This window comes from Proteus hauseri, assembly GCF_040139125.1.
Lineage (GTDB): Bacteria > Pseudomonadota > Gammaproteobacteria > Enterobacterales > Enterobacteriaceae > Proteus > Proteus hauseri_B.
Map to the genome: position 1 here is coordinate 1 of NZ_JBEEUB010000014.1, position 47,790 is coordinate 47,790.

At 38.5% G+C, this 47,790-nt stretch carries 45 protein-coding genes and 1 tRNA gene; 30 read left to right on the forward strand and 16 right to left on the reverse strand.

All coding sequences use genetic code 11. From position 1 onward, the window contains the following. The 3 genes from ABN099_RS17815 to ABN099_RS17825 form a co-directional block, all read left to right on the forward strand. On the forward strand, positions 1-1,339 hold a 1,339-nt coding region (locus tag ABN099_RS17815; RefSeq protein WP_349465683.1), incomplete at its 5' end, for a VENN motif pre-toxin domain-containing protein. A gap of 1 nt (position 1,340) precedes the next feature. Then, a complete protein-coding gene (locus ABN099_RS17820) occupies positions 1,341-1,733 on the forward strand; it encodes a DUF6896 domain-containing protein (RefSeq protein ID WP_349465685.1) in 393 nt (130 codons plus the stop codon). A 354-nt stretch (positions 1,734-2,087) separates the two neighbouring features. Continuing rightward, a complete protein-coding gene (locus ABN099_RS17825; protein WP_349465687.1) occupies positions 2,088-2,282 on the forward strand; it encodes a hypothetical protein in 195 nt (64 codons plus the stop codon). Between the two features lie 4 nt (positions 2,283-2,286). Here ABN099_RS17825 and ABN099_RS17830 read toward each other — a convergent pair whose 3' ends face one another. Continuing rightward, positions 2,287-2,451, reverse strand: a complete 165-nt coding sequence (locus ABN099_RS17830) for a hypothetical protein (RefSeq protein WP_349465689.1) — start codon at positions 2,449-2,451, stop codon at positions 2,287-2,289. Here ABN099_RS17830 and ABN099_RS17835 point away from each other — a divergent pair. The 6 genes from ABN099_RS17835 to ABN099_RS17860 all read left to right on the forward strand — a co-directional run bounded on the left by ABN099_RS17835 (position 2,375) and on the right by ABN099_RS17860 (position 6,407). After that, the gene (locus tag ABN099_RS17835) at positions 2,375-3,379 is read left to right on the forward strand and encodes a VENN motif pre-toxin domain-containing protein (RefSeq protein ID WP_349465767.1); all 1,005 of its coding nucleotides are present in this window, start codon (positions 2,375-2,377) and stop codon (positions 3,377-3,379) included. The genes ABN099_RS17830 and ABN099_RS17835 overlap by 77 nt on opposite strands. Continuing rightward, the gene (locus tag ABN099_RS17840; protein ID WP_349465691.1) at positions 3,376-3,855 is read left to right on the forward strand and encodes a hypothetical protein; all 480 of its coding nucleotides are present in this window, start codon (positions 3,376-3,378) and stop codon (positions 3,853-3,855) included. The genes ABN099_RS17835 and ABN099_RS17840 overlap by 4 nt, the downstream gene beginning before the upstream one ends. 341 nt (positions 3,856-4,196) lie before the next feature. Next, the gene (locus tag ABN099_RS17845; RefSeq protein WP_349465693.1) at positions 4,197-5,078 is read left to right on the forward strand and encodes a hypothetical protein; all 882 of its coding nucleotides are present in this window, start codon (positions 4,197-4,199) and stop codon (positions 5,076-5,078) included. 13 nt (positions 5,079-5,091) lie between these two features. After that, positions 5,092-5,400: a hypothetical protein gene (locus ABN099_RS17850; protein WP_349465695.1), complete on the forward strand. Its 309-nt coding sequence runs from the start codon at positions 5,092-5,094 to the stop codon at positions 5,398-5,400. Positions 5,401-5,505: 105 nt separating this feature from the next. After that, entirely contained in the window at positions 5,506-5,757 is a 252-nt protein-coding gene (locus ABN099_RS17855) for a hypothetical protein (RefSeq protein WP_349465697.1), read from the forward strand. A gap of 287 nt (positions 5,758-6,044) precedes the next feature. Then, complete coding sequence (locus ABN099_RS17860; protein ID WP_349465699.1) at positions 6,045-6,407, forward strand: YibL family ribosome-associated protein; 363 nt, start codon at positions 6,045-6,047, stop codon at positions 6,405-6,407. A 183-nt stretch (positions 6,408-6,590) separates the two neighbouring features. Here ABN099_RS17860 and ABN099_RS17865 read toward each other — a convergent pair whose 3' ends face one another. The 3 genes from ABN099_RS17865 to ABN099_RS17875 all read right to left on the reverse strand — a co-directional run bounded on the left by ABN099_RS17865 (position 6,591) and on the right by ABN099_RS17875 (position 9,614). Beyond that, complete coding sequence (locus tag ABN099_RS17865) at positions 6,591-7,625, reverse strand: virulence RhuM family protein (protein ID WP_349465701.1); 1,035 nt, start codon at positions 7,623-7,625, stop codon at positions 6,591-6,593. Between the two features lie 442 nt (positions 7,626-8,067). Next, on the reverse strand, positions 8,068-9,174 hold the full coding sequence (locus ABN099_RS17870; RefSeq protein WP_349465703.1) for a hypothetical protein: 1,107 nt from the start codon (positions 9,172-9,174) through the stop codon (positions 8,068-8,070). Between the two features lie 345 nt (positions 9,175-9,519). After that, positions 9,520-9,614 (reverse strand) — tRNA-Sec (locus ABN099_RS17875). Positions 9,615-9,852: 238 nt separating this feature from the next. On the opposite strand from ABN099_RS17875, the gene prlC reads away from it, so the two are divergent. Together prlC and rsmJ are read left to right on the forward strand one after the other, a co-directional pair. After that, a complete protein-coding gene (gene prlC, locus ABN099_RS17880; protein ID WP_349465705.1) occupies positions 9,853-11,895 on the forward strand; it encodes an oligopeptidase A in 2,043 nt (680 codons plus the stop codon). 3 nt (positions 11,896-11,898) lie between these two features. Then, entirely contained in the window at positions 11,899-12,645 is a 747-nt protein-coding gene (gene rsmJ, locus ABN099_RS17885) for a 16S rRNA (guanine(1516)-N(2))-methyltransferase RsmJ (RefSeq protein WP_349465707.1), read from the forward strand. A gap of 84 nt (positions 12,646-12,729) precedes the next feature. Here the strand turns inward: rsmJ and gdhA are convergent, their stop codons facing one another. Together gdhA and uspA are read right to left on the reverse strand one after the other, a co-directional pair. Beyond that, entirely contained in the window at positions 12,730-14,070 is a 1,341-nt protein-coding gene (gene gdhA, locus ABN099_RS17890) for an NADP-specific glutamate dehydrogenase (RefSeq protein WP_349465709.1), read from the reverse strand. 251 nt (positions 14,071-14,321) lie between these two features. After that, complete coding sequence (gene uspA, locus ABN099_RS17895) at positions 14,322-14,756, reverse strand: universal stress protein UspA (RefSeq protein ID WP_004246661.1); 435 nt, start codon at positions 14,754-14,756, stop codon at positions 14,322-14,324. Positions 14,757-15,160: 404 nt separating this feature from the next. Between uspA and uspB the strand changes: the two genes are divergently transcribed. Continuing rightward, the gene (gene uspB, locus ABN099_RS17900) at positions 15,161-15,493 is read left to right on the forward strand and encodes a universal stress protein UspB (protein ID WP_349465711.1); all 333 of its coding nucleotides are present in this window, start codon (positions 15,161-15,163) and stop codon (positions 15,491-15,493) included. A 67-nt stretch (positions 15,494-15,560) separates the two neighbouring features. Here the strand turns inward: uspB and pitA are convergent, their stop codons facing one another. Beyond that, positions 15,561-17,060, reverse strand: a complete 1,500-nt coding sequence (gene pitA, locus ABN099_RS17905; RefSeq protein WP_349465769.1) for an inorganic phosphate transporter PitA — start codon at positions 17,058-17,060, stop codon at positions 15,561-15,563. A gap of 308 nt (positions 17,061-17,368) precedes the next feature. Here pitA and ABN099_RS17910 point away from each other — a divergent pair, with 308 nt between their 5' ends. After that, entirely contained in the window at positions 17,369-18,568 is a 1,200-nt protein-coding gene (locus tag ABN099_RS17910; RefSeq protein ID WP_349465713.1) for an NAD(P)/FAD-dependent oxidoreductase, read from the forward strand. Positions 18,569-19,183: 615 nt separating this feature from the next. Further along, a complete protein-coding gene (locus ABN099_RS17915) occupies positions 19,184-19,885 on the forward strand; it encodes a pirin family protein (RefSeq protein WP_349465715.1) in 702 nt (233 codons plus the stop codon). A gap of 170 nt (positions 19,886-20,055) precedes the next feature. Here ABN099_RS17915 and pckA read toward each other — a convergent pair whose 3' ends face one another. The 4 genes from pckA to umoB form a co-directional block, all read right to left on the reverse strand. Continuing rightward, positions 20,056-21,675, reverse strand: a complete 1,620-nt coding sequence (gene pckA / locus ABN099_RS17920; protein ID WP_349465717.1) for a phosphoenolpyruvate carboxykinase (ATP) — start codon at positions 21,673-21,675, stop codon at positions 20,056-20,058. Between the two features lie 204 nt (positions 21,676-21,879). Further along, entirely contained in the window at positions 21,880-22,767 is an 888-nt protein-coding gene (gene hslO, locus ABN099_RS17925) for an Hsp33 family molecular chaperone HslO (protein ID WP_349465719.1), read from the reverse strand. Positions 22,768-22,793: 26 nt separating this feature from the next. Next, positions 22,794-23,207, reverse strand: a complete 414-nt coding sequence (hslR, locus tag ABN099_RS17930) for a ribosome-associated heat shock protein Hsp15 (RefSeq protein WP_349465721.1) — start codon at positions 23,205-23,207, stop codon at positions 22,794-22,796. 65 nt (positions 23,208-23,272) lie between these two features. Continuing rightward, positions 23,273-25,381: a flagellar biogenesis regulator UmoB gene (gene umoB / locus ABN099_RS17935; protein ID WP_349465723.1), complete on the reverse strand. Its 2,109-nt coding sequence runs from the start codon at positions 25,379-25,381 to the stop codon at positions 23,273-23,275. A 354-nt stretch (positions 25,382-25,735) separates the two neighbouring features. Here umoB and nudE point away from each other — a divergent pair, with 354 nt between their 5' ends. Further along, positions 25,736-26,287: an ADP compounds hydrolase NudE gene (nudE, locus tag ABN099_RS17940; protein WP_349465725.1), complete on the forward strand. Its 552-nt coding sequence runs from the start codon at positions 25,736-25,738 to the stop codon at positions 26,285-26,287. A gap of 57 nt (positions 26,288-26,344) precedes the next feature. On the opposite strand, the gene mrcA is transcribed toward nudE, so the two are convergent. Beyond that, the gene (gene mrcA, locus ABN099_RS17945; protein WP_349465727.1) at positions 26,345-28,879 is read right to left on the reverse strand and encodes a peptidoglycan glycosyltransferase/peptidoglycan DD-transpeptidase MrcA; all 2,535 of its coding nucleotides are present in this window, start codon (positions 28,877-28,879) and stop codon (positions 26,345-26,347) included. Between the two features lie 116 nt (positions 28,880-28,995). Here mrcA and ABN099_RS17950 point away from each other — a divergent pair, with 116 nt between their 5' ends. The 11 genes from ABN099_RS17950 (at position 28,996) to trpS (ending at position 38,750) form a co-directional block, all read left to right on the forward strand. Then, positions 28,996-29,820, forward strand: a complete 825-nt coding sequence (locus ABN099_RS17950; protein WP_349465729.1) for a hypothetical protein — start codon at positions 28,996-28,998, stop codon at positions 29,818-29,820. Continuing rightward, positions 29,808-30,404 (forward strand): hypothetical protein, encoded by a 597-nt coding sequence (locus ABN099_RS17955; protein WP_349465731.1) that lies wholly within the window; start codon positions 29,808-29,810, stop codon positions 30,402-30,404. Before ABN099_RS17950 ends, ABN099_RS17955 begins: the two co-directional genes overlap by 13 nt. Continuing rightward, complete coding sequence (locus ABN099_RS17960) at positions 30,394-30,930, forward strand: hypothetical protein (RefSeq protein WP_349465733.1); 537 nt, start codon at positions 30,394-30,396, stop codon at positions 30,928-30,930. Before ABN099_RS17955 ends, ABN099_RS17960 begins: the two co-directional genes overlap by 11 nt. Beyond that, a complete protein-coding gene (gene pilQ / locus ABN099_RS17965; RefSeq protein ID WP_349465735.1) occupies positions 30,927-32,033 on the forward strand; it encodes a type IV pilus secretin PilQ in 1,107 nt (368 codons plus the stop codon). The genes ABN099_RS17960 and pilQ overlap by 4 nt, the downstream gene beginning before the upstream one ends. Before the next feature lie 579 nt (positions 32,034-32,612). Next, positions 32,613-33,134, forward strand: coding sequence for a shikimate kinase AroK (gene aroK / locus ABN099_RS17970; RefSeq protein ID WP_349465737.1), 522 nt, complete (start codon positions 32,613-32,615; stop codon positions 33,132-33,134). Between the two features lie 52 nt (positions 33,135-33,186). Next, positions 33,187-34,281: a 3-dehydroquinate synthase gene (gene aroB, locus ABN099_RS17975; RefSeq protein ID WP_349465739.1), complete on the forward strand. Its 1,095-nt coding sequence runs from the start codon at positions 33,187-33,189 to the stop codon at positions 34,279-34,281. A gap of 170 nt (positions 34,282-34,451) precedes the next feature. After that, on the forward strand, positions 34,452-35,399 hold the full coding sequence (locus tag ABN099_RS17980) for an SPOR domain-containing protein (RefSeq protein ID WP_349465741.1): 948 nt from the start codon (positions 34,452-34,454) through the stop codon (positions 35,397-35,399). An 82-nt stretch (positions 35,400-35,481) separates the two neighbouring features. After that, positions 35,482-36,297 carry an adenine-specific DNA-methyltransferase gene (gene dam, locus ABN099_RS17985; RefSeq protein ID WP_349465743.1) on the forward strand — a complete coding sequence of 272 codons (816 nt, stop codon included), beginning with the start codon at positions 35,482-35,484 and terminating at the stop codon, positions 36,295-36,297. Between the two features lie 44 nt (positions 36,298-36,341). After that, complete coding sequence (gene rpe / locus ABN099_RS17990) at positions 36,342-37,013, forward strand: ribulose-phosphate 3-epimerase (RefSeq protein ID WP_349465745.1); 672 nt, start codon at positions 36,342-36,344, stop codon at positions 37,011-37,013. Continuing rightward, a complete protein-coding gene (locus tag ABN099_RS17995) occupies positions 37,013-37,720 on the forward strand; it encodes a phosphoglycolate phosphatase (RefSeq protein ID WP_349465747.1) in 708 nt (235 codons plus the stop codon). Before rpe ends, ABN099_RS17995 begins: the two co-directional genes overlap by 1 nt. A gap of 1 nt (position 37,721) precedes the next feature. Beyond that, entirely contained in the window at positions 37,722-38,750 is a 1,029-nt protein-coding gene (gene trpS, locus ABN099_RS18000) for a tryptophan--tRNA ligase (protein ID WP_349465749.1), read from the forward strand. A 53-nt stretch (positions 38,751-38,803) separates the two neighbouring features. Here trpS and ABN099_RS18005 read toward each other — a convergent pair whose 3' ends face one another. The 4 genes from ABN099_RS18005 to sodA form a co-directional block, all read right to left on the reverse strand. After that, on the reverse strand, positions 38,804-39,085 hold the full coding sequence (locus ABN099_RS18005) for a helix-turn-helix domain-containing protein (RefSeq protein WP_349465751.1): 282 nt from the start codon (positions 39,083-39,085) through the stop codon (positions 38,804-38,806). Continuing rightward, positions 39,066-39,395, reverse strand: coding sequence for a type II toxin-antitoxin system RelE/ParE family toxin (locus ABN099_RS18010; RefSeq protein ID WP_349465753.1), 330 nt, complete (start codon positions 39,393-39,395; stop codon positions 39,066-39,068). Before ABN099_RS18010 ends, ABN099_RS18005 begins: the two co-directional genes overlap by 20 nt. A 112-nt stretch (positions 39,396-39,507) precedes the next feature. Continuing rightward, the gene (gene yiiM / locus ABN099_RS18015; protein ID WP_349465755.1) at positions 39,508-40,182 is read right to left on the reverse strand and encodes a 6-hydroxyaminopurine reductase; all 675 of its coding nucleotides are present in this window, start codon (positions 40,180-40,182) and stop codon (positions 39,508-39,510) included. 105 nt (positions 40,183-40,287) lie between these two features. Beyond that, entirely contained in the window at positions 40,288-40,911 is a 624-nt protein-coding gene (sodA, locus tag ABN099_RS18020; RefSeq protein ID WP_349465757.1) for a superoxide dismutase [Mn], read from the reverse strand. Positions 40,912-41,276: 365 nt separating this feature from the next. Here sodA and acs point away from each other — a divergent pair, with 365 nt between their 5' ends. The 4 genes from acs (at position 41,277) to ABN099_RS18040 (ending at position 47,355) form a co-directional block, all read left to right on the forward strand. Further along, positions 41,277-43,235, forward strand: a complete 1,959-nt coding sequence (gene acs / locus ABN099_RS18025; protein WP_349465759.1) for an acetate--CoA ligase — start codon at positions 41,277-41,279, stop codon at positions 43,233-43,235. A 179-nt stretch (positions 43,236-43,414) separates the two neighbouring features. After that, positions 43,415-43,726 carry a DUF485 domain-containing protein gene (locus tag ABN099_RS18030; protein WP_349465761.1) on the forward strand — a complete coding sequence of 104 codons (312 nt, stop codon included), beginning with the start codon at positions 43,415-43,417 and terminating at the stop codon, positions 43,724-43,726. Continuing rightward, positions 43,723-45,378 carry a cation acetate symporter gene (locus ABN099_RS18035; RefSeq protein WP_349465763.1) on the forward strand — a complete coding sequence of 552 codons (1,656 nt, stop codon included), beginning with the start codon at positions 43,723-43,725 and terminating at the stop codon, positions 45,376-45,378. The genes ABN099_RS18030 and ABN099_RS18035 overlap by 4 nt, the downstream gene beginning before the upstream one ends. Before the next feature lie 393 nt (positions 45,379-45,771). Next, positions 45,772-47,355, forward strand: a complete 1,584-nt coding sequence (locus tag ABN099_RS18040) for a phosphoethanolamine transferase (RefSeq protein ID WP_349465765.1) — start codon at positions 45,772-45,774, stop codon at positions 47,353-47,355. Positions 47,356-47,790: the final 435 nt, after the last annotated feature.

Here is a 47,790-nt window from a genome sequence, read left to right on the forward strand (position 1 = left end):
CCAAGGGGATATCGCCGGCTTAAAACAGGCACAAGCGAAACATCCAAACTTGAGTGTGAGTGAGCTGCGTGAAACCAAAGAGTACAACCACGCGATGGAACGCTTTGGCACCGGCAGTGATTTACAAAAAGCCGCCCAAGCGGTGACGGGTGCATTAACCGCATTATCCGGCAATAACCTTGCTGGTGCACTGGCAAGCGGTGCTTCCCCTTACCTTGCCACTGAAATCAAAAACCGCACCACCAATACCGCTACGGGTGAAGTCGATATTGTCGCCAATACCTTAGCCCATACTCTTTTAGGCGCGGTGACAGCCGAGCTAAATAATCAATCCGCTGTTGCTGGCGGATTAGGCGCTGGCGGCGGTGAATTAGCCGCCAGAGTTATCGCCTCAAACCTCTTCCCTAATAAAGCAATCAGCGAACTCACTGAAAGTGAAAAACAAAAAGTCAGCGCATTAAGCCAACTCGCAGCAGGACTTGCAGGGGGCATCTCTACAGGTAATATCGAAGGTGCCGTTACCGCCGCGCAGACTGGGAAAAATGCGGTTGAGAATAACCATCTAAGCCCTGAAAAAACAAGAGCTAGAAGCGAAGAGTTTGCGCAATGTAATGGCGATAATAGTTGTCGTGCTGAGGTTAGAGGCATTTATCAAAAAGAATATGATAAAGTTCAAGAACAAATAAACAACTGTAGTAATCCAGACCAATGTATTGCTGTCGCGAAAGAGCTAAAAGAGTGGCAGAAAATTTACTCAGAAAGGGCAAATGAATTATTAGAAAAAGCACATAACAATGGTGGTATTGAGGCTCTTACTGTAGCAGAACAAAAAGAATTCATTGCGATTAAAAATACAATACCAAATTTAGATGGCTCTCGTAACTTAGCCATTTATCGGGCTGAATTACTTGGTGGGTCAGAAGAGACTACAAAAGAACGTGATTTAGCAATAGCTGCCGCAGGTATTGGCGCTGGTATTGGAAGTGGTAAAGGTGGGAATAATAGTACAAGTAAAGAGTCGCAAACTGGCAAGGTAAATCAGCAACAGTATAAAAGTGTTGCACCTAATATTTTAATTGGAAGACAAGACCGTACCGAAATGTCAGGTTCACAGGTTAAGCGATTAGTAAATGATATGAAAATAAATGGTTTTAACATGAGTGAACCAATAGATGTTGCTATAGTAAATGGAAAAATGATCATCATTGATGGACATCATAGAGTTGAAGCTGCTAGAAAAGCAGGCATTAAAGATATTCCTGTGAGAATTAATGTAGTAACAAAAGAACAAGGTGATCAGCTACTACGAGAAGCTGCTGAAGCAAGAGCTAGGAGATAGTATGTCAGATTCAATAAATAATACGTCCCTGAGAAATTTTGTTGTTATTCAAAAGAAATTAATTGAATCTTTTATGCATCAATATCCGAATGTTAAAGATTATCAATTTTTACTAGACTGTCCTAAACAAGGAATTATTAAGCTTGGTGATAATATTTGGCATTTTTCAAAACATGGAAAAGGAATTAAATTTTATCAAAATAATTCTTCAAAGGCTAAAGTTGTGGATGTTCATTGCAATATCACTGTTCCTGAAGCTTTTGATCTATGGCGCTTAAGTCAATATTTTGAATTGGATAATGATCACGAATTAAGTCGCTTACTAGATGAGATGGTTGAGGATGGAGATTTATTACTCATCTCTGATAAATATTATATTTTTACCAATAAATAAGTGGAGCTGTAAATTCTCTTTTTATCATTTCACTCCTCACCAAACCAGAGAATCCGCTATTCGGCTTGGTGAATAAAGGTATAGTGACTGCCCATATTAACCCCAACTCACAATTGAATGTAGATAGTTAGTTGTGAGACGGGCTTATTATTGTCTTACTAAATATTTTGAAGTTCTAAGTATTTTTCTATCACTGTCGATATTTTTATTACTACTAAACTTTGTTCACTATTCTAATAACAAATTGAACCACCACTTTTTAATTCTAAACTCGTCAAAAATCCACATCCTTCATATCAATCCCTCTTTTTTATTTTTCACTATGGTGAAATGTAAAACCTTGAGTGAAGCGCTTTGGCGCAATCCGTCACGGGTGCATTAACCGCATTATCCGGCAATAATCTTGCTGGTGCACTGGCAAGCGGTGCCTCCCCTTACCTTGCCACTGAAATCAAAAACCGCACCACCAATACCGCTACGGGTGAAGTCGATATTGTCGCCAATACCTTAGCCCATACTCTTTTAGGCGCGGTGACAGCCCCGAGCTAAATAATCAATCCGCAGTCGCTGGCGGATTAGGCGCTGGCGGCGGTGAATTAGCCGCCAGAGTTATCGCCTCAAACCTCTTCCCTAATAAAGCAATCAGCGAACTCACTGAAAGTGAAAAACAAAAAGTCAGCGCATTAAGCCAACTCGCAGCAGGACTTGCAGGGGGCATCTCTACAGGTAATATCGAAGGTGCCGTTACCGCCGCACAGACTGGGAAAAATGCGGTTGAGAATAATGCACTGAGTGATATTGTTGACGCCTTTGAGAAAAATAAAACACCTCAGCAAATTGCTGAAGAACGTGTTAATGCAGAGATTGAGAGCTACAAAACAGAGAACTGTGCTGGAATTAGTGCGAACGAATGTTCTACTAAAATGGCGGAAGAGCGCAATCAATTCTTCAAAGATGCAGCATCTTTGGGTATTGATTTTGTGCCCGTTGCTGGGGATTTTAAAAGTTTTACTGACGCTGAAGATTGGATTGATTATACATTAGCTGCAGCGGGTACTTTACCGTTTGGAAAATTTGTAACAAAACCATTAAAAGAAGCCAGATTATTACTAAAATCAGGCGATCTTGATGGGGCTAATAAGCTCATAAAAGAAGCAAGTGATGCCATACCAACAAAATCACCTTCTAACCCAACCTCACAGTCATCTAGTGGAGTATGGAAACCAGATCATGGTGTAGAGGTAAATACTGGGTCAGGTAAACAAAAAGACTTAGAAAGTAGTTCTCAGCCACCACAAAATACAGGTAGTAATTATCAACGACCACCTCGAAATGCGACTAACCTTGCAGGTGGTCCATTAGAGAGAGCTCAACAAGTAAGTGGAAGATTCCAAATTGAGAATGGACCTAAAAACAGTACAGTCTATCGAGCGGATAACCAAGGGAATATTACAAGTTATGCGACCTATGATTCTAATGGTATGATTTTAAAGCGAGTTGAAGTTACTGGAGCGGCTCACGGAGGCATAGCAACTCCCCATGTTATAGAATATGGGCGTAATGTATTACCTAATGGGAAAGTAAGAGTTCAGTCTCCATCGACTAAAGCGTTGCCTAGACCAGTGCGTGAGGATGAAATACCATGAAAAAAATCACGTTAATTCCAGAACCACATGATTTAACTCGTTATGAATTATGGAAAAGTAATTGGAGTTCCCCGAGTGATATGACAGTCAATGACTATATAAGTGATTGCTGTCATCCAGAAGATATACTTTGTAGTGTAAAATTATTGATACCTGAGTTTATTGATATTGATGGTTGTATATTATTAAGTGATAGGTATGAAGAAAATAATTTTAATGAGTGGAAAAAACAATTTGGCACGGATAGAGATGCAATAGAAAAGATACTAAATCATGTGCACTTATATGACCTATTCACTGGTAATTTAGACGGTACATCGGATTCGGTTTTTTTGCAGTTATGCAAAGTAATGCAGTGTTCTTGGGAAATGTCGCTCAAAAAAGCATTTCCAACAAAAGAATTTGTAGTTGAGCTTCATAGCTCAGAATCTAATTACGGACCATCTTTGACGTTCTATCAAAAAAATAGATTTTAGGTTCTATTTATCTCTAAAACCAACAATAACTAATACATTATCCACTGCCTCAGACAACCGGATAATCAACTATCCGGCTTGGTGGGGAAAGGTGTAGTGACTCCCCACCTAAAACCCGAGCCTCTTCAACACCAATTACCACTGATAATCAGTTAGGGACTGGAGTTGGGTTTACCTCGGTTCGGCAAGTAACCCACTGTATATTATCTTGATTTTTTCCCTTTTTTCTTCAGATTTTGTGTCGATGGGACGCGTGTGATGGTTTTATTCCACTGAGCTATCCTTAAGTTAACAATTCCTTTTTTAGCCAACTGAAAACTGACAATGAAATCAGCTTAAGTATGGTTGCGGGCGTTAATATCAGTGTGGGTGGCGGTTATACGCTAGGCTCAAGTAATCCAACCCTTAATCTTAGTGCAAGTAAAGACAAGCTGCACAGCAATTACGACAGCGTTAAAGAGCAAACTGGGCTGTTTGCTGGTAAAAAGGGCTTTGATGTTAAGGTAAAAGAGCATACTCAGCTTGATGGCGCGGTGATTGCATCAACTGCCGATAAAGACAAAAACAGCCTTGGAACAGACACCTTAGGCTGGAACGATATCCACAATAAAGCCGAGTTTGAAGCCTCACACAGTGGTGGCTCAATGAGCACCGGTGGACCTGTAGGCAAAGATCTGCTGAATAACATGGCCGGTGGATTATTATCGAACGCGAATAACCAAGATAATGCGCAAGGCACCACCAAAGCCGCGGTTTCTGAGGGTAAATGGCTTATTCGCAATACCAACAATCAAACCCAAGATATCACCCAATTAAGCCGCGATACTGAACATGCCAATGACGGCAGTATCAACCCTATCTTTGATAAAGAGAAAGAGCAAAATCGCTTAAAACAAGCCCAGCTCATTGGCGAAATCGGCAATCAGGCGATGGATATTATTCGCACCCAAGGGGATATCGCCGGCTTAAAAGATGCCCAAGCGAAACATCCAAACTTAAGTGTGAGTGAGCTGCGTGAAACCAAAGAGTACAACCACGCGATGGAGCGCTTTGGCACAGGCAGTGATTTACAAAAAGCCGCCCAAGCGGTGACGGGTGCATTAACCGCATTATCCAGCAATAATCTTGCTGGTGCACTGGCAAGCGGTGCCTTTTTTTACCTTACCACTGAAATCAAAAATAGCGACAAAAATACAGCTGAACATATCAAAGATCGAAGGTAAAATAGACCCAATAATGAAAAAATGGGATAAATTCAGAGAAATATTTTATGACTATGTGGGGGAGAATATGGATACTTTGAAAATCAGTTATATATCAGAAGCGGATGTAACTTTATTTGATGTTCGTTTATCTGAATCAGAAATCATAATTTATACCGATTGTTTAAAATATGTATTAACTCACTTAACTGATAATGAAATATATAAAGAAACGGAGTATTCAAGTAAACAAGAGTTATCACATTATTTAAATGATTTGAAAGATTTAATTAATTCAATGGAACATAAAAAATATCTTCCTGTTAGATATAAAAATATATAAAGTGTTTTTATGAACCATAACAACAGTAAATAATCCAGAATAATAAATAATGTAATTTATTTAATTGAATAAATAATATTGCTGATTATGCGAGGTGGTAACTGAATGGAATTATTAAAAAAAGAATATATTGCTAATACAGTAACTTTATTTGATGTGCGACTTTCTGAAGGTGAAATTACTTTATACGCAGATTGCTTAGATTTAATAATGAAAGTGTGTACAGATGAACAAATTTTTTCAAATACCGAATGTGTAAATAAAGAAGAAATATCATGGTATAGAGATAACCTAATTCAGATTATTAAGACTATGGAGAATAAAGATTTTTTGCCAGATAGATATAAGAACCTGTAACGTCGCCATTATCTGATTTCTAAGTATTTACAGATGCCAACTTCATATAAGGCTCTCTTTGTTGGCTCAACTCCGACTCACTTAACCTGATAATCAACTATCCAGTTGAGTGAGTGAATACGTAATGTTCTACATGCAATACATCACAACTAGAGGCATAAAACCTTTCTCGATACCATAAGATCATCAATAAATAGTAAATAGCTACCAACTAATACCCCCTTTTCACTCTCTTACACAGAATAGTGTATACTTGCCACCAGAAATTTATTCACGGTTAATTAATAATGAAAGAAATCGAAAAAACACAAATTAAGCTTCTTAGCGACCGTTTAGACCTTATTCGTCACAAGATGGCAAATATCTCGCTGACGGAAGAAGCGGAAAAATACGCAGAGTTTGAGAAAGAAAAAGCAGCACTGGAAATTGAAATCGTTCGTCTGAAAGAAGTACGTAACAAAAAACTAAGTAAAGAAGCGCAGAAGTTGGTGGATATGCCATTCAAGCGCCCCATCACTAAGAAAGAACAAGCGGATATTGGCAAGCTGAAGAAAGCAGTGCGAGGTTTGATAATTGTTCATCCAATGACGGCATTAGGTCGCGAAATGGGACTGGATGACATGACTGGTTTTTCTAAGACAGATTTTTAGTTAGAAATTTAATCCAGCTAAAACCTGTAATGACTCACTAATACTGGCTGGTTCTTAATATACTTTTTGTTGTTATGAACCGTTAGTAAATAGTTAGCCTCCAATGTTTACTACCTCCGCTTCTGGCGCAGAGCTGATCCTGACAATTTAGTTAATATAAAAAATAATAGAATAGCTACTTTTTTACTTACCTTTTTTCAGCAAATCTTTTAGCGCTGCAATATTCGCCCTCGCCCCTTCGGCTTCTTTTAGCTGGCGACGTTTTTGAGCATAGATATCAAATATCTCTTTGGCTTTCTCGTCGGCTGCTTTTTTGCTAATACCACCAGCGCCTTGTAATACTTCACGGTCATTGAAACTTAAAAACTGATCCAGCTTAGTATCCCAATCCTGTAAAAAAACCTGCTTACGGCGCAGCGCTTGGTCTTCGGCAAAATCGAGCCACATATTGACGATACGGTTTAATTCTTTGAGCTCATTTTCACGTAGATAATTATTCGCAACCGTCACATCCGTTTTACGCACTTCATCAGATTTATAACTGGTTAAGCCCATATCCGGCTGACTAGCATCTGCGCGACTCGCAATAAGCTCAGCGGCAGTCATGCCCGTACAAGCAAAATGCAATTTGTTTTGGATAGTTTGGAAGAAACGATTGGTTTCTTTATTCGAAGGCTCGTAATCCGCTGCCATAGTGAAAATCTCTTTCACTCGTAAATACACCCGCCGCTCACTGGCGCGAATATCACGGATGCGTTCGAGCATCTCATCAAAGTAATCCGGCACGACTGACTGACCGATAGGCGGACTCTTCAGCCGCTCATCGTCCATCACAAACCCTTTGATCAGATACTGCTCTAAAGTTTGCGTTGCCCACTGGCGGAATTGAGTACCCCGAACAGAGCGGACGCGGTAGCCAATCGCGAGGATCATTGAGAGGTTGTAATGCAGCGTGTTGCGATTAACCTGCCGATTACCTTCTTGTCGAACTTGTAAGAAAGACTTACAAGTTGAATTTTGTACAAGCTCACCCTCTTCGTAAACAGCTTTAACATGTTGAGTTATTGCCTGAGGTGTTACCTGATAAAGATTGGCAATTTCAGCCTGAGATAACCACAGCGTATCCGACTCAAAACGGCATTCGACGCGAGTCTGTCCATCTTCACTGCGGAACAAAACAAATTCGCCCTGTGATGCTTCAGGAAGATTCTCGCTCATCAAATTGCCCTCAGTCTATGTACCATGAGTAAACTATGAACAACAATATAGCATATTTAACAAAAAGATAAGGACATCTGTAAATAGTAAGAAACCACATTATTTTATGAAATAACAATATGCTGCATATCTTAAGATTAGCTGTAATTAAATTGGAGTAGATAGCAATGAGTGGGATCACTGGAGTCGAATTCAATGGATAATGGTATTAAATGAGTTTACTTGGTTGGATAAATAACAGTGCCCCCAGATTAGTTTTTGGGGTGGACAAGAAAAACGCTAGCCAACCACAAAATTAATGAATAGTGACAATTACTGCCTGCTTTTTATTAGAATTAACATATTAAAAGCAGGCTAATACACGATTTAAATTATTGCTTCACCACATTGTTAACTATCACAAAATTAGCCTTATAATCTATATTCTTATACAGCTAAGACATTAACGATTACTGAGATTTTCTGTACCTTTTCTTGATTTCGCTAGTTCGTCTCGTATAAAGCTGGCTAATTTATAATAAATTTCTTTTTTAAATACCTGATCAGACAAAACTGGATATATTTTATTCCCTTCTGATGAATAAGAAAAAGCAAAACAGTTTTTATTTGTTAATTCATATTTTTCTTCTGGAGTAGATACATTGAATTCACACCCAACAACCATTGGCTCATTTTTAATAATTGAAAAATACACACTTTGACTTAACTCGTTAATCTTAACTACATCAACCCATGACGCTAGATTTTTAGCAAGAGCATCTCTTTTAGCTTCCCAATACTTCAAATATGTTTCATATACAGTGCCATGTTCTTTTATTTTAGAAATAAGTTTAGCTATTTCCTCAGACTCTTGTGGATAATCCCCACGATTAAGGTAACTAACTAAATCTGGTGCATCTGCATTAATACTTTTCTCTTTAATAAAATTTTTAAGGGTAACAATGTCCTGCTGAACCTCATTTAATAAATCTACTATCTCTTGATCTGCCTGTGCTTCTAACCGTTCTAAATTAAATAGCTCAATAAATTTATCTTCTTTTAACTCTACTATTTTAGCTAATCTATCTTCCAAGCGGACATAACTTCTGGGTCCTTTGCCACTGATATACTCACTTGCCACTTCGTTAGTTTTTCGGATAGATTGAATTGCTTTTGTTACTAGTCCACTTTCATACAGTTGGCTCATGTCATTTAATACTTTAGAAAGCATTTCAGCATCCCGATTAGACATTTGAATCTGTCGTGTGTAATTAGCTACTTCATTATCATATACTTTCAGTGCGTCATTGACTTGAGCTTGAACGCTAGAATCAATATAACGTTGAGTCACACTAGCGTCGAACATACAGTTATATTTTACAATATCACGACCTCTTGCATCCTTATATTCATCCCAGGATACTGATTTACAAATATTCCTATGATCATAGGCGTTACCCAACGTAATACTACTATCTATAGGAGTCACCATTTCTTTTACAAGCTTAATATTTCCATCATCACAAGCGGTTAATAATACTAATGGGATCGCAAGCAAGACTCTTTTCATAGGAATTCCTTTGGAGAAAAAGATAAAGATTTGATAGATGCTAAAATTGTACTACATCTTATTTATGAGGAAATAATTTAAGTAAATTTTGGTTTTTTGAAGCCAACTAGAACTGATAATAAGTTTCCTCTCAACAATAGAGCAAAGAAAAAATTACCTACGATACAAGCATTTTGTAAACGGTCTAATGATGTGACCAATTATTAAGACTGACCACATCACTTCAGCAAGTACCACCAAAACAAGTGTAGGTTGAGTCAGGTTGACATCAGGAGAACATAAGTTGGCTTAATAACTGATATTTAAGGGATTAGTTGAGCTTTGTGGAGTTGTATTGAACTTAAGTGGCGGAAGATCACAGGAGTCGAACCTGCCAAGGACCGCTGGCGGCCCCATCTGGATTTGAAGTCCAGCCGCCCCACCGGGGACGATGATCTTCCATTTAGGAATATCAGTAGGAAATAACGGATTGATTATACGCTGAATCATTTATATTCCCAAGTATCCTAAATCAATAAAACCTCTTTCAAAGAAAATAATCCCATTTTTGAGTAAAACTGCTGATAATGACCGCGATACTATTGAACTTATACTGTTTCATCCTCATCTTACTATCTATAACGAATAAACTCAGTGGTGTGTTTCACGTCACGATAACCCAATTAACAGGATGTTTTTATGTCAAATCCATTAGTTAGCACAACGGGATTACCTGCATTCTCCCAAATAAAACCAGAACATGTAGTACCTGCACTGAAAGAAGTTTTAACCACTTATCGCGCAACTGTTGAGAAATTACTCGCCCAAAATACCCAATTCACTTGGGATAATCTTTGCCAACCTTTAGCTGAAGCGGGCGATAAACTCGCACGAGCGTGGTCTCCTGTTAGCCATTTAAATTCAGTAAAAAATTGTGCTGAACTGCGCGAAGCCTATGAGCAAAGCTTACCACTGCTATCTGAATTCAGTACTTGGATGGGGCAACACGAAGGGTTATATCAAGCCTATAAATCAATTAAAGAAAGTGCTGATTTTAACCACCTTACCCAACCACAGAAAAAAGCGGTCGAAAACGCACTGCGTGATTTTGAGCTATCCGGTATTGGCTTACCAAAAGAAAAACAGCAACGTTTTGGTGAAATCAGTGCGCGTATGTCAGAGCTTGGTGCTAAGTTTGGTAATAATGTGCTAGATGCAACAATGGGTTGGTCTAAATTAATTACTGATGTAAATGACTTAGCTGGAATGCCACAAAGTGCTATTGATGCAGCTAAAGCGCTAGCTGAAGCTAAAGAGCAAGAAGGCTATTTATTAACACTTGATATGCCAAGCTATCTGCCAGTAATGACTTACGCTGATAACCGCGAACTGAGAAAAGAGATGAGCATTGCTTATAGCACTCGCGCATCTGATCAAGGTCCTAATGCAGGTCAGTGGGATAACAGCGAAATTATGGCGGAAATTTTAGCGCTGCGTCATGAATTAGCACAACTGTTAGGCTTTAAAAACTACGCTGAAAAATCACTCGCCACTAAAATGGCTGAATCACCAGAGCAAGTGATTAACTTCTTAACCGACTTGGCACAACGTGCTCATCCACAAGGTAAAGAAGAATTAGCTGAACTCACTCGATTTGCCAAAGAACACTATGGTGTTGAGAAATTAGAGTCGTGGGATCTGGCTTACTACAGCGAAAAACAGAAACAGCACCTATTTTCTATTGATGATGAGCAATTACGTCCTTATTTCCCAGAACAACGTGCACTAAGCGGATTATTTGAAGTAGTTCATCGTATCTATGGTTTAACGGCTAAAGAACGCAAAGATATCGATACATGGCATGATGATGTGCGTTTCTTTGAGCTTTATGATGAGAGCAATACCTTACGCGGTAGCTTCTATCTCGATCTATATGCACGTGAACATAAACGAGGCGGTGCATGGATGGATGATTGCATTGGTAGAATGCGTCATGCTGATGGAACACTGCAAAATCCCGTGGCTTATCTCACCTGTAACTTCAATAAACCTGTCGGTGATAAACCAGCGCTGTTTACACATAATGAAGTCACCACGCTATTCCATGAATTTGGTCACGGCTTACACCATATGTTAACGCAAATTGATACCGCAGATGTTGCAGGTATTAATGGTGTTCCTTGGGATGCAGTTGAGTTACCAAGTCAGTTTATGGAAAACTGGTGTTGGGAGCCTGAAGCGTTAGCCTTTATTTCAGGTCATTACGAAACTGGCGAACCGCTCCCACAAACAATGTTAGATAATATGCTGACAGCAAAAAATTATCAGTCAGCAATGTTTGTACTACGCCAATTAGAATTTGGTCTATTTGATTTCCGTTTACATGCTGAATACTCACCTGAACAAGGTGCTCGTGTTATGGATATCTTAAATAGTGTGAAGGAAAAAGTCTCTGTGGTGCCTTCTGCTCCATGGGCTCGTTTCCCTCATGCGTTTAGTCATATCTTTGCTGGTGGTTACGCTGCGGGCTATTACAGCTATTTATGGGCTGATGTTCTGGCTGCTGATGCTTTTTCTCGATTCTCTGAAGAAGGTATTTTTAACCGCGCAACAGGTCAATCATTCCTTGATAACATTTTAACTCGTGGTGGTTCAGAAGAACCAATGGAGCTGTTCAAACGCTTCCGTGGTCGTGAACCTAAACTTGATGCAATGCTCAAAGGCTATGGCATTAAAGGGTAATCTGTGAATATCTGTTTAGTTTGTGAAGAAGGCGCTGATAACAGCGCCTTATCTGATTTAGCCACACGTTGGGGATTGACTCACGACGACTCTCAAGTAATGGCACTTGTTTTAACACCTACTCACCTTGAGTTACGTAAACAAGATGAACCCAAACTTGGTGGTATTTACGTGGATTTTGTTGAAGGTACCATGGCACATCGGCGTAAATTTGGCGGTGGTCGAGGCGAAGCAGTCGCAAAAGCCGTTGGTATTAAAAAAGATTATCTACCCGATGTGATTGATGCCACCGCAGGATTGGGTCGTGATGCCTTTGTATTAGCATCTATTGGTTGCAAGGTTAGGATGGTTGAACGCCACCCCGTTGTGGCGGCACTACTTGAAGATGGTCTAACACGAGCCTATGCCGATCCTGATATTGGTGAGTGGATGCAAGAACGTATGAAGTTAATCCACGCTTCATCAATTCAAGCATTAACGGAGATAACACCACCACCTGACGTGGTTTATCTTGACCCAATGTATCCACATAAAACTAAAAGTGCGCTGGTTAAAAAAGAGATGCGCGTATTTCAGTCTTTAGTGGGGGCTGATGAAGATGCTGATGCATTACTAACACCAGCAATGAGTTTGGCGAAAAAACGTGTGGTAGTAAAACGCCCTGATTATGCTGAACCACTAGATAATCAGCCTTCTCATGCTAGCGTAACCACAAAAAACCACCGTTTTGATATTTATCCTTGTACATGACTAGTTATATAACTATTTACATAAACAAGAGATCAAAACATTGAAATCTGACGGGTGTTTAACACCCGTTCAGAACAAGTAATGTTACAGCACACCCTGCGCTAACATCGCATCAGCCACTTTTACAAAGCCTGCAATATTGGCACCTTGAATATAGTTAGTTTGTTTGCCTTCACCGCCATAGTTCACACAGGCATGGTGAATATCTAACATGATGTGATGTAAACGCGCATCGACTTTCTCAGCTTTCCAACTTAAGCGTGCGGCATTTTGCGCCATTTCTAAACCAGAGGTGGCAACACCCCCCGCATTTGCAGCTTTACCTGGAGCAAATAATACGCCCGCTTCAATAAAGGCATCCGTTGCAGCAATCGTGGTTGGCATATTAGCGCCTTCAGCAACCGCTTTAACGCCATTTTTGATAAGCACCTTAGCAGCCTCTAGATCTAACTCATTTTGAGTTGCACAAGGGAGTGCAATATCAACCGCAATAGCCCAAGGTTGTTGTCCTGCAAGGTAAGTTAGACCAAACTCTTTGGCATACTCTTCAACACGACCATAATTATTTTTAATTTCAGTTAAACGCGCCAGTTTTTCAGTAGTAAAACCCGCTTCATCAACCACAGTACCAGCAGAATCTGATGCAGTGACTACCTTCGCGCCTAATTCTAAACATTTCTCAATAGTAAACTGGGCAACATTACCTGCACCAGAAACCGCCACACGCATTCCTTCAAGCGACATACCATGGCGTTTAAGCATTGCATTAGTAAAATAGACTAAGCCATAGCCCGTTGCTTCAGGGCGAATTAAACTTCCGCCAAAAGAGAGCCCTTTCCCCGTAAATACACACTCATTGCTGTTAGATAGCTTTTTCATCATACCAGCCATAAAACCAACTTCTCGTGCACCAACACCAATATCACCTGCGGGTACATCGGTATTCGCGCCTAAATGGCGATAAAGCTCGGTCATTAATGCTTGGCAAAAACGCATTACTTCACCATGACTTTTTCCTTTAGGATTAAAGTCTGAACCACCTTTAGCTCCGCCCATTGGCAACGTGGTTAATGCATTTTTAAACGTCTGTTCAAAACCTAAGAATTTTAGGATAGATAAATTAACTGAAGGGTGAAAACGCATACCGCCTTTGTAAGGACCAATGGCTGAATTAAACTGAATGCGCCATGCACGGTTAACTTGGACTTGTCCTTTGTCATCTAACCAACAAACGCGAAACTGAATAATACGTTCAGGCTCAACTAATCGCTCAAGTAATGATTGTTCACGATATTGTGGATTTTTTTCTAAAAAAGGCCACAAAGTAGTAAAAACTTCACGTACCGCCTGATGATATTCAGGTTGATGAGCGTTATATTTTTCTACCCCTTCTAAAAATGAAGACAACGAGCCAGATATAGTCATTCAGCTATTCCTTTTTGTGTGATGTGATGTTTGCATAACCTCATTTATTCGAAATATTTTTGGGTTTTGTGAGGTCGATGTTGTTTTGCCTATTGAATATATCATTAAAACACATTCACATTTCAAGACATTTTTTTCATAATTAGACAAAAAAAAAAGCTTGACCCTTTGCAAGGGTATTAAAATCAGGAATTATGGACAAAAAAATACCTGCATAAGCAGGCATTTTTTTCGCTTAAAAAAGCAATTAATTATTCTTCATCATCTTTCAGAGGAACAATTAACATATCAACGTGAACCGTGTTGATGAGCTGACGTGCTGATGACATCAACTTACTCCAGAAATCCTGATGATGACCACAAACGACTAAATCCATATCGTATTTTTTAATTGCATCAACAAGAACCTGACCTAAATCACCACTACCACTTAGTGTTTCCTGAATTTCATAACCAGAGTTATCAGACAGATCTTTTAATGCATTACGGGTTTCATCAGTGATGCGCTGTTGCATATCGCCGAGGTTGACATCAATTAAACCGGTGTACAGATCAGAGTAGTTAACATCAACGTGAATTAAGGAAACTTTGGCATTATAGGGTTTTGCCATAGATACAGCTTTCTGTACCAAGACGTTACTCTCAGGGGATAAATCAACTGCCACTAGAATATGCTTATAAGCCATCGTGAACTCCTTCCATAAGCTGATTAATCGGTCGGAAAGGCTTTACGCCTATATCCTTTACATTAAATATAACGTTTTAAGATGAAAGTTAGATGTCGTCTAGATCACAACTTAACGCAAATTACATCAAGAGAGCATCTATCGATAAATAACAATATACTACATTTTACATTAGCACTATCTAGCTGCTATCGAAATGAGCATAATAATGTGAATTTAGTACAAAAAATAATAAAAACACCCTTTTAGAGTTAATTTTTAATCAATTCTTTGAAAAAGTAATCAACTTGATAAAGTCACTTTTATTTATTGGTTAATTTCACCTAAACTTAAATAAGAGAAAAAATAACCTCTGTAGGTAAAGGTTTTCTCATCTCAGAATCAATTATTCTAGGGAGGGGATTATGTTTAGTATCATTGTTATATTTTGGGCGCTGTGTATTCTTTGCCTAATAAATATGATGCGTTATTTCTCATCTATTCGGGTACTACTGTCCATATTGCGCCAATCTGATCCTTTGCTCTATCAATCTGTTGATGGCAATGGATTCTTTACTATGCATGGGCAATTTTCCAAACAACTGCGCCTTATTCGTTATATCAATCAGCGACAATATACTAATCACCATGATCCTGAAGTCATCATGCGCTGTGACCGAATTTATCAACAATTTTACCTTATTAGCCGTTTTTGTATTCTTGTTGTCGTAACGCTAATCGCCCTATTATTTTGGTAAATAATAGGCAAAAAAAACGGTGACTTAAAGTCACCGTTTTTCAATAATTAGGATTTTGTTACTATTATCAACCGCTCACGAGGAATGATAACGATATCCAATAAAGCACACCAGATAAAATGATGCTGACAGGTAAGGTTAAAATCCAAGCCAAGGCAATACTTTTCACTGTCTTAGTCTGAACACCACCACCATCAATAATCATAGTACCGGCAACGGCAGAAGAGAGGACTTGTGTCGTTGATACAGGCATACCTGTATAACTTGCTACACCGATAGAGACCGCAGCAGTTACCTGAGCAGAAACACCTTGAGCATAAGTCATACCTTTCTTACCAATTTTTTCACCGATAGTTACGGCAACACGCTTCCAACCTACCATAGTCCCAATAGAGAGCGCTAAAGCAACAGAGATAATGATCCAAATTGGCGCATATTCCACTGTATTTAGCAGGTCACGACTCAATGTTTTTAAGAACCGCGAATCTTGGATACTTGTTTCTGGTAGTTTAGCAACTTCTGTTGCTGTATCAGCGATACACATCAGTAATCGACGCATTTGAGCACGTTGATCTGCATTCAATTCATCGTAAGAGCTTATATTTGCAAGCATTTGCTCTGTTTGATTAAGAACAATTGGTGTTCTTGCACTATTACAATGAAATTCATTGTCAGCTGCTGCAACTTCGGCTGATACTGCTGGTGTATTTTCAATTGCGTGCTGTAATGCTGGCTGATGCTTTTCATAATACTGCTGTAAATGTACAACGGCATCATGGGTCCGAGTGATGTCATACCCACTCGCATTCATATTGACGACAAAGCCCGCAGGCGCTACGCCAATTAGAACCAGCATGATCAGACCAATGCCTTTTTGCCCATCATTCGCACCATGAGAGAAGCTCACACCTATCGCAGATAAAATCAGCGCAGTACGAGTCCAGAATGGTGGCTTACGCTTACCATCTTGTTTCTCACGTTCTGCTGGTGTTAGGTGAATACGGCGGCGTTTTTTCGTTCCACTCCAGTAACGGCGTAGAATAAAGATCATCGCACCCGCAATAACTAAACCAACAATTGGGGAAAGAATGAGTGAAAGGAAAATGCTGATCATTTTTGGTACGTTTAACGCATCGACGATGGATGAATCCGTCACGATAGCATTAGTTAAACCAATACCAATAATCGCACCTATCAGCGTATGTGAACTTGATGCTGGAATGCCTAAATACCATGTACCTAAGTTCCAGATAATGGCAGCTAACAGCAACGAGAAAACCATGGCGAGGCCATGTGCAGAGCTCACATTTAGCAGAAGATCTGTCGGTAACAAATGAACGATAGCATAAGCCACGCTCAACCCACCGAGCAAAACCCCGAGGAAGTTAAACACACCCGCCATCACGACCGCAAATTGCGCTCGCATTGCACGAGTATAGATAACAGTTGCTACCGCATTTGCGGTATCATGGAAGCCGTTAATAGCTTCGTAAAATAGCACAAAAATAAGTGCTAAAACCAACATTAAACCTGTATGAAATTCCAGGCCAGTAAACAAATGTAGCATAGACGTTAAGCCAGTTAGTTGGACATGAACGCGGCGCATTATCATGGACAAATGCGAACGGTGGAAGCGAAATTTAACCTTTTTTTGATTTGATAACCAAGAAACTCAAAGTGTTTATCTAATAATGCTATATATATCATTAGATTAACAAAAAAATAAAAAAAGTAAATTTCTGTCAATATTTCAGCTTGCTAATAAGAATTTAGGTGAAAAATGTGGATTTCTCCATATAATTTTACAAATTTACTCTGATCTTACGCAAAAATCATTGATAAGTAATCAGAGATAACCAAAAACGAGACTTTATTGTGGGATCATTCGATACAGTAATTATAGGTGCAGGTGCCGCTGGGCTCTTTTGTGCATCTGTTGCAGGACAAGCCGGTTTATCTGTTTTAGTGCTCGATAATGGCAAAAAAGCCGGTCGAAAAATTCTTATGTCAGGAGGCGGTCGTTGCAACTTTACTAACATGTATATCGAACCTTCTGCCTATTTGTCAGAAAACCCCCATTTTTGTAAGTCAGCACTTGCTCGCTATACACAGTGGGATTTTATTGCGTTAGTACAAAAACACAACATTGCCTACCATGAAAAAACATTAGGACAGCTATTTTGTGATGACTCAGCACAACAAATTGTTGATTTATTACTCACCGAGTGCCAAAAAGGAAAAGTGAGTGTTCGCTTACGTAGCGAGGTAACTCAAATCGAAAAAACAGAAAACGGATTTACCGTTTTTGTTGATGGAAAAGCGGTCTCGGCATCATCAGTCGTAATAGCAAGTGGTGGTCTTTCAATGCCAGGTTTAGGTGCAACCCCTTTGGGTTATCGCATCGCAGAGCAATTTAACCTTCCTGTTCTGCCAACTCGTGCTGGTTTAGTCCCCTTTACGCTTCATAAGCCATTATTAGAGCAACTAAATACGCTTTCGGGTGTTGCAGTACCCGCCATAGTGATGGCTAAAGATGGTACTTGTTTTAAAGAAAATATTCTGTTTACTCACCGTGGTCTTTCTGGTCCCGCCATTTTACAAATATCAAGTTATTGGCATTCTGGGGAGTATGTAAGCATCAACTTACTTCCTAATATTGATCTTCAAACCTTATTGCAAGAAAAGCGTCAAGAACACCCGAATCAATCATTAAAAAATACCCTTTCTCGTTTATTACCAAAACGTCTTATTGAAATAATGGTTGAAACAAAGCAACTCCCCGATGTGCCTTTAACACAGTTAAGTAATGAGCGTATAGAACAAATTGTAGCCCTACTACAATCATGGCAAGTACAACCTAATGGTACGGAAGGTTATCGTACTGCCGAAGTCACATTAGGAGGGGTTGATACTCGCGCGCTTTCTTCTAAGACCATGGAAGCCACCAGCGTTAAAGGACTCTATTTTATTGGTGAGGTAGTTGATGTAACTGGTTGGCTAGGTGGTTATAACTTCCAGTGGGCATGGAGTTCAGCGTATGCCTGCGCTCAGGCATTAATTTCAGCCCCTAAATAGAGTTCATTGAACAAATATACGTTTTATCATTTCATGAAATGATAAATTAAAAAATGCTAAACACCGCCATCATCAATCCATGATGGCTTATTACTCTTAAAATCTTGGTCTACTGTTAATCATTTCATCATATCCGTTATTTTATTATGGATTAATGCGCAATACTCACCCTATTTTCGTCTTAATAACCCTACAAAGAATATTGTTAACTCCTTGGTTATATTACAATTTTAAATTTATTTAAAAATAAAATAACTCGTTAATCAGAGAGTTAACCATATTTATACTGTTTATTGCGATTTGCTTAAAAAAAAGACTTTACAAATGATACTGAGAACCATTATCATTATTAACACTTTCAGATGCACCTCCTTCAGGGTCATATGAAAGAACGACATTGCTCACATTGCTTCCAGTGTTTTACTTTAGCCAGCCGGGTGCTGGCTTTTTTCTTTTCTATTACTTAATAACTTAACTTCTTAACTCTATTTCTTATTCGATGTTTTTGTTCTCTGTTATTCAAATTATTTGGATCCTCAGGTTAAATTCCTCCGCTTTTTTACTTTGTGCTATTGCGTAAACTGTGTTCAACAACTTCAGAGAAGGAAATACACAATGATTTATCTACGCAAAGCAAATGAAAGAGGACACGCTAATCATGGTTGGCTAGATAGCTGGCACACCTTCTCTTTCGCCAATTATTATGATCGTAACTTTATGGGTTTTTCTGCTTTACGCGTTATTAATGAAGACCGTGTTATTGCAGGTGAAGGTTTTGGTACTCATCCTCATAAAGATATGGAAATTTTGACCTATGTGCTTGAAGGTAATATCGAGCATAAAGATAGCATGGATAATAAAGAGAATGTTCCTGCGGGTGAATTTCAGATAATGAGTGCAGGCACAGGTATCACTCACTCTGAATATAATCCAAATAGTGATAGAGGATTACATTTTTACCAAATTTGGATAATGCCAGATACTGTAGGTATTACACCACGTTATGCTCAACGTCGTTTTGATACAACCCAGAGCAAACAGCTGATCCTGTCACCTGATGCCCGTGACGGCTCATTAAAGGTCTTTCAAGATATGACGCTATGGCGTTGGAACTTGAAAAAAGGTGAAACCGCAGAATATCAGCCAGAACAAGGCAGAAATATTTGGCTGCAAGTGGTGAAAGGTAAAATAACGATTAATGACACTATTGCGACTACCAGTGATGGTGTGGCTATCTCAAATGAAGATATGATTCGTTTCGTTGGTGACGAAGACAGTGAGGTTTTACTGTTTGACTTGCCTCCTGTAACAGCATAGTTGGGTTACCACCCTAAAGTCACTTTTTCTCTAAACAACCTATTCCACTTTGTTTTCTTTTAAGTTCCCTGAAATACTCTCGCATTTCAGGGATTTTTTTTATTAAGCTATTACTCAATAAATACCAAAGCTGCTGCTTGCAACTTTGGCATACTTTCATTACTGACTAATTAACGTTTAGGCCCAACTTTAGTTAATGCTTGACCAGCCGGTGTATCAGTATACTTATCGAAGTTCTTCACAAAACGATCTGCTAGATCGTCTGCTTTAACATCCCATTGTGTTTTATCTGCATAGGTATCGCGAGGATCTAAAATCTCACTATTAACACCAGGCAGTGCGGTTGGGATCTCTAAATCAAACACAGGTAATGTTTTAGTTGGGGCTTTATCAATATCACCACTTAAGATGGCATCAATAATTGCACGAGTATCTTTAATTGAGATACGTTTGCCTGTGCCATTCCAACCCGTATTAACAAGATAAGCTTTAGCGCCTGAGTCTTGCATACGTTTTACTAATACTTCAGCATATTGCGTTGGATGTAATGATAAGAATGCCGCACCAAAACACGCAGAGAATGTTGGTGTTGGTTCTGTGACTCCACGCTCTGTACCTGCTAACTTAGCGGTGAAGCCTGATAAGAAGTGATATTGCGTTTGCTCTGGCGTTAAACGTGATACAGGGGGTAATACACCAAAGGCATCTGCTGTTAAGAAAATCACTTTCTTAGCATGACCCGCTTTAGATACAGGTTTAACGATATTATCAATATGATAAATCGGGTAAGAAACGCGGGTATTTTCTGTTTTTGAGCCGTCATCAAAATCAACTGAGCTATCAGATAATACAACGACGTTTTCTAATAGCGCATCACGCTTAATTGCGCCGTAGATATCTGGCTCTGCTTCTTTTGATAGATGGATAGTTTTTGCATAGCATCCACCTTCAAAGTTAAATACGCCATCATCATCCCAACCGTGTTCATCATCACCAATCAATTTACGCTTAGGATCAGTTGAAAGCGTCGTTTTACCCGTGCCCGATAAACCGAAGAAAACAGCAACATCACCACTTTCACCAACGTTTGCGGAACAGTGCATAGAAGCGATGCCTTTAAGAGGAAGGAAGTAGTTCATCATAGAGAACATACCTTTCTTCATTTCGCCACCATACCAAGTACCACCAATTAACTGAATGCGTTCAGTTAAATTGAAAGCGACAAAGTTCTCTGAGTTCAACCCTTGCTCTTTCCAATTTGGATTTGTACATTTCGCGCCGTTCATCACAATGAAGTCAGGTGTAAAATTCACCAGCTCTTCTTGTTCAGGGCGAATAAACATATTTTTAACAAAATGTGCCTGCCAAGCCACTTCCGTAATGAAACGCACTTTTAAACGAGTGTCTGCATTGGCACCGCAAAAAGCATCAACCACAAACAATCGTTTGCCTGATAGCTGTTCAGTAACTAATGACTTTAAATCAGCCCAAACCTCTTGAGATAGCGGCTTGTTATCATTTTTACCTTTACCTTGATCAGCCCACCAAACCGTGTCACGCGTTATATCATCACGAACAATGTATTTATCTTTCGGAGAACGTCCAGTAAAAATACCAGTATCAACGGCAATAGCGCCTAATGACGTTAATGTGCCACGCTCATAACCTGTTAGCCCAGGTTTAGTTTCTTCATCAAATAACAGCTCATAGTTAGGGTTATAAACGATTTCACTAATGTCATGGATACCATATTGCTGGAGATCCTTAGGGGTAAGACCTTTAACGCTCATAGTTTCGCTCCTGATAAATAGACCTTTCTATGAACAATATTAAGGTGTTACGATTAATTAACAGCGATTGTTATCAATATTTTGAAAATTTATAATTTTTTTATGTTCAGAACGAGAGCTAATGCACAAAACTACAGTAAAATTGTTGAATAAAAAAGGGCACAAAATAGTGCCCTTCTTATAAAGTCATCTTGCTAAATCGAATCAGTGCAATTCACCACCTGATAACTTACTGATATTCTTAATATCTTCTTCATTGAATATGTAGTGTGTACCGCAATACTCACATTCCATATCAATATTTCCTTGTTCTTGCAACAGGTGATTCACATCTTCTTCCGACAATGTTACTAATGTATCCTCACATCTTTCACGAGAACAAGTGCAACGAAATTCAACAGGTTGAGGTTCATAAAGGGTCACATCTTCCTCATGATATAAGCGATGTAATATCTCTTTAATATCAAGAGTGAATAGCTCTTGTGCTTTAATGGTATGTGTCAGTTGAGTCAATAATTCAAAATGTTCAGCGGTATCTTCCACGGAATGTTCTTCATTTGCGGGTAATATTTGTAATAACATCCCTGCTGCCGCAGCTTTACCCGCTTGCATACCACTACGAATAAAGACCTGTGTAGGTAACTGTTCAGATTGTCTAAAATAATTATCAATACAGGCTTCAATAGTTTCACCATCAAGAGCCACAACACCCTGATAGCGCTCACCTTTTTTAGGTGTAACCGTAATTACCATAAAGCCATTACCAATCATTTCTTTGAGCGTACTACCCGCTTTAATATCTTCTTCACCAACACGTGCCACACCGCGCATTTGTTGGTTGTTATTACCATTAATGACGACCAAACGAACAGGACCATCACCTTGTAATTGAACTGTAATATCTCCTTCAAATTTAAGCGTTGCTGTTAACAAACTTGTCGCAACGAGTAAATCACCCAGAAGGCATTGAACTGGCTCAGGATAATGATGATTTTCTAACATTGATTGATAGGTTTCAGTCACATTGACTAATTCACCGCGTACCGCGTTTTTTTCAAATAAAAAACGTGATAAAGAGTCTTTTTTAGACATGATTTTCTCTCATTTCAGGGAATCGGTTAATCCGATTCTTGTAAATTTGTCTGTTTGAAGCGAAGTAAGGTGCGTCTTTCCTTTTTATCAGGACGACGTTCAGGATGAGGCATTGTTAACGCATTCATTTTTCTCGCCAGCGCTATTTTTTCTCTTTTCTCAACACTCTGTGATGTTTCACAATAAAGAGCCTGAGCTTGAGTTGCACCTTGGCGTTGAGCACTCACCATTAAAATGGTTACAGTCCGTTCATCATTACCTTGTCGTAACCGAATCTCAGCACCCACTTCAACAGCTTTACTTGGCTTTCCTCTGTTGCCATTGTAGTGGACTTTGCCACCCTCAATCATCGTTCGTGCGATAGCGCGTGTTTTATAAAAACGCGCAGCCCAGAGCCATTTATCTAAACGGACACCACTGTCTTGCGATGGTTGATTCATCCTTTCTCCTTAAACTTCTTTGTAAAGGCGATAGTGCTAACACATAGCCTTCCACAACAAAGTGCTTACTGAGGAGGGCGATAAAAACAGTGCTCGTAATAGAGACTGATTTTATTCATGCGTTGGTTATTATGTCGCCGACGCCGGATGATAAGAAATAGGTTCAACATGAGGAACCCTGTAGCAACGAGTAATAATAACGTATTACCGATATAATATAACATCGTCATCGAGTCTGGCAGGCTATGTAAAAAGATCTGCAAAGTACCATTTGCATCAATCACCATGCCAGTAATAACACCACCTGTATCAAAAGGTGTATGCAATAAAATATCGGATAATCGCTGAAGTTCTCGCCATTGCTCTAGCGGAGTTGGTTCAAATACAGAATTTGAATTTGACGCATAATCAACGAGCTGTTTTCTTTCATCACTGATTAATAGCACACCACCTGGTGGTGGACTATTTAGCAGTATTGCGGCTTTATCTATTTCTCGGTAGATAAAAGAAGATGTGGTGGTGTCGATAAGCTTTTCCAAGGCCTCTGCACTCACGGCTCGTAATAAAACATTAGTGCCGGTTAATTTACCACTTTCTGCTCGTTGTACTAACGCTGACCAATCATTGACATTACTTAAGTTAACCAATGCCATTTTAAGTCGAATACATTCATTTTCTCTTGGGCACAAATCCTGTGTTTTCAAGATAATGCCATCAAAATTATCTAAAAGATTCATACCTGATTTGGTAATCGCTTGCCCTAAACTTGGGTTAACACGATTATTAGAAATAGGATGTAATTGCTCTTCAACCATATGCAATAAAGCAGCGGCTTTTTCTATGGTGCTCGATTCAGGCATTGGCATCGGATTGCTGTTATTCCAGTAAATTCCTGAGCAATCAAATGGCGCAAAAATGGTTTTATTATTCTTACTTGAGAGGTTAGGTGGCATGTAGCACATTCCCACGCCTTTCGCTTGAATAATATCACCAACATGCAATTTTGTGGTTTCTAATTCTGTAAAGTTGGTCACTAAATGAGGTTCTGTATCTTTAAGCCATGAAAAACTTAATTTCATAGAAAGAGAAAGGGGCTGATAAAGGTACAACATCACAATAATAAACAGACTCCATAAAACGAAAATAATATTTTTAATATAGCGTTTATATGGATAGTTTTTCTCTTCATCATGCAAAGAAAGGTAACTACCTTGCTTTATCACATGATGATTCGGATACATTTCTAAATAGGTAACTTTATCAATATCATTTTGGATATAAGGCTCCCAGTGAGGAGGATACACAAGGTCAATCCCCCCTAAAGAGATGTTTTTAACTTGCCCATGATCAAAGTTACCAAAAAGCCCCCAACGCTTTAAACGACCTTTAAAACAGTGAACTTCTTGCTTACCTGTTTTGATTACAGGTCGATGAACAAGAAATATTCCCAGTAGAAGAAATGTGCCACCTGTAGCTAAAATCCAAGGGAGAAATACTTGGGGCATCATCAATGCTGTTAACCATAACGTTAGCCCAATGCAAATAAAAGAGCCATCCCAAAAGCCTGATGAATTATGTAGTCGATACTCTTCGTTAGTTTCTTCTCGGATTTGCAATAAGTGAGCAGCATCACCTTCATTTTTTTGAATGGTAGATGAGCCATTCGCTAGTATAGGCTCTGAAAGCTGTTTGATACTCAATGCAGAAAAGTGTGATTTTTCATCTTTTAGAAAGTGTCCATTAACACCCACAACAATAGGAATTGAAGGTGTACAGACAACATCTAAAACATTTTCCTGTTGAAGATAAGGCACTAATAAAGGAGGAATATGAATTTCTACGGCATCAATATAATAGCGCCAATGGTTTAACCCTTCGGCAGAACCTGCAAATCGGTTAACGATATTTCGTAATGTCGTCACCACCTCGCCTTTGGCTGGTATTTCAGGAAAATTTTGTAATGAATAACTGGAAGAGAAGTCTGATGTGCCAAAATAGGATAAATAATCAGCAATAAGCCCATAATCATCAGGTGTAAGTTTACGATGAGTTGGCTTAGCAAGAGAGGGTAGATGATGTGAGTCATCAAGCCGCCTTCTTTTAAAGAATAGAAAGGCGGCCATTATAAATAGGCTAATCATAAAGATAGCCAATATAATGACTGATAATCTCATTTTTTCCCCATGCTTATACTGATGCTGCGTAATAACAATAACAAAATTGAAACCCTGCCTAACATAAGGCAATTCCTATTCTTTTGTTCTATTTTTTATTTAAATACAATAGATTATATTCTTGTAGTCGCGTTATAATTTATAACTCTTATCAATTTTATATCCGCCTACTACGCTATCTTCAATTAAAATAGCGAATCAATAAATAATAATATTCTCAAAAAATCAATCAATAACTGGGTGTAGTAGCGGAGTGTACTCAATTTTCCCTTAAAAGCTAAATCTAATTGTTAGATTTATTTTGTCATTAATGTGTTAAATTCGGGTTAATCTCTTCTCTTGTCAGGGGCTGTTATGAACGAACTAAAAAAACCCAATATACTTAATATTAATAACATTGCCCGTTCTCAATTATTTCAGATCCAATCCGTTAATCTGGAATTTAGTAACGGGGAAAAACGTATTTATGAACGCATGAAACCCGCTAATCGTGAAGCGGTTATGATTGTTCCTATTATTGATGACCACCTTATTCTTATTCGTGAATACGCTGTTGGCATCGAAAGTTATGATTTTGGGTTTCCTAAAGGTGCTATTGACCCTGGTGAAAATGCACTTCAAGCCGCTAACCGAGAACTCAAAGAAGAAATTGGTTATGGCGCGCACTCTTTAACTGAAATAGCAAAGCTCTCTATGGCTCCTTCTTATTTTTCTAGCAAAATGAACATTGTGATTGCTCATAATCTTTATCCAGAACAACTTGAAGGGGATGAGCCGGAACCTCTTATTCAAGTTCGTTGGCCTATAGCCGAAATGATGGATTTACTAGACCATCCTGATTTCACTGAAGCACGCAGCGTAAGCGCTCTATTTCTCACCCAGCGTTATTTACAAAAGCAGCAGTAACCCAAGAATAGAGACTAAAAAGCCGGATTTTCACATCCGGCTTTTTAACTAGATTAATTAAAATAACTCGTTGGATTCACCGTTATCTTCAAAAATCTGTGTACCTACTTCAGCTTTTGCTCTTTCCGTTGGCTGTGTGCCATCAATAAAATACTCTTTCATTGAAGGACCATCACCCGCCAATTTACCTGTTCTTCTATCGATTTGTATGGCAACAACACCTTTTGGTGCTGGCATCATATTGACAGGAACACCATCAAGCGCGACTTTCATAAAGTCATTCCAGATAGGTTGTGCTGTTTTGGCACCCGCTTCACCGCCACTTGCCGCAGTGCGTCCTAAATTACGGCTACTGTCGTCGAAACCAATCCAAGCTGTTGCAACAATATTGGCACCATATCCAGAAAACCATGCGTCTTTCGAGCTATTCGTTGTACCCGTTTTGCCACCAATGTCTTGTCGTTTAAGATCACGCACAGCGCGCCATCCTGTTCCAGACCAACCTGGTTCACCAACAAGGTTAGTTCTTAATGCATCATGCATTAAGAAGGCAAGAGGTGTACTAATAACATGAGGTGCATATGGGCTTTCTTGTACAGTTTCAGCTAATGGCGCGGCTTCTAGCTCAATTTCTGGCGCTACATTAGAAGGTTGTGCAGCTCTAGATTGAGCTACATTTTCCATATAATCATCAGATAATGCGATAGAGCGATTTGTATCACCATAAATAACGGGAATATCGGTACATTCTGGGCATGCTACTTTAGGTTTAGCCGTAAATAGCACTTCATTTTCAGCATTTTCAATACGCTGAATAAAGTAAGGTTCAATTAAATAACCACCATTTGCCATAACAGCAAAACCGCGAACCATTTGCATTGGTGTAAATGATGGAGAACCTAATGCTAATGACTCTGTTCTATCGATGTTTTGATTAGGGAAACCAAATCGTAATAGATAATCAGCCGCATAATCCACACCCATTGCGCGCATTGCACGTACCATCACAACGTTTTTAGACTGACCTAATCCTTGACGTAAACGAATAGGACCAGCATAAGTTGGCGGTGAATTTTTAGGACGCCAATCAGTACCTGCTCCTGCATCCCAACGACTTATAGGCAGGTCATTAAGAAGAGTTGATAAAGTTAAACCTTTATCTAATGCGGCTGCATATAAGAAGGGTTTAATGTTTGAACCAACTTGGCGCAATGATTGAGAAACGCGGTTAAATTTACTTATCTCAAAATCAAAACCACCAACAAGCGCAATAATACCGCCATCCAGTGGATTAAGTGCAACAAAAGCGGCATTCACACCAGGCAGTTGCCCTAACATCCAATTACTTGCATTATCTTGGCGAACCCAGATTTGCTCACCCGCTTGAACAACAGCATCTACTTTAGAGGGTGTCGCGCCTTGAGAGGTATCAGAAACAAATTTACGAGCCCAACGCATCGCTTTTAAATCAAGCGAAATTGTGTCACCGTTTTTTAATACTACTTTTGCTTCTTTAGCATCTGCAGATAACACAACCGCAGGAATAAGAGGACCATAAGTCTGAATTCCCTTTAGCTTTTCGCTAATTGCTTTGCTATCCCAAGGCGTTTGCCCTGCACTCCAAAGCACTTCTTGTGCACCGCGATAACCATGACGCATATCATAGTCAATCACGTTATCTCGTAACGCTTTTTCTGCTGAAAGCTGATCTTTGCGTATGACGGTAGTATAAATTTTATAGCCATCAGTATAAGCATTCTCACCATAGCGCTCATACATTTCCATTCTGACCATCTCTGTCAGATAAGGTGCAGAAAAATCAATTTGAGGTGCATGGTATTTAGCAACAATTGGCTCTGCTTTGGCACTTTCATACTGCGCACGCGTGATATAGTTCTCTTCAAACATACGCAGTAAAACGATATTACGTCGTTTAAATGCGCGATCATAAGAGTAGAGTGGATTAAGTGTAGAAGGAGCTTTAGGCAACCCTGCAATGACTGCCATCTCGCTTAAGCTAAGATCATGAACACTTTTACCAAAATAGACATAAGCCGCAGCACCCACACCATAAGCCCGGTTACCAAGATAAATTTTATTGAGGTAAAGCGCTAAAATCTCATCTTTGGTTAACTCTTTTTCAATACGAATAGCTAAGAAAGCTTCTTTCACTTTTCGCATTAACTTCTTTTCTGGTGTTAAAAAGAAATTTCGAGCTAATTGCTGCGTAATGGTACTCGCACCTTGAGATGCTTGTCCTGAGGTTAAAGCAACCATCACCGCACGAGAGATCCCAATAGGGTCAATACCATGGTGATCACGAAAACGAGTATCTTCAGTGGCGATGAAAGCATTAATTAACTGAGGTGGCATTTCTTGCAACGTCAGTGGTAAACGGCGCTTCTCTCCGTATTGTGCGATCAACTCTCCGTCTGCACTAAAAACCTGCATTGGGGTTTGTAGTCGAACATCTTTTAATGTTGCGACATCTGGTAGCTGAGGTTCAACATACTTATACATACCGTATATCGAGGCAGCTCCCAAAATTATGCAAGCAAAAACGAAGATGAAAAAATATTTTAAGAACTTCACCTTAAATTTCCCATGTAATGTGGATTGGGCAGTTTATAAACAAACAGTGCGTAGTATAAAGGTAACGCCTCACTGAAAACAGGCTGTTACGTATTCAATCGATATGGATATCATTTATGGAAACATACAATTACCAGATTGGTATTGAAATTAATATCAATCATATCAATGCAGTATTGGTATCTCAGCAAAATAAACGATGGAAAATCAATGCATTTTGGCAATTCCCTTTACCTTTTAATAACAATATAGATTATTTAAAATTAAGAAATATCTTAAAACCTTGGCAGCAAACATTACCAACTATCAATAATGTTGTAATCTCATTGCCTGATATTTATGAAAGTTATCATACTACGCCTTTGCCTAACCTAATTTCCCTCACGCCTGCGGCGTGTTATCGGTTAGCTCAACTACGCGCAACATCTCATACTCAAACAACCAAAACTGCGGTTAACTTTGATTATCGGCAAAACAACCAAAATCTCGCTATTCATTTATATCCTCAAAATCCTATTAACCACTATATTGCACTGTTTTCTAAATTAAACTTAGCAATCTCCGCCATCGATATTCCCGCTTGTGCATTACGTTATTTAGCGTCTTATCTTGGTTTACCCTCTGATTGCATACTTATTTATTGTGAAAATAAAAAAATGTATTGGGTAGCATCTGATGAAAATATGCCGCACTACGGCACACTTTATTATGAAAATAAGCAAGAGCAAGAAATCTCTTTTCATCAATTAGCAAAAAAATATCAATGGCAGCGAGAACAATGCTATTTCTCCGGTGAGAATCAGCACTATTTCAGTCGCCTTATTCCTATTTGGCCTGATATCTCAAATCCGCTTTTTCAAGAAATAACACCCCCAAAAGGGCTACCACTTATTGCATTAGGGTTAGCTCTGCGTCCTTGGGAGGCGTTATGTATCAAGTAAACTACCTTCCTTGGCGCAGCACTTTTATCAGTAAAAAATCCCACGAATGGCTTTATCAAACCTTATCTCTTATTGCCATTAGCTTGAGTATCTGTGGTTATTATACTTATCACTTAGCACAAAAATTGCATTCTCTTACAACGCAGCAGCTTCAATATCAACATCAAGAGGCTTTACTTACTCAGCATATTGCAATAATTGATCAAGAAAAAGAACGTACAGAATTACACTATCAGCACTATTGGCTGCACTATCAAAACTGGTATCGCTATTTGCGCTATATCACGTTCTTTCAATCTATTGAAACCTGCTTACCAACAGCGGGTTGGATAAACCAATTTTCAGATATGGATAACAAACTCTCTTTGCATCTAATCCTACCTTATGATCAATCACTGTTATTAATTTCATATTTTTATCAACACCCTACTCTTTCTGCTCTTACACTAAATTATTTACAAAAAAGTGTTACTCAACCTGCATATACAGAGTTGTTTTTTAATGGTGATTGGGAAGTAGATAAACACGAAGGAACATACAACAAAAAAAGAGAGAGACAAAAAGAAGGTAACGATGATGAATAATTATCGATGGGCACAATATCTTGTTTTTCTGCCCTTTTGGCAAAAACGAATGTTGAGCTTTTTTGCACCAGTAAGCATTGCTCTTATCTGTTTTATATTTATATTTACCCACTATTTTCAAGCAATAGAAAAACAACAAACGGCAATTACACAAAGCCAAATACGTATTAAACAATATCAATCAACGCTACATAATATGCCCTCTATTACTTCACTAAAAGCATTACAGAGTGACTATCAACTCCCTTTTAACCCTCTTTCTGCTGATGAGCGATTACAGCAAATATTAAATAAACATCAATTTATTCCAGATAGTTGGGAATATGATAGCAACACCTTTTACAAGCTTGGCTTCACACTCTCTTATGCACGATTTTTAATGTTATTAGAGCAGATTAGCCAAGGAGGTTTCTCTCTGTCTTCAATTAATGTCATGCCAATAAACCTGCTAACTCTTTCAGTACAACTTCACTTAATTGATCTTAACCAACCAACATCACCCTTATTGTTGAGTGAAACATCATGAAAACTCTGTTTTCCTTTTTTACATCACTATTAATAACTTATTCTCTTGTTGCTGATGCTAGAGATCCCTTTTTTCCTGAAACAACATTGATAGAGAAAACTGAAGTAAATAAAGAAGCAACAAAACAAGAAACACAAGCTAAAGAGCGCCTACCTAGACGAGTTTATTTATTAAATTATGCTAACGCTGAAGATCTCGCTGCTCAACTACACTCCAATGCAATACCACTGTTAAGTCCAAAAGGGAGAGCGGTTGCTGATATTGAATCAAATAGTCTTTCTATTATGGATGATGATGAAACACTGTCTGAAATTGTAAATTGGTTAAAAATGAAAGATATACCACAACAACAGGTTGATATTACGGCATATATTATTAGTAGTAGTCAGGATGCATTAAACGAGTTAGGCGTTCAATGGGGATTACAAATACCAAAGCCTATCTCAGCAGAAGGTGTATCTACCACTACAGCACCCACATCAGCATTACCATCAACTATCAATAACACACTCAGTGCACCTTCTCTTTCCTCATTATCCGTTCATCAAAATACCAAAAATCCCCTTCACTATATCGCATTAAATATTGCCAGAATTAATGGTCGCTTATTAGAGCTTGAACTTAGTGCACTAGAACAAGAAAAGCAGCTATCAATTATCGCAAGCCCGAGGTTAACAGCAGCACATGAAAAAACAGCATCGATAAAACAAGGTACAGAAATTCCTTATGTAAGCCGTGACAATGAAATCACCAGAGTACAATTTAAAGAAGCCGTATTAGGTATGGAAGTCACACCGATGATCCAAAGAAACAAAAAAATTAGGCTAATACTGAAAATAACTCAAAACACACCTGGGGTAGCCCTTGTTCAGGGAGGAAGTGAACATCTTTCTATTGATAAACAAGAAATTAGTACAGAAGTGATAATTAATGATGGTGAAACTTTAATGTTAGGGGGAATATTTCAACAAAAACAGCAAGAACATGATGCAAGAATACCTTTCTTATCATCCATACCATTACTTGGGACACTTTTTAGCCACAAGAGAGATCAACACAGCCGTCATGAATTGGTTATTTTTATTACACCCAAATTAATCTAGCCTTTAAACTGATAAATAATTTAGCTATAAAATACAATAGATTAATCGTTTTTATCTGCAATAAAATGAACAACTATTGATTGTTTTTTCTTATAATCTCTATTTATAGATTTGACGCTGAGGACGATTTAGCTTACAAGGGTTAGCTAATTGAGTGGGCCTGAATTATCGCAACTATAATACGGATACATTTTACGCACTTCCTCTATAATAGGAGGCAGGGCTTTTTATATGTAATATTGATTGCCTGATGACTAAAAAGACAACGTGATCAGATGCAGTTTTCCGATTAAATTGTGTTAGAATCTCCGCATTGCCAACAAAAATGATTGATTTTTTTTAGTAGTATCTTGTTATGCACTGTAGGCAAAGGGATTTTTATCCTATGATGTCGCTTGCGACAGCATGTGGTTATTTTATGGCGATCTACTGAAAAAACTCAATCTTGATATGAGAGTAGATAGAAACGTTATCAGGCGTGAAAGAAATAGACACTCATAATTTCAGTTTAGGTCCCGTCGCTGAATGAATTTGGCGGGGCGGGTTATCATTAACGAATATCTTAGTAATACCAAAAACATGGCAGAGAAACGTAATATCTTTCTGGTTGGGCCTATGGGTGCCGGCAAAAGCACTATTGGTCGTCAGTTAGCTCAACAACTTAGTATGGAGTTTTATGATTCCGATCAGGAAATTGAGCGGCGTACAGGTGCGGATGTAGGTTGGGTATTTGATGTAGAAGGCGAAGAAGGCTTCCGTCAACGAGAAGAAAAAATAATCAACGAACTTACTGAAAAGCAAGGCATTGTGCTAGCAACAGGTGGTGGTTCGGTGAAATCGAGAGAAACCCGTAACCGACTATCTGCACGCGGTGTTGTTGTTTATTTAGAAACTAATATCGAAAAACAGTTAGCTCGTACTCAACGTGATAAAAAACGTCCATTACTACAGGGCGTAGAACCTGTACGTGATGTACTCGAAACATTGGCTGAAGAACGCAATCCTCTTTATGAAGAAATTGCAGATATCACCATTCATACTGATGATCAAAGTGCAAAAATTGTTGCGAATCAAATTATTGAGATGTTAGAAAAAAGCTAATACTTTCAATAAATTAAGCATCAAGTAAAGACGGTAAAAGAAGGCTACTTTTATGGAAAGTATCACAGTAACATTAGGTGAAAGAAGCTATCCCATAACCATTGCTTCTGGCATTTTTCGCCTGCCAGAAACATTTTTACCCTTAAAAGCAGGGCAACAAGCGATGATAGTCACTAATGAGACTCTCGCACCGCTTTATTTAGAAAGGGTAACGAATACCTTAAAAAATCAAGGTATTCTGGTAGATAGCGTTATTTTACCTGATGGTGAGCAATATAAATCACTTTCTATAATGAACGATGTCTTTACTGCACTTTTAGAAAAAAATCACAATCGAGATACAACACTTATCGCTTTAGGCGGTGGTGTTATCGGTGACTTAACAGGCTTTGCAGCTGCAAGCTATCAACGTGGTGTTCGCTTTATTCAAGTACCGACGACTTTACTATCACAAGTAGATTCATCAGTCGGTGGAAAAACGGCAGTTAACCATCCACTTGGTAAGAATATGATTGGTGCTTTTTACCAACCAGCCTCTGTTGTTATCGATCTCGATTGTTTGACAACTTTACCCCCTCGTGAATTATCATCAGGTTTAGCTGAAGTTATCAAATATGGCATCATTCTAGATAGAGCTTTTTTTATCTGGCTTGAAAATAATATTGATAAACTTTTGGCTCTTGATCCCCAAGCGCTCGCTTATTGCATTCGTCGTTGCTGCGAACTTAAAGCCGATGTTGTAGCTGCCGATGAAAAAGAAACTAGCGGTTTACGTGCATTACTTAACCTTGGTCATACTTATGGTCATGCCATTGAAGCGCACATGGGATATGGTGTTTGGTTACATGGCGAAGCCGTTTCTGCTGGCATGGTTATGGCAGCAAAAACTGCACAAGCGCTAGGACAATTCACCACTGAAGAAACACAACGAGTTATTCAACTGCTTGAAAAAGCAAAACTTCCTATTTCTGGTCCGAAAGAAATGCTTCCAGATGATTATTTACCGCATATGATGCGAGATAAAAAGGTTTCTGGTGGTAAATTACACCTTGTTTTACCAAAAGGTATCGGTCAATCAGAACTGCGTGCGGATATTTCTCGCGAACAGGTGCACAAAGCGATAACATCTTGCATTAATGCAAATTAAGCTCCCCATTACCTGACTAGAGAGAAACCAGATCCTCCGTTTTAAGGATAATTCTGGTTAATATTGTCAAATGCAACGTTTCGTAAAAAGCGTTTCATCCTTATACTAATAGGTAATGGCCAAGGCTGAATAGATTATCTTCGCTTTTTGACGCTCTGACGGAGGGCATAATGGACGAGTTCAAACCTGAAAATGAAACAAAGAGTGATAACACACTCAAACCCGATACATCTGATAGACCAGAGCGCAGAACTAACCGACCTCGCACTAATCCATTAAAAAATGCTCGCTTTTCTGTGTCCCGTCAGCAGATGATGATTGGTGTTGGTGTGCTTGTCTTAATCCTTCTTATTATTGCAATAAGTTCGGCATTAAAATCACCAGAAACGACGCAACCAACAGATCAGGCAAATACGGAAAGAAATATCGACCTTTCTCAACCGCCATCATCCGTTGCACCTACAGAGAATACAATTTCTTCTCCTCAAGAGATTTCTGGTCAGCAGATACAACCGTCAACTGAGCCAACGCCAGCGCCTACACAAAATTTACCGCCAATGATTGATTCTCAAGGGCAACGTGTTGAGCTACCCGGTGATATTGTTGATTCTCTAAATCAACAGCAAACAGGCATTAACCAAGCGGTTAATCAACAACAGCTTAATGCACAAAACCAGCCAAAAACGCCACAACCCGTGACGCCAGCGCCGGTAACAAAACCAGTACCACAGCAAAAGCCTGAAGTTAAAACACCACAAGTAAAACCGGTGACACCACCAGCAACCACTCAACCAAGCAAACCTACGACAAAACCGGCGGTTTCTGGGCAATTATCTGCAAGTAATCTGGCTTCTATTCCAGCAACAAATTATACCTTGCAGTTAAGTGGTGCCAGTCGCCAAGACACTTTAGAAGCTTTCGCTAAAAAGAACTTAAATGGGAACTATACAATTTATAAGACCCAACGTAATGGTAACCCATGGTATGTACTCATCTATGGTAATTATCGTAATATAAGTGAAGCAAAACAGGCAGTTTCGTCATTACCAGCGCCTGTTCAAGCGAAACAACCTTGGGTTAGACCGATGAAACATGTTCATCTGGACCTAAAAAAATAATTAAGACGAAGTTCACCGCTGATATGCTGTCTGAAACAGAGTACAATCGGCGACTCTGAAACGATTAAGAAATTTGGACGGCATGAAAAAAAAACGCGCATTCCTAAAATGGGCTGGTGGTAAGTATCCTTTGGTAGATGATATCAAACGTCATCTACCAGAAGGTAACTGTTTAATTGAACCTTTTATGGGTGCTGGTTCTGTTTTTTTAAATACAGAGTACGATTCATATATTCTTGCCGATATAAATAGTGATTTAATTCATCTCTATAACACGGTAAAACAGCATCCTGAGAAATTTATCAGCGATGCTCGTTTGTTATTCACCCCCCAAATGAATACAGCAGATGAATTTTATAAGCTAAGACAACTGTTTAACCTATCGACAGACCCTTATCAGCGTAGCGTGTTATTCCTCTATCTGAATCGTCATTGCTACAATGGTTTGTGTCGATACAATTCAAGGGGTGAATACAACGTCCCTTTTGGACGCTATAAAAAACCCTATTTTCCAGAAACAGAATTAAACTGGTTTTCTGAAAAAGCGCAAAAAGCCGTTTTTGTCTGCCAAAGCTATTCATCTACCATGACAAATGCGCCTGATGGTTCTGTCATTTACTGTGATCCCCCTTATGCCCCGCTGTCACCCACAGCGAACTTTACGGCATACCACACAAATAGCTTTAGCTTTCAAGAGCAAGAACATCTCGCTCAACTTGCTTCAATGCTGGCTTACGAGAGACAGATACCCGTGTTAATATCAAATCATGATACTGCTTTAACCAAAGAGTGGTACGTGAATGCTAAAGAGCTACATAGTGTGAAAGTCAGAAGAACGATTAGTAGTAACACACTCGCTCGTAGCAAAGTGAACGAATTACTTGCCTTATATAAATAATCGTTAACACCTCCCGACAATGGGAGTGTCGTCAGGAGAATGCGATGAAAGACTTTCTGATTGCCCCTTCTATTTTATCTGCTGATTTTGCTCGCCTTGGCGAAGATACGGACAAAGTACTTGCTGCTGGCGCAGATGTTGTCCACTTTGATGTGATGGATAACCATTATGTGCCTAATCTGACTTTCGGTGCCCCTATCTGTAAAGCACTGCGTAATTATGGCATTACAGCGCCTATTGATGTTCATCTTATGGTAAAACCTGTTGATCGCATCATCCCTGATTTTGCAGAAGCCGGTGCAACTTATATCTCATTTCACGCAGAAGCCAGTGATCATGTAGATCGTACCATTCAATTAATTAAAGATTGTGGCTGTAAAGCGGGTCTTGTATTCAACCCTGCAACACCATTGAGCTATCTCGATTATGTGATGGATAAACTCGACCTGATCCTTATCATGTCAGTTAACCCTGGATTTGGTGGGCAATCCTTTATTCCAAACTCTCTCGATAAATTACGCCAAGTTCGCAAAATGATTGATGATGGTGGTTATGATATTCGTTTAGAGATTGATGGTGGTGTAAAGGTGGATAATATCGCCGAAATCGCACAAGCAGGTGCTGATATGTTCGTTGCCGGCTCCGCAATCTTTAGCCAACCAGATTATAAGCATGTTATAGACAACATGCGTCGTGAATTAGAAAAGGTATCGTAATGACTGATAAAAAACTCAAAGGCATCCGTGCTATCGCCTTTGACCTTGATGGCACATTAACTGACAGCGCAGTAGGTTTAACAGAAGCGACAGATTACGCATTACAATCAAAAGGCTTTCCTCTTGCTGGCAAACATAATGTCACAATATGGGTAGGTAATGGCGTTGATATGCTGTTAACTCGCGCATTACGCCATGTTGGTGCCGAAGTCACAGATACATTATTAAAAGAGATGCGTGACCTCTTTGACGAACACTATGCCACTTCAGTTAAAACAGGCAGTGACCTTTTTCCTCACGTTAAAGAAACGCTTGAAGCGCTATTTGCACAAGGTATACCTCTGGGTATTGTTACCAACAAGCCTTCACCTTTTATCGCCCCACTTTTACAACAATTAGAGATTGAGAAATACTTCTCTATGGTATTAGGTGGCGATGACGTTAAAGAAAAAAAACCGCATCCAGCACCATTGTATTTAACAATGGGCACTTTTGGTGTTAAAAAGGAAGAACTCCTTTTTGTTGGGGATTCTCGCAACGATATTATCGCAGCCCAAGCGGCACAATGTCCTTGTGTTGGTCTGACATACGGTTATAACTATGGCGAACCTATTGCAGACAGCAAACCAGATTTTACTTTTGATAATTTCGCTGACTTGCTTTCTATCCTCGACATCTCGCCAATGACAACTGTGGAACAGAATTAAGATGACGACTTCAGTAGAAAAAACGGCTCAAAAGCCAATAGTATTCAGTGGTGCACAACCCTCTGGTGAATTAACTATTGGCAACTATATGGGTGCTTTGCGTCAATGGGTACAAATGCAAGATGATTATGACTGCATTTACTGTATCGTTGACCAACATGCAATTACTGTTCGCCAAGATCCTAAAGAGCTAAGAAAAAGAACCTTAGATACTTTAGCGCTTTATCTTGCTTGTGGTATTGACCCTGAAAAAAGCACCATTTTCGTTCAGTCTCATGTTCCACAACATGCGCAATTAAGTTGGGCACTCAACTGCTATACCTACTTTGGTGAATTGAGCCGTATGACTCAATTTAAAGATAAATCAGCACGCCACGCAGAAAATATTAATGCAGGTCTATTTGATTATCCTGTACTGATGGCTGCCGATATTCTTATTTATCAAACTAATCAAGTTCCTGTTGGTATTGACCAAAAACAACACCTTGAATTAAGCCGTGATATTGCACAGCGTTTTAACGCTATTTATGGTGATATTTTCACCGTGCCAGATCCGTTTATTCCTAAAGGTGGTGCCCGTGTTATGGCACTGCAAGATCCAACTAAAAAAATGTCTAAGTCTGATGATAACCGTAACAACGTTATCGCGTTGCTTGAAGATCCAAAAGCCGCAGCTAAGAAAATCAAACGTGCGATGACAGACTCTGAAGAGCCACCTCGTGTTATTTATGATCTTGAAAATAAAGCAGGTGTCTCTAACTTGCTCGATATTTTAGCCGGAGTAACAGGTAAAACTATTGCTGAATTAGAAGCTGAATTTGAAGGGCAAATGTACGGTCATCTAAAAGGTGCTGTTGCTGATGCTGTATCTGAAATGCTGACCAATATTCAAGAGCGTTTTAATACTTTCCGTAATGATGATGTTTTACTGAATAAAATCATGAAAGACGGTGCAGATAAAGCCAAAGCTCGCGCTCAAGCAACCTTAGACAAGGTTTATGACGCAATCGGATTTATTGCACATCCGTGATTTTCCGTTAATACATAAAAAAACACCTCGCCTATTTTAGGAAGGTGTTTTTTTTAGTAAAGAGGAATTATTGGGTTCTTAATACCACAAGCATACGCATATCTCGCTAGGGTATCTATACTCGCTTTAGTAATATTATTTTCTATTCTGGTAATTACTGGCGGTGTTACACCCATTCGCTCAGCAACTTGCGCTTTTGTCAGATTCTCGCGTTTACGCCATTGAGCCAATGTATCTCTCAATTTTTCCTTACGCGTTTCGTCATCCCAAGCCACACGATATTCTTCATCTTCCATCATCTCATTATGTAATTCTTTATGACTTCTCAATTTCATTGAGCACCTCCATCAATCGTTTTTGGGCGATCTCAATCTCTTTCTTCGATATTTTTTGCGTTTTCTTAAGAAAGACACGAAGCATAATAACTGTGTTTCTTTTATGGTATATCCATATGCCTCTAGCAATATCAGTACCCATAGTACGGATCTCGAAAAGACCATTCCCTAAATATTTTGTATCAGGCTCTCTTAATAAACGAGCATCGTGCTCTATCTTAGCAATAAGTTTATCGTATTTAACTCGTATTTGAATAGGTAACTCTAATACTTCATCCCAAGCGTTTGGGTGGTATAAAATTTCAAACACGAGCTTTTCCTTAACTTAAAAATTAGCCTACAAGCTAATTTTATGCAAGGTTAAATTAGCCCACAAGCTAATTTTTATTAATAATACCATTAACTATCAATTAGTTAACTATTTATTCCTTAAACAACCGTCGATTAAAACTCTCAATGGTTTGATTTTGCACTCTTAACTGCATTGTCTTGCTCCAACTCGCAGATAACCCCGCAGCACTTAATAAACGACGATAAAGCTCTTCATCAAATGGCATATGAAAGGCGATAGAGATCGCTTCTTTTACTGAAATATCGCTATTTCTAGAAACTAAAACCAGCGGATGATGGCTTCCCGTTTCACCGGCACCAATAACTCTATAGAGCCAACCACAGTAACCACTATCTTGCATAATTTGTGAGAAATTACTGATATCCGTTACTGTATTTAGCTTATAACAAGGTGAACGTGGTTGAGTGACTTGAATAAAAGTATTGCCCCATTGGTATATATCTCCAATAAAGACACTCTCTTCAGTCATACCAATTGTTGAAATATTTTCGCCAAATGCCGGGGCATTAAAAAAATCGGCTAATTCAGGAAATTGTTCAGACCAATAGTGATAATGTTCTTGAGGATAATGACATAATGCGCGATCAGGACCACCATGAAAGCTCTTTTCTGCTTGTTCATCTCCAGCTAATCCAATAGAAGTTAATTGGATATTGCCATCCACCAGCCTTTTGGTGATAGCACTGGTAAATCCATTCGATGTTGTCGTTATATTGCCGATAAAAACTGTGGGTAAATAGCGCATAATTCACTACCTAAACAAAAAGAATAACCCATAGTAAAGGATAGTGGCATCAATAAACAATGCCGACAAAAGTCGGCATTAAAAAATGAGAAGAGAAAAGAAAAATTACGCTTTGCTCTGATAACGTTTTTGCGCTTCATCCCAGTTAACAACTGACCAAAACGCTTTGATATAGTCTGGGCGGCGATTTTGATATTTTAAGTAATAAGCATGTTCCCAAACATCTAAACCAACAATTGGATAACCAGAAGCACCCGCTAATTCTTCACCCATTAATGGGCTATCTTGGTTTGCGGTAGAAACAACGGCTAATTTACCGTCATCTTTAAGTACTAACCAAGCCCAGCCCGAACCAAAACGGCTTGCTGCTGCTTTTTCAAAAAGTTCTTTAAATGCATCAACACTACCAAAATCACGTTCGATAGCATCTTTTAGGGAACCTTGCAGTTGAGTACCTAATTTTAAACCTTGCCAAAATAGAGAGTGGTTTGAGTGACCACCCGCATTATTGCGCAAGAATGTACGCTGATCAGCAGGAGCTTTATGTAGATTTTTAACTAACTCATCAATATCTAAGCCCGCAAGCTCTGGTAGTTTTTCTAATGCTGTATTGGTGTTATTCACATAAGTTTGATGATGTTTAGTATGGTGAATTTCCATAGTACGTTCATCAAAGTGTGGCTCTAATGCATCATAAGCATAAGGAAGTGCAGGTAATGTATAGCTCATATTAATCTCCAGTGCTGTTTTATATTGGATCACACCATGTGACTTATCGTTTCATTATAGTTAAAAAAACGCTAATGAAAATCATTATCATATCCATATTATTTTTGTGGTTTTTATCCTGCACTATTCAACTCATTTTCACAGCATATTATTTTAATTTAAAAGTGTTTAACTAAATTAAAACCCTATTAAACAAGTAAAAAGTAGATAAATCATATACCACTGCCTTTAGCACTAATTGATCACACCATGAAAACCACTTCCATTATTTCGTGATCTTCTGCGCAAAAAAGAAACAATGTTTATTTGTCCTTTTTTATTAACCTCTTTTTGACATAGTATTAACAAGAGTGAGGAGAATAATTATGACAAAAATAAACCAACATCATATTCCTGCTAGCATTGCAGAACATGCCCTGATCAATAAAGAGCAATACCAAAAAGATTATGCATTATCCATCAAAAATCCTGAGGCCTTTTGGGCAGATAAAGGAAAAATTATTGACTGGATAACACCATACACTGTGGTAAAGAACACCTCATTTGACCCTGGTCATGTCCGCATTCGCTGGTTTGAAGACGGACAACTAAATATCAGCCAGAACTGTCTTGATCGCCACCTTAAAACGCGAGCTGATCAAGTTGCTATTATTTGGGAAGGTGACTCACCTAATGAGTCGAAGAAAATCACTTATCGACAACTTCATCAAGATGTTTGCCAATTTGCTAACGTATTAAAAAATTTAGGCATTAAAAAAGGCGATGTAGTCGCTATTTATATGCCAATGGTGCCTGAAGCTGCGGTTGCCATGTTAGCCTGTACTCGTATTGGTGCTATTCATTCTGTTATTTTTGGTGGATTCTCACCAGAAGCCGTTGCGGGTCGAATTATTGATTCAAAGGCAAAATTGGTTATTACAGCTGACGAAGGATTACGTGCTGGTCGTGCAATTCCATTAAAGAAAAATATCGATGATGCTTTAAACCATGCTGATATTCCACCAATCAACCATGTTGTTGTTTTTCGTCGTACAGGACATACAGAACAGTGGGTTGAAGGGCGTGACTTATGGTGGGATGAAGTCATTCAAGGTGTAAGCACCGAATCTGATGTAGAAGTGATGGATGCTGAAGATCCACTTTTTATTCTCTATACATCAGGCTCAACAGGTAAACCAAAAGGGGTACTGCATACTACTGGTGGTTATCTGGTTTATGCCTCAATGACATTTAAATACACCTTTGATTATCACGAAGGTGAAATCTATTGGTGTACTGCTGACGTTGGCTGGGTAACAGGTCACAGTTACCTACTTTATGGTCCCCTTTCTAATGGTGCGACAACGGTAATGTTTGAAGGTGTACCAAATTATCCTTCAGTAAACCGTATGGCACAGATTGTCGATAAGCATCAGATAAACATTCTCTATACAGCCCCTACTGCTATTCGTGCATTAATGGCTGAAGGTGATAAAGCGATAGAGGGTACTCAACGCACATCATTGCGCATCCTAGGCTCTGTTGGTGAACCTATTAACCCAGAAGCATGGGAATGGTTCTATCAGAAGATGGGACGCAGCCAATGCCCTGTTGTGGACACTTGGTGGCAAACAGAAACTGGCGGTTTTATGATAACCCCACTACCGGGTGCTATGGATTTAAAACCGGGCTCGGCTACTCGTCCATTCTTTGGTGTTCAGCCCGCCATTGTTGATAATATGGGTGAGATCCTAGAAGGTACTTGTGAAGGTAATTTAGTTATTGTTGATTCATGGCCAGGACAAGCTCGTACTCTTTTTGGTGACCATGAACGCTTTGAACAGACTTACTTCACTACTTTTAAAGGAATGTACTTTTCTGGTGATGGTGCTCGTCGTGATGAAGATGGCGATTACTGGATAACAGGTCGAGTTGATGATGTACTTAATATTTCAGGTCACCGTTTAGGTACCGCAGAAATAGAATCGGCTCTTGTTGCTCACCCTAAAATTGCAGAAGCAGCGGTTGTTGGTATTCCTCATAATATTAAAGGGCAGGCGATTTATGCTTATGTCACTTTAAATCATGGAGAAGAACCCACCCCAGAACTTTACACTGAAGTACGAAACTGGGTACGTAAAGAGATAGGACCAATTGCCACCCCAGATATCCTCCATTGGACTGATTCCTTACCAAAAACCCGTTCAGGGAAAATTATGCGTAGGATCTTACGTAAAATTGCCTCTGGCGATACAACCAACCTCGGAGATACCTCAACACTCGCAGACCCAGGTGTTGTAGAGAAACTGTTAGAAGAAAAACAGTCTCTATCACTGACAGCTTAGTGTCTATTAAAAGCCACTTATTCAAAGGTGGCTTAATTAAAAGTGTTTCTCATTAAAATTACAATGCAAAGGCATTAAAATGCCTTTGCTAGGCTCTCTCACCTAGAAATCATGAAATGCGGGGATTTACGCCTCTAAGTCATGTGATAAACCAAACAATTATATAGAGGAGAACTCTGATGAATGCCAATATTTATCAAGAGATAGCAGATAACCCTCGCTTTAAAGAACTGGTTAAAAAACGTAGTCGTTTTTCATGGACACTCTCTATTATCACGCTTGCAATGTATGTCTCATTTATATTTCTTATTGCTTTCTATCCACAGTGGTTAGGAACTCCTTTGTATGAGGGATCTTATATAACGAGGGGAATTCCAATTGGAATTGGTCTAATCGTTGCCTCATTCGTACTCACTGGTATTTATGTTATCAGAGCAAATACGGAGTTTGACAAATTAACGGCCGAAATCATTGATGAGGTAGAAAAATGAGAAAACTACTCTATGCCATAAGTCTATTTATGCTTTCATCAACGTTGGCTTATGCAACAGCAATTACTGAAGGTGGTGAAAAACAACCTATGAATATTCAGGCAATTATTATGTTTCTGATATTTGTAGGATTAACACTTTATATCACTTATTGGGCTTCAAAGAGGACTCGTTCACGCGCCGACTATTATACAGCGGGTGGTAAAATCACCGGGTTTCAAAACGGAATGGCAATAGCGGGCGATTTTATGTCAGCAGCTTCCTTTTTAGGGATCTCAGCATTAGTCTATACTTCTGGTTATGATGGCTTAATTTATTCGATAGGATTTTTAATTGGTTGGCCTATCATTTTATTTATTATTGCTGAACGGTTGCGTAATTTAGGTCGTTACACATTTGCCGATGTTGTCTCTTATCGATTAAGCCCTAAACCCATCAGAACACTCTCTGCTGTCGGTTCACTCGTTGTGGTTGCACTTTATCTTATTGCCCAAATGGTTGGTGCTGGCAAACTAATCGAGCTTCTCTTTGGATTGAATTACCATATAGCAGTGGTTCTTGTCGGTATTTTAATGGTGCTTTATGTTCTGTTTGGCGGAATGCTAGCAACAACATGGGTACAGATAATTAAAGCAATTTTGTTACTTGCTGGCGCAACATTTATGGCAGTAATGGTTATGAAAGTTGCTAATTTTAATTTTAATACATTATTTAAAGAAGCGGTCAGTGTACATCAAAAAGGCTTCTCTATTATGAGTCCTGGTGGATTGGTATCAGATCCTATATCCGCGCTCTCCTTAGGCCTTGCATTAATGTTTGGTACTGCTGGGCTTCCTCATATCATCATGCGCTTTTTTACTGTTAGCGACGCTAAAGAAGCCCGTAAGAGTGTATTCTATGCAACAGGTTTTATCGGCTATTTCTATATTCTTACTTTTATTATTGGTTTCGGCGCTATCTTACTCGTTAGCCCTAATCCTCTGTTCAAAGATGCCACCGGTGCTTTAATTGGTGGAACCAATATGGCAGCTGTCCATTTAGCAGATGCTGTTGGTGGAAATTTCTTTCTTGGCTTTATCTCAGCAGTAGCCTTTGCCACCATTCTCGCTGTTGTTGCTGGATTAACATTAGCGGGTGCTTCAGCTGTTTCTCATGACCTTTACGCTAATGTGATTAAAAATGGTAATGCCGATGAAAAAAAAGAGCTAAATGTCTCTAAAATCACCGTTGTTATTTTGGGAATAGTCGCAATAGGGCTGGGTATTTTGTTTGAAAAGCAAAATATCGCCTTTATGGTTGGGCTCGCATTCTCTATTGCAGCAAGTTGTAACTTCCCTATTATCTTACTTTCAATGTATTGGAAAGGGCTAACTACAAGAGGTGCAGTTGCTGGAGGATGGTCTGGATTATTAATCGCAGTGACCCTAATGATCTTAGGTCCAACAATTTGGGTTAATATTCTTGGTCATGAAAAACCGATTTATCCTTATGAATATCCCGCATTATTTTCTATGGTTATTGCTTTTGTTGTTTCATGGGTATTTTCTATTACAGACAAATCATCTTTGGGTCAGCAAGAAAAAATAAAATTCCAAGCTCAATTTATTCGTTCTCAAATAGGGATAGGCATAGAAGAAGGCAAATCACATTAATTATGTGCTAAATAATTTACTTATCATCTCTGCAAAAAAGTGCTGACATTACTTAGCACTTTTTTGTTTTCATCCGCGATAACTATAATATTATTATTTATATTTAGATAATATAACTTTTAAATACATATCTATACATTATTTTAATAAACAATATTTTTATTTTATAAATAGTTGTTTATTTAAAATGAAAATCAATCAATTATCAACTCTCATAACTTCTTAGGTTTGTAAATACTCCCTATTTTATACTCACAAAAAGTCATAACCTCCCTCTAAAATAGTTAAGATATCAGTTTCAGACTCATTTTAGCCAATCAATACTTGTATTCTCAAAAGGTAAATGGTTAACTTTTCAGTCCATATAAAAAAGGTGGCTGTTTTAAATAGACTATGTCCAAGTTAACGTGTTACTTACTTTTGTTTATCTTATCCATAGCACCTGCAATATTAGGTGGTTCAACGCTACATATTGAACAAAAGTTTTATATCATCATAATTGGTTGGCTTATCATGCTAACGTGTGGTGGCATTTATCGTTCTGTTATTGGAAAAGCTATAACTTTTATCGTTAGTGCATTGTGGGCATTAAATCTTTCTATTTCTCTCTTCTTTTATCGTGAACATGATATTCCATTTTCATCATCTATCGCAGAAACCTTTATTAATACAAATGGCAGTGAAACAGTAGGGATGCTTTCTTATAATAAGTATTATGTTCTATTTTATATTTGTATTTTTATAATCTATTTCTTTCTTATACATAAAAGCGCTCACTACTTAACAATAAAAACAAGCAAAAAAAACTTGATATCCATTATTCTATTAATAATGATTATTCCATTATATAAACAGCTAGGATTAAGAGAGGAAGATAAAAATAGACTACTCGCTGAATATATCTTTCTTAATACCCCATTTTATAATGCAGCAGCGTTAGTAAAAACATTTCATGAGAACCAACAAATAAGAAAAATAGCATCTCAAGAGGTCTCTTATAAATATACTAAAAACAATGATAAAACAGAGATTTATATTATTGTTATTGGTGAATCAGTTCGTCGCGATCATTTAGGTATATATGGTTATCCTTATGATACAACACCCAACTTAACCAAAGAAAAAGAGAATATTTTACTGTTTAATCAAGTCTATTCTCCAGCACCTGTTACTATATTATCAGTCCCCATTTCACTATCTAATATTGGTTTAGAGCAATTACAGAATAAAAAACATTATGCTGACAATATCATTTCATTAGCTAACCATGCTGGATTTAAAACTTATTGGTTAAGTAATCAAGGGGAAGGTAATCAAAAAACAAGTGTAATTTCAGTTATTGCAAATATGGCTGAAAATAAAAAATGGAATGATTTTATTGGTTATGATGAAGCATTACTTCCTTATTTAGACGAAGCTTTAAATGATAATTCGACGAAAAAAAAGCTAATCGTACTACACACTTATGGCAGCCACGAACCCTCATGTAACCGATTTCCTGCTAATGAGCTTATTAACTTTACTCAACAAGAAGATGATAACTGTTACGATAGCTCTATAGCTTATACAGATAAACTGATTAAACAAATTATAGACAAAGTAAAAAATAAGCCAGCCTCACTCCTTTATTTTGCAGATCATGCATTACAACGATTTGATAAAAATAGAGATATCCGCTACCACCATGGTGTAAATAGCCCTAGAAAAGAGGCTTATGATATTCCATTATTTATTTGGTATAGCTCATTATCTACACGCCCTAATATTGATGCTGAACGCTTAGTTAATCCCTATTCAACGGCTGATAATTACTGGCTTCTTAGTGATTGGTTAGGTATAAAACATACTTCACCAAAAGCCTGTCGTTCACCATTAAGTCATTGTTACCAAGAAAAACCATCAATTATGGTTATTGATGGTAATAAAAATATTCTAGACTATAATTTATTAAAATCAGAGCAGCAAGAACCTCAATAAACAAATTTAAAGTCTAGAAAGCTTCATAATATACTTTTTATTACCAAGCCTACTCTCCTATTTTTCACTCTAGTTTATATCTCTATATGCGCATTATTCTTTTCTTTAAGCATATATTAGGCAGGCTTAAAGCCCGATACTGTGATTTTAAATCACTTGTACTGACATGATTAAATAATATAGAGCCACTATTAGATTTATATAATATTGAAGGGTGCTGTATTTAAGGTTGTTACTGCAAGTTTATTGCTTTCTCAGCATATAAAAGTGAATAAGTAGATGAGTTAATTAGATCTGATTACTTATTATTGACTTAATATTCTCTAAAAACACTAAATTCCAAACGCAAAAAAGCCAACCCAGTGGGTTGGCTTTCTCGTCTTATTTAATGCCTGGCAGTTCCCTACTCTCACATGGGGAGACCCCACACTACCA

Coding starts and splice junctions, on each gene's coding strand:
- pckA (WP_349465717.1), bottom strand. CDS start 21,675: ATGAGCGTTAAAGGTCTTACCCCTAAGGATCTCCAGCAATATGGTATC.
- ABN099_RS17855 (WP_349465697.1), top strand. CDS start 5,506: ATGGAATTATTAAAAAAAGAATATATTGCTAATACAGTAACTTTATTT.
- ABN099_RS17870 (WP_349465703.1), bottom strand. CDS start 9,174: ATGAAAAGAGTCTTGCTTGCGATCCCATTAGTATTATTAACCGCTTGT.
- nudE (WP_349465725.1), top strand. CDS start 25,736: ATGAACGAACTAAAAAAACCCAATATACTTAATATTAATAACATTGCC.
- ABN099_RS17820 (WP_349465685.1), top strand. CDS start 1,341: ATGTCAGATTCAATAAATAATACGTCCCTGAGAAATTTTGTTGTTATT.
- acs (WP_349465759.1), top strand. CDS start 41,277: ATGACAAAAATAAACCAACATCATATTCCTGCTAGCATTGCAGAACAT.
- ABN099_RS17980 (WP_349465741.1), top strand. CDS start 34,452: ATGGACGAGTTCAAACCTGAAAATGAAACAAAGAGTGATAACACACTC.
- ABN099_RS17995 (WP_349465747.1), top strand. CDS start 37,013: ATGACTGATAAAAAACTCAAAGGCATCCGTGCTATCGCCTTTGACCTT.
- ABN099_RS17960 (WP_349465733.1), top strand. CDS start 30,394: ATGATGAATAATTATCGATGGGCACAATATCTTGTTTTTCTGCCCTTT.
- aroB (WP_349465739.1), top strand. CDS start 33,187: ATGGAAAGTATCACAGTAACATTAGGTGAAAGAAGCTATCCCATAACC.
- ABN099_RS17915 (WP_349465715.1), top strand. CDS start 19,184: ATGATTTATCTACGCAAAGCAAATGAAAGAGGACACGCTAATCATGGT.
- ABN099_RS17850 (WP_349465695.1), top strand. CDS start 5,092: ATGAAAAAATGGGATAAATTCAGAGAAATATTTTATGACTATGTGGGG.
- uspA (WP_004246661.1), bottom strand. CDS start 14,756: ATGGCTTATAAGCATATTCTAGTGGCAGTTGATTTATCCCCTGAGAGT.
- aroK (WP_349465737.1), top strand. CDS start 32,613: ATGGCAGAGAAACGTAATATCTTTCTGGTTGGGCCTATGGGTGCCGGC.
- ABN099_RS17955 (WP_349465731.1), top strand. CDS start 29,808: ATGTATCAAGTAAACTACCTTCCTTGGCGCAGCACTTTTATCAGTAAA.
- sodA (WP_349465757.1), bottom strand. CDS start 40,911: ATGAGCTATACATTACCTGCACTTCCTTATGCTTATGATGCATTAGAG.
- ABN099_RS17830 (WP_349465689.1), bottom strand. CDS start 2,451: ATGCCCCCTGCAAGTCCTGCTGCGAGTTGGCTTAATGCGCTGACTTTT.
- dam (WP_349465743.1), top strand. CDS start 35,482: ATGAAAAAAAAACGCGCATTCCTAAAATGGGCTGGTGGTAAGTATCCT.
- rpe (WP_349465745.1), top strand. CDS start 36,342: ATGAAAGACTTTCTGATTGCCCCTTCTATTTTATCTGCTGATTTTGCT.
- ABN099_RS17865 (WP_349465701.1), bottom strand. CDS start 7,625: ATGAGCGAGAATCTTCCTGAAGCATCACAGGGCGAATTTGTTTTGTTC.
- ABN099_RS17845 (WP_349465693.1), top strand. CDS start 4,197: ATGGTTGCGGGCGTTAATATCAGTGTGGGTGGCGGTTATACGCTAGGC.
- ABN099_RS18040 (WP_349465765.1), top strand. CDS start 45,772: ATGTCCAAGTTAACGTGTTACTTACTTTTGTTTATCTTATCCATAGCA.
- umoB (WP_349465723.1), bottom strand. CDS start 25,381: ATGAGATTATCAGTCATTATATTGGCTATCTTTATGATTAGCCTATTT.
- ABN099_RS17950 (WP_349465729.1), top strand. CDS start 28,996: ATGGAAACATACAATTACCAGATTGGTATTGAAATTAATATCAATCAT.
- hslO (WP_349465719.1), bottom strand. CDS start 22,767: ATGTCTAAAAAAGACTCTTTATCACGTTTTTTATTTGAAAAAAACGCG.
- ABN099_RS17860 (WP_349465699.1), top strand. CDS start 6,045: ATGAAAGAAATCGAAAAAACACAAATTAAGCTTCTTAGCGACCGTTTA.
- yiiM (WP_349465755.1), bottom strand. CDS start 40,182: ATGCGCTATTTACCCACAGTTTTTATCGGCAATATAACGACAACATCG.
- ABN099_RS18030 (WP_349465761.1), top strand. CDS start 43,415: ATGAATGCCAATATTTATCAAGAGATAGCAGATAACCCTCGCTTTAAA.
- ABN099_RS18005 (WP_349465751.1), bottom strand. CDS start 39,085: ATGAAATTGAGAAGTCATAAAGAATTACATAATGAGATGATGGAAGAT.
- uspB (WP_349465711.1), top strand. CDS start 15,161: ATGTTTAGTATCATTGTTATATTTTGGGCGCTGTGTATTCTTTGCCTA.
- gdhA (WP_349465709.1), bottom strand. CDS start 14,070: ATGACTATATCTGGCTCGTTGTCTTCATTTTTAGAAGGGGTAGAAAAA.
- hslR (WP_349465721.1), bottom strand. CDS start 23,207: ATGAATCAACCATCGCAAGACAGTGGTGTCCGTTTAGATAAATGGCTC.
- pilQ (WP_349465735.1), top strand. CDS start 30,927: ATGAAAACTCTGTTTTCCTTTTTTACATCACTATTAATAACTTATTCT.
- ABN099_RS17840 (WP_349465691.1), top strand. CDS start 3,376: ATGAAAAAAATCACGTTAATTCCAGAACCACATGATTTAACTCGTTAT.
- prlC (WP_349465705.1), top strand. CDS start 9,853: ATGTCAAATCCATTAGTTAGCACAACGGGATTACCTGCATTCTCCCAA.
- ABN099_RS18035 (WP_349465763.1), top strand. CDS start 43,723: ATGAGAAAACTACTCTATGCCATAAGTCTATTTATGCTTTCATCAACG.
- pitA (WP_349465769.1), bottom strand. CDS start 17,060: ATGCTACATTTGTTTACTGGCCTGGAATTTCATACAGGTTTAATGTTG.
- trpS (WP_349465749.1), top strand. CDS start 37,722: ATGACGACTTCAGTAGAAAAAACGGCTCAAAAGCCAATAGTATTCAGT.